Origin of the sequence: Streptomyces canarius (assembly GCF_014650735.1) — a bacterium.
Taxonomy (GTDB): Bacteria; Actinomycetota; Actinomycetes; order Streptomycetales; family Streptomycetaceae; genus Streptomyces; species Streptomyces olivaceoviridis.
In genome coordinates this window covers 1-57671 of sequence record NZ_BMVN01000040.1, presented here as the reverse complement: position 1 = coordinate 57671, position 57671 = coordinate 1, and the positions used below count along the sequence as shown (strand labels likewise).

Below are 57671 nucleotides of genomic sequence, written 5' to 3'. Positions count from 1 at the left end.
GAGGAGACCGGGCTGCCCGTCGTCTCCGACCTGCGCAGCAGGGACGTCGCCGCCGGCGGCCAGGGCGCCCCGCTGGTCGGCCTGACCGACACCCTGCTGCTGCGCGCCCTGCCCGGCACCCCGGCGGCGCTGAACCTCGGCGGCATCGCCAACGTCACCGTCGTCGCGCCCGGCGCCGAGCCGCTGGCCTTCGACACCGGCCCCGCCAACGCCCTGCTCGACGCGGCCGTACGGCACTTCACCGGCGACGGCGCCGCCTACGACGCGGACGGACGCCGGGCCGCCGCCGGAAACGTCAGCCCCGAACTGCTCCGCTTCCTGCTGGCCGACCCCTACTACCGCAGGCCCGCCCCGAAGACCACCGGCAAGGAGCACTTCCACCTGCCGTATCTGCTGCGGGCGCTGGACGCCGTACCCACGCCCGCCGCCGACGACGTCCTGGCCACGCTGGCCCGGCTGACCGCGGTGACCGTGGCCGACGCCTGCCGGGCCCACGGGGTCACCCAGCTCGTCGCCTCCGGCGGCGGCACCCGCAACCCGGTGCTCATGCGCATGATCGGCGAAGAGCTGCCCGGGGTGCCGGTGCGCCGCAGCGACGACCTCGGGCTGCCCTCCGACGCCAAGGAGGCCCTGGCCTTCGCCGTCCTGGGCTTCCTCACGGTCCACGGCCTGCCCGGCACCCACCCCTCCGCCACCGGCGCCGCCAGGGCCACGCTGCTCGGCAGCATCACCCCCGGCCGGGCGCCGCTGCGCCTGCCCGCACCCGTCGCAGAGCCGCCGCACCTGCTGCGGATCGTCTGACCCCACCCGAGGACCCATGAGCCCCTCCGCCGCCCCCTCCTCCGCCGCGCACGCGTCGGAGCGGCCCGACCGCCTGGCCGAGCTGCTGTCCGCGTGCGTCGACGACCCGGCCAGGGTCACGACCGACGTCCCCCGCAGGGTCGCCGCCGCCCACGACGCCTCGCCGTACCTGTTCACCCCGCGCGCGGTGGTGCGTGCCGTGTCGGCGGCCGAGGTGGGTGCCCTGATGGCCGGTGCCCGCGCGGCCGGGCTGCCGCTCACGCTGCGCTCGGGGGGCACCAGCCTCGCGGGGCAGGCGGGCGGCGACGGCATCCTCGTGGACGTCCGCAGCGCGTGGCGCGGCGCCGAGGTCCTCGACGAGGGGCTGCGCATCCGGGTGCAGCCGGGGCTGACCGTGCGGCAGGTGAACGCGCGGCTCGCCCGGTACGGACGCCGGCTCGGCCCCGACCCGGCCAGCGAGTCCGCCTGCACCATCGGCGGCCTGGTCGCCAACAACTCCAGCGGCATGAACTGCGGCACCCGGGACAACGCCTACCGGACCATGGAGTCCCTCCAGTTCGTGCTGCCCTCCGGCACGGTGGTCGACACCGCGCTCCCCGACGCGGACCAGGCGCTGCGCGCCCGCGAACCCGAACTGCACGCGGGCCTGCTGCGGCTGCGCGACCGCGTGCGCGGCTCGGCCCGGTCCCGCGCCACCGTCGAGCGGCTGTTCTCGATGAAGAACACCATGGGCTACGGCCTCAATTCGTTCCTGGACCACGACGAACCGGCCGGCATCCTCGCCCACCTGATGATCGGCAGCGAGGGCACCCTCGGCTTCGTCGGGGAGGCCGTCTTCCGCACCGTCCCCCTGCTGCCGCACACCGCGACCGGTCTGCTGGTGCTGCCCGGTCTCGCCGAGGCCACCGACGCCCTGCCCGCGCTGCTCGCCGCCGGCGCCCGCACCGCCGAACTCCTCGACGCGGCATCGCTCCGGGTGGCCCAGCAGTCCCCCGACCCCGTCGACGAGGTGCGCGGCCTGCGCGTGGAGCGGCACGCGGCCCTGCTGGTGGAATTCGCCGAGGAGGACCCGGGGCTGCTGGCGCAGCGGGTGGCGGACGCGCGGGCGGCCCTGGACCGGCTGCCCACGGTGAGCGACACCGTGCTGGTGGGCGACCCGCGCCCGCGGGCCCGGCTCTGGCACCTGCGCAAGGGCCTGTACACCGCCGTCGCGGGCGCGCGCCGTCCCGGCACCACCGCGCTGCTGGAGGACATCGCGGTGCCGATGGACCGGCTGACCCGTACCTGCGAGGGCCTGACCGGGCTCTTCGACCGGTACGGCTACCAGGACGCGGTGATCTTCGGCCACGCCCGCGACGGCAACCTCCACTTCATGCTGACCCAGGACTTCGACTCCGCCGCCGAGGTCGAGCGCTACGCCCGGCTCACCGACGCGATGGTCGACCTCGTCCTGGACGCCGGGGGCACGCTGAAGGCCGAGCACGGCACCGGGCGGGCCATGGCGCCGTTCGTGCGCCGGCAGTACGGCGACGAGTTGTACGACGTCATGCGTGAGCTGAAGCGGCTGTGCGACCCGCACGGGGTGCTCAACCCGGGTGTGCTCCTGGACGACGACGCGAGCGCGCACCTGCGCAACCTCAAGAGCATCCCGGAGGTCGACCCCGCCGTCGACGCGTGCGTCGAGTGCGGCTACTGCGAGCCGGTGTGCCCCACCGCCGACGCCACCACGACACCGCGGCAGCGCATCGCCCTGCGGCGCGAGATCGCGCTGGCCACGGCGGCGGGTGACGAGGAACGGCGGCGCGCGCTGTCCGAGGACTACGGCTACGCGGCCGTCGACAGTTGCGCGGCCGACAGCCTCTGCGTCACCGCGTGCCCGGTCACCATCGACACCGGGGCGGTGATGAAACGCCTGCGCGCCGACCGGCACGGTGCGGTCGCGCAGCGCGCGGGAGACACGGTGGCCCGGCACTGGGGGACCACGGTCAAGGCCGTACGCGCCGCCCTGGACACCGCCCACGCCGTCCCCTCCCCCGTCCTGCGCTCCGCCACCGGGGCGCTCCGACGGCTCGGGGCGGGCGAGCTGGTACCGGCCTGGACCGACGACATCCCCCGGGGCGGCCCCGCCCGCCCCGCGCCCCACCACCCGGCCAGGGCCCGCGCGGTGTTCTTCGCCGCGTGCATCGGCAGTCTCTTCGCACCGGAGGAAGGCGCAGGGGGAAGCCCCGGCGGAGCGACCGGCGCGGCCGGGGCCTTCCTGCGGCTGTGCGCGCGGGCCGGGGTTCCCGTGGCCGTCCCCGCCGGGCTGGACGGGCTGTGCTGCGGCACCCCCTGGCAGTCCAAGGGCTACACGGCCGGGTACCGCACCATGGCCGCCCGCACCCTGGAAGCGCTGTGGGAGGCGAGCGGGCACGGCCGGCTGCCTGTGGTGTGCGACGCCTCGTCCTGCACGCACGGCCTGGACCAACTGCGCGAAGCGCTGCCGGAGTCCGACCGCGCCCGCTTCGCATCCCTGCGCTTCGTCGACAGCGTCGTCTTCGCCGCCGAGCACCTGCTCCCCGCCCTGCCCGAACCCCGGCGCCTGGGCAGCCTCGCCCTGCATCCCACCTGCTCCACGGTGCACCTCGGCATCGAGACCGCCCTGCGCGCCGTGGCCGCGGCGGTGAGCGACGAGGTGACCGTGCCCGACAGCTGGGGCTGCTGCGCATTCGCCGGGGACCGGGGTCTGCTGCACCCGGAGATCACCGCGTCCGCCGTCGCCGCCCAGGCCGCCGAGCTGAACGCGGGCACGTACGACGCGTACGCCTCCTGCAACCGCACCTGCGAGCTGGGAATGACCCGGGCCACGGGCCGCCCCTACCGACACGTCCTGGAACTCCTGGACGAGGCGACGGCCTGAGGGAGCGCGGGGCGGCACCGGCCGGGTGGCACCGCGGCTTACAGCCGGTCCCCCACGCCGGCCGGTTCCGGAGGATGCGGTCCGCCACCGTCCTTGACGTCCTGCTCGCAGGTTCGTCTGTCGTAGGACTGGTCGTTGGGGACCAACAGGACTCCGGCAACCTGCTCAGGGTGCTCGACGGCGAGCCAGTCGTCGCCCGTGTGGTCACCGTCCGGGCCGAACGCCTCGGCCGAGTGGACCGTCCGGCACCCCAACGCCACGCGCTCCTCATCGACCGCGCAGGCGTCCACCGCGGGGCCGGATCCCTCGTCGGCGCCGTCGAAGCGGTAGTGGAAGTGGACCTGGTCTCCTTCGTCGGGCACCTGCGGGTGGGGCTCAAGGCGCCAGTCGACGACCTCGGCGATGACGCCGAGAGGCCGCCCGGACGTGTCCTCGACCCGCACCCTGACACCGGCCTCACCGCGCTCCGCGGTCGTGTCGGTGCAGCCCCAGTGGGAAGAGCAGCCGGACAGGGCGAGAACCACCAGAGCCGACAGAGCACCGGCACGTGCGTGGAACAACGTCTTGGGCGACCGGCCGCCGGCAGCGAGGCGCCCCTCCCGGGCGAGCGCCGTCGGCGGCGCGGTGCCGTACACGCGGGGTGTCCCCGCGCCGGCCGCTCTCCGCAAGACGCCGTGCTCCCGGGGCCGCGGGGCTCGCCCGCGCGGCACCCCGCCCGCGGTGCGGCGGCGCTCGTTCAGCGGGCGCTTCCTCCGGTGACCGCGCGCGTGCCTCATCCCCCACGCGCCCCGCTGCGCAAGCCGTCCATGACCAGGTCGAGGAGGCGGGCGGCGCGGGGTTGCCAGTCGTCGTGGGGGTCGAGTTGCCACAGGCCCGCTATGGCGAGGAAGAAGTCGTCCGCGGTGACTCCGGACCGGATGGTGCCCGCTTCCTCGTTGGCGCGGAGCAGGATTTCGGCCGCGTGGGCCACCGGGGTGGGGGACGGCTTGGCGGGGCCGCCCGGCGCGCCGGTGACCTGGCGTATCGCGTCGGCCAGCCCGGCCTTGGCCATGGCGAACTCGGCGAGCCGGTCCATCCAGGCGCGCAGGGCCTCGTCGGGTGCCCGGTCGGCGAGCAGGTGTTCCGCGCTCTCCGCGACCTGCCTCATCTCATGGCGGTAGATCTCCAGGACGAGTGATTCGCGGTTGGGGAAGTTGCGGTAGAAGGTGCCCTGCCCGACACCGGCCTTCTTGGCGATCACGCTCAGCGGGGCGTCGGCGCAGCGCGACAGCTCGGTGAGCGCCACCTCCAGGATGCGCTCGCGGTTGCGCTGTGCGTCCGAGCGCCGGGGTGAGTCCTTCTGCTGCGGCACTCGTCCTCCTCAAGGCGTGGCCGAACCTCGCCCTTGCTAAGCGGACAAGTGTCCGTTACGTTTCCTGTGAGCGGACAGTTATCCGTTTACGTTCACCATAGCGGCTGAGGCGGCCCTGCGGCAGTCGTCAGTCGCCCTCACCGGGGTCCCAGCCCCCGGCACTCCGCACCTTCGCACCGCAGCTTCGCACCCGCCCCTCGCGGCACACACCGCACGACGCACCCCCCGCGCCGCCCACCCCCGGCCGCCGGTCCCCCGTCTGTCCTGGAAATGCGAAAGAAGCAGCCCATGGCCTCATCGACGTCCAGTGTCATCACCTTGAAGATCAACGGCGAGAAGTACACACTGCCCGTCGACCACCGCACCACCCTGCTCGACGCCCTGCGCGAGCGGCTCGATCTCACCGGCACCAAGAAGGGCTGCGACCAGGGGCAGTGCGGGGCCTGCACGGTCCTGCTGGACGGGCGCCGGTCCGTCGCCTGCCTGCAACTGGCCGTGGCGGCCGAGGGCCGGGAGATCACCACCATCGAAGGCGTGGCCGACGGCGACCGTCTCCACCCCGTGCAGCAGGCGTTCCTCGACCTGGACGGCTTCCAGTGCGGCTACTGCACACCGGGCCAGATCTGCTCGGCGATCGGGATGATCGAGGAACACGCGGCGGGCTGGCCGAGCGCCGTCACCGAGGACGTCCGCCCCGAAGCCGGGCCACCACCCCTGACCGCCGAGGAGATCCGCGAGCGGATGAGCGGAAACCTGTGCCGTTGCGCCGCGTACGTCTCGATCGTCGACGCGGTGGCCCGCGCGGCCGGGGCCCGGCCCGACGAGGGCCACGCGCACTCCGCGACGGGCGCCGAGGAGGCCGTGGCATGAGGGAGTTCGACTACCAGCGTGCGCACGACGTCGCCGGGGCCGTCGCCCTGCTCGGCGCCGATCCGGACACCCGCTACCTCGGTGGCGGCACCAATCTCGTCGACCTGATGAAGACGGGTGTCGAACGGCCCGCACGGCTCGTCGACATCCGCGAACTCCCGCTGGACGAGATCGAGACCACGCCGGAGGGCGGCCTGCGCATCGGCGCCACCGTCACCAACGGCGACCTGGCCGCCCACCCCGAGGTCCGCCGCCGCTACCCGGCGCTCGCCCAGGCGGTGCTGGCCGGTGCCTCCGGCCAGCTGCGCAACATGGCCACGGTCGGCGGGAACCTGCTCCAGCGCACCCGCTGCGGCTACTTCACCGACGTCACCCAGCCCTGCAACAAGCGGGTGCCCGGCAGCGGTTGCCCCGCCGTCCAGGGCGAGCACCACAACCACGCGATCCTCGGCGCCTCCGACCACTGCGTGGCCGTACACCCCTCGGACATGGCCGTGGCCCTGACCGCCTTCGACGCCGTGGTCCGGTTCGAGACGGCGGACGGGCCCGGACAGGTGCCGCTCGCCGACTTCTACCTGCCCGTCGGGGACACCCCGCACCGGGAGACCGCCCTGCCGCCGGGCGCGCTGATCACCGGCGTCACGCTGCCGCCCGCCCCGGTCGCCGCCCGCTCCCGCTACCGCAAGGTCCGCGAGCGCGCCTCGTACGCCTTCGCCATCGGCTCCCTCGCCGCCGCGCTCGACGTCCGTGACGGCGTCGTCCAGGACGCGCGCCTGGCCCTCGGCGCCGTGGCCTCCCGCCCGTGGCGGGCCGTCGCGGCCGAGCGGGTCCTGACCGGCGCACCCGCCACCGCCGAGACCTACGCCGCCGCGGCGGACGCCGAGCTGGCGGCGGCCCGGCCGCTGCCGCACAACGGATACAAGGTGGACCTCGTCCGCAACCTCGTGGTGGCCGTCCTGACCGAACTCGCCGAGGAGACCGCACGATGACCGCCGTCACCACCGGAACCCCCACGCAGGCGCCCTCGGTGGGCACCGGCCACACCCGTGTCGAGGGCAGGGACAAGGTCACCGGAGCGGCCCGCTACGCGGGCGAGGTGCCCTTCGCCGGCCTCGCCCACGGCTGGCTGGTGCTGTCCACGATCGCCCGGGGCCGCGTCAGCGCCCTCGACACCGAGCCCGTCCTCGCCATGCCGGGCGTCCTGGGCGTGCTGGACCACCGCAACGCCCTGCGCCTGGAGACCGACTACACCGGTCTGATGGGCATGCGCCCCGACCCGACCTGCGCGGTCTTCCAGCACGACCGGGTGCCGCACCGGGGCTGGCCGGTGGCGCTGGTCGTCGCGGAGACCTCCGAGCAGGCGCGGGAGGCCGCCGAGGCCCTCGTCGTGGACTACGAGCAGGAACCGCACGACGTCGAGTTCACCGGCGAGCACCCGGACGCGTACCCGCTGGACGGCCACATGCCGGCGGTGACGGAGAAGGGCGACCTCGACGCGGCCCTCGCCGCCTCGCCCGTCGTCGTGGACGCCGAGTACACCACCCCCGAAGAGCACCACAACCCGATGGAGCCGCACGCGGCGACCGCCCGCTGGGACGGCGGGCAGCTTGAGGTGATCGACTCCAACCAGGGCGTCACCTGGGTCGCCGGCGAACTCGCGAACCTCTTCTCGCTCGACCCGGCCTCCGTGCGGGTGCGTTCCGAGCACGTGGGCGGCGGCTTCGGCAGCAAGGGCGTCCGCGCCCACCAGGTCGCCGCCGTGATGGCCGCGACCGTCCTGCAACGGCCCGTGCGGGTGGTCCTCACCCGGCGCCAGATGTTCTCGCTGGCCGGCTACCGCAGCCCCACCACCCAGCGCGTCCGGCTCGGCGCCGACACCGACGGACGGCTGCGCGCGCTGGAGCACAGCGCCGTCAGCGCCACCTCCACGGTGTACGAGTTCGTCGAACCGAGCGCCGGGGTGGCGCGGGTGATGTACGACGCCGAGGCCCACCACACCGCCAACCGCCTCGTACGGCTCGACGTGCCGACCCCGACGTTCATGCGCGCTCCGGGCGAGGCACCCGGGTCGTTCGCGCTGGAGGCGGCGCTCGACGAACTCGCCGAGAAGTGCGGGGTCGACCCGGTCGAGCTGCGCCTGCGCAACGAACCGGACAAGGGCCCGGTGTCGGGCCTGCCGTTCGCCGGCCGCAATCTGGCCGCCTGCTTCCGGGAGGGCGCCCGGCGGTTCGGCTGGGCGGACCGGGACCCGCGCCCCGGGGTGCGCCGCGACGGGCGCTGGCTGCTCGGCACCGGTACGGCCGCGGCCTCGTTCCCGGCGGGCGCCGCGCCGTCCACCGCCGCCGCGACCGCGCTCCCGGACGGCACCTTCACCGTGCGGATCTCCGCGGCCGACATCGGCACCGGCGCCCGTACCGCGCTCACCCTGGTCGCCGCGGACGCCCTCCAGGTGCCGCCGGAGCGGATCCGGATGCGCATCGGGGACAGCGCCTTCGGCCCCGCGATGATCGCCGGCGGCTCCATGGGCACCCGTTCCTGGTCCTGGGCGGTCCGGGCCGCGGCCGGTGAGCTGCGCGAACGGCTGGCCCTCGGCGCCGACATCCCGCCGGAGGGCATCACCGTCCGCACGAACACCGCCGAGGCCATCGCGGCCCTGCCGCCCGCCGAACGGCACTCCTTCGGCGCGCAGTTCGCCGAGGTCGCCGTGGACGCCGGCACCGGTGAGGTGCGGGTGCGGCGCATGCTCGGCGTCTTCGCGGCGGGCCGGATCGTCAACCCCCTCACCGCCCGCAACCAGCTACGGGGCGGCATGATCTGGGGCATCTCCATGGCCCTGCACGAGGAGGCCGTCCGGGACCGCGCCTCGGGCGGCCACGTCGGCGCCGACCTCGCCGGCTACCACGTGGCCACCCACGCCGACGTGCCCCGCGTCGAGGCGGACTGGATCGACGACACGGACCCGGACGACCCGGTCGGCATCAAGGGCATCGGAGAGGTCGGCATCGTCGGCGCCGCGGCGGCGATCGCCAACGCGGTCTGGCACGCGACCGGCGTGCGCCACCGTGCCCTGCCCATCCGGCCCGACCGGATCCTGTCGGCCGCCGCGGGAGCGCCGGATGCTTGATCTGGCCGAGGAGCTGCGCCGCTGGACCGAGGAGGGCCGGGAGTTCGCCGTCGCCACCGTGGTGGCGGTCGGCGGCAGCGCGCCGCGCGGTCCCGGCGCGGCCCTCGCCGTCGACAGCGCGGGCACGGTCATCGGCTCGGTCTCCGGCGGCTGCGTGGAGGGCGCGGTCTATGACCTGTGCCGCGAGGCGCTGCGGACCGGCCGGAGCGTGGTCGAACGGTTCGGGTACAGCGACGAGGACGCCTTCGCCGTGGGACTGACCTGCGGCGGGACGCTCGACGTCCTGGTCACGCCGGTGACCGGCGAGACCCCCGTGAGGACCGTCCTGGGGCCGGCGCTGTCGGCCGCCGCGCGGGGCGAACCGGCGGCCCTCGCCCGGGTCGCCCGGGGCCCCGCCGAACTCCTCGGCCGGGCCCTGGTGGTCGGGTCCGACGGCACGGTGGAGGGCGGTCTCGGCGGCCACCCGGAGCTGGACCGGGTGGCGGCGGCCGAGGCCCGCGCGCTGCTGGAGGCGGGCCGCACCGGCACGGTGGAGCTGTCGGCGGACGGCTCGCACTGCCCTGGCGGCGTGACGCTGCTGGTCGAGTCGAACGTGCCGCCCCCGCGCATGATCGTCTTCGGCGCGGTGGACTTCGCGTCGGCGCTGGCCCGGGCCGGCAAGTTCCTCGGCTACCACGTCACCGTCTGTGACGCCCGCCCCGTCTTCGCCACGCCGGACCGGTTCCCGGACGCCGACGAGGTCGTCGTCGACTGGCCGCACCGCTACCTGCGGCGCACCGCGACCGACGCCCGTACGGTCCTGTGCGTGCTCACCCACGACGCGAAGTTCGACATACCGCTGCTGAAGGTGGCCCTGCGGATGCCGGTCGCGTTCGTCGGGGCGATGGGTTCGCGCCGCACCCACGAGGACCGCGACCGGCGTCTGCGGGCGGAGGGCCTCACCGAACGGGAGCTGTCCCGGCTCCGCTCACCGATCGGACTCGACCTCGGCGCCCGCACACCGGAGGAGACCGCCCTGTCCATCACGGCGGAGATCGTCGCCGCGCGGCGGGGCGGCACGGGGGTGCCGCTGACCGGCGGGAACACGCCGATCCACCACGAGAACGGGCACGGGGACGGGGACGGCGGACGGGCGGCGGTCGCCTGACGGACCTCGGGTACGGCGAGGTTCGGTTCGGTGACCGGGACGTCGCCGCTCACCCGGCCGGTCGCGGTCAGCAGGCCGCCGGGCAGGTCCACGCCGCAGGCGCCGGCGTGGACCTGCCCGGGGCGGTGGGCGCCGGTGCCCGCGGAGGCGATGCGGTCGGTTCGCGGGTGGCATGCGATCGGTTCGCGGCGTGGCGTGCGGACGGCCCGGTCCCGGATCACGTCGGCCGGTGGCCGCCGCGACCGCGGGTTCCGGCTCCGCATCGAGAGCACCCGCGTCACATGGCCACCCGGCGCCGAAGCGTGGAGGGCGCGGCCGAGGAGATCCGCGAGCGGGGTGCCGCCGGGGCGACGCTCGACGGCATCCGGGCCCGCACAGCGACCAGCAGGAGCCGGCTGGTCCACTGCTTCTCCCGGTTGCCGCCGGCGGTGGCCGCCCGCGAGGCCCTGTCGTCGAACTCCCGTCTGTCGCGCGACGCCCTGCACGCTCCCCCACTGCCTCGACGGCGTGGGAGGTGCCCCCACTCGCCGCACCGGGCCCCGGCCCAAGTCCGTTACGAGGGCCGGGGCCCGGCACTCCCCCAGCCTTCGGCCGGGGGGACCCCCAGAGCACGCACCTGACGCCGCGCGGGCCGCCGCCCGGGCGGACGACGGGAGTTCGACGACAGGACGTAGGCCGAACGCGTCCCGGAGGACCCGGAACCGCACCTCGGCGACCTGACCGCCCCCAGGCCCGGGGCGGAGATCGGCGCGATTACGCCCGCCGGGCCGGGAGCCGACCGCGCCTCGGCCCGCAACGGCGACGTGGCGGGCGTCCCGGCCAGGGTCCGCCGGCTCCGGTGACCCGTCCGCACCCCGTCGTCAGGACGGCCGCGGGAGCCGGAGTCCCTGGAGGAGCAGGGCGACCAGGCGGCGGGGGTCGTAGCGGGGGTCGTCGCCGGCGCCGAAGCAGAGGTTGCCGATGCCGCGCATCAGTTCGTACGGCTGTGTGCCGGGCCGGATCTCGCCCGCTTCGACCGCCGCGTCGAGCAGTCGCTCGGCGACGGGCAGCAGGCGGTCGAGGAAGTAGGCGTGGAGCGCGGAGAAGCCGCTGCTGTCCGGTTGCGGTGTGGCGGCGAGTCCGTGCTTGGTGACCAGGAAGTCGATGAAGAGGTCGATCCACTCACGCAGCGCCGCGAGCGGCGAGTCGGCGTCGGCCAGCAGGCGCGGGCCCGCGTCGGCGCACTCCTCGACCTGGTGGCGGAAGACGGCGACGACGAGATCGGCCCGGGTCGGGAAGTGCCGGTAGATCGTCCCCATCCCCACGCCCGCCTTGGCCGCGATCTCGCGGATCGGCGCGTCGACGCCGGAGGTCACGAACACCTCGGCGGCGGCGGCCAGCAGCTTCTGCTGGTTGCGCACCGCGTCGGCCCGCCTCCCCGGGGCCGGCGCCGGTCCGGTCTGCCCTGAAATGGACACCGCACTGTCTCCTTGCCTCTCGCCGCCAGTAAGCGGAGCAATGTTCCGCATGCGCTTGTGAAGCGGAACGGCGTTCCGTATCGTAACCGTGCCCGCAAGCGGAACAACGTTCCGTTTCACGTCCGGCCGATGCCGGACCCCGAGGAAGGCCGCGCTCATGAGCACACCCGACTCCGCCCCCACCGCCACCCCGCCGACCCCCGTGCTCTCGTACGGCCCGGTGGTGCTGCCCCTGCCCGGACGCCCCGTCGACCTCCAGGTACGCGTCACCGCGCCGGCCACCGGGACCGACCTGCCCGTCGTCCTGCTCTCCCACGGACACGGCAATTCGCACCACCTGTCCTCCCTCAACGGTTACGCGCCGCTCGCCCACCCCTGGGCCGCTTCCGGCTTCGCCGTCGTCCAGCCCACCCACCTCAGCTCCAGGACGCTCGCCCACCTGCTCGCCGACGCGCCCGGAGCGCCCCTCTTCTGGCGTTCCCGCGCCGAGGACATGACCCACGTCCTCGACCGCCTCGACGTGATCGAGAACGCCGTACCGGGGCTCGCCGGGCGCCTGGACCACGACAGCGTCGCCGTGGCCGGACACTCGCTCGGCGGCTTCACCGCGAGCCTCCTGCTGGGCGCCCGGCTCACCGACCCCGACGACGGTGGCGAGGTGCGCCTCCTCGAGCCCCGGATCAAGCAGGGCGTACTGCTGGCGGCCCCCGGCCGGGGCGGTGACGTCCTGAACGGGGCGATGGCCGAACGGGCGCCGGTCTTCAGGACCCTCGACTTCTCCACCATGACCACGCCCGCGCTGGTCGTCGCCGGCGACAGGGACGACTCGCGGCACTTCACGGACATGGGACCGGCCTGGCACGCCGACCCGTACCACCTCGCCCCGGCCCCCAAGACCCTGCTCACCCTGTTCGACGCGGAGCACGGCCTCGGCGGGATCGCCGGGTACGACGCCGCCGAGACGACGGACGAGCACCCCGGACGGGTCGCCGCGCTCGCCCGGCTCACCTCCGCCTACCTGCGCAGCGCGTTCAGGCCGGGCGACAGCGCGTGGCGGGACGCCCAGGAGGCGCTGACCACCGGCCCGGACGCGTTCGGACGGGTGGAATCCAGGTAGACACGCCACCCCCGGGGCCGCTTGCGCTTGCATGTATACCGCGTCCGCAACTATTGTCGACGACCGTAAGGCGTGTGCGCATGAATGCCCACGCCTGGAAATGACAACGGTCGCTCTCGAGGACGCGACGAGGGGTACCCAGACGGGACGCCCCCCGCACCCGGCGAGCGGCGCACTTCCGGAAGGACGGCACTGCCATGACCTCGATCCCGAACGTCACGCTGAACAACGGCATCGAGATGCCGCAGCTCGGCTTCGGTGTCTTCCAGGTCCCCGACGACGAGACCACCGCCGCGGTCGCGACCGCGCTGGAGGCCGGGTACCGCAGCATCGACACGGCCGCGATCTACGGCAATGAGCGTGGCGTCGGCCGGGCCATCGCGGAGTCCGGCGTCGCGCGCGACGAGCTGTTCGTCACCACCAAGCTGTGGAACGAGGACCAGGGCCACGACGCGACCCTCGCGGCCTTCGACGCCTCCCTCGACAAGCTCGGTCTCGACTACGTCGACCTGTACCTCATCCACTGGCCCGCCCCGGCCCGCGACCTGTACCTCGACACCTGGCGGGCCTTCGAGAAGATCCTCGGCGAGGGCCGCGCCCGTGCGATCGGCGTCTCCAACTTCCAGGTGGCCCACCTGGAGCGGCTGATGGAGGACACCGGCGTCACGCCCGCGGTCAACCAGGTCGAGCTGCACCCCGGCCTCCAGCAGGAGGAACTGCGCGCCTTCCACGAGCGGCACGGCATCGCCACGGAGGCGTGGAGCCCGCTCGCGCAGGGTGCGGTCCTCGGCGACCAGGCGGTGGCGGACCTCGCCGCGCAGTACGGCGTGAGCCCCGCGCAGGTCGTGCTGCGCTGGCACCTCCAGATCGGCAACATCGTGATCCCCAAGTCGGTGACGCCCGAGCGCGTCCGGCAGAACCTGGACGTCTTCGGCTTCGAGCTGACCGACGAGGACCTGCGGAGCCTGGCCGCCCTGGACCGGGGCCTGCGGACCGGTCCGGACCCCGACACCTTCAACTGAGCGCCGTACCGTCCCGCCCCGCATCCGAGGAGGTTTCCCATGCACATCGACCTGACGGGCCGGACCGCGCTGGTCACCGGCTCCACCCAGGGCATCGGCCAGGCCATCGCCGTCGGCCTCGCCCGCGCCGGCGCGCGGGTGGTCGTCAACGGCCGTCGCGGCGAGACCGTCGAGAAGGCCGTGCAGGAGGTCCGTGCCGAGGCCGGCGCGGCCGACGTCGTGGGCGCGGCCGGCGATCTGGCGACCGCGGACGGCGCCCGGGCCGTGCTCGACGCCGTGCCCGAGATCGACATCCTCGTCAACAACCTCGGGATCTTCGGCGCCACCCCGCCGCTGGAGATCGAGGACGCCGAGTGGGTCCGCTACTTCGAGGTCAACGTGCTGTCCGCGGTCCGGCTGATCCGCGCCTGCCTGCCCGGCATGCGGGACCGGGGCTGGGGCCGCATCGTGAACGTCGCGAGCGACTCCGCCGTGGTGATCCCGGCGGAGATGATCCACTACGGCATGACGAAGACATCGCTCCTCGCGGTCAGCCGCGGTTTCGCCAAGGAGGCCGCCGGAAGCGGTGTCACCGTCAACTCCGTGATCGCCGGGCCCACGCACACCGGCGGCGTCGAGGACTTCGTCCGGCAACTCGTCGGGGACGAGCTGAGCTGGGACGAGGCGCAGCGCGAGTTCATGCTCACGTACCGGCCGCAGTCCCTGATCCAGCGGCTCATCGAGCCCGAGGAGATCGCGAACATGGTCGTCTACCTCAGCTCGCCCCACGCCTCCGCCACCACGGGAGGCGCGCTGCGGGTCGACGGCGGCTACGTGGACTCCATCCTGCCCTGACGCCATTATGTGATCCGCCTCACAAACTGTCAGAACCCGCGCTTCTCAGGTGTCTTGATGTCAAGGCCAGCGAGAAGAGGGGCGAGACATGGGCGATCACGCCGGCGAACCGGCGACCGAGGCGTTCGTCGAGTACCGGAACCTGCTGTTCACCGTCGCGTACGAGATGCTCGGCTCGGCCGCCGACGCCGAGGACGTCCTCCAGGAGACCTGGCTGCGCTGGGTCGAGGTCGATCTGGCGCAGGTGCGCGACCGGCGCGCCTACCTGGTGAGGATCACGACCCGGCAGGCGCTCGACCGGCTGCGCGCGCTGAAGCGCCGCAGGGAGGCGTACGTCGGCCAGTGGCTGCCCGAGCCGATGCTCACCGCGCCGGACGTGGCCGAGGACGTCGAACTGGCCGAGAGCCTGTCGATGGCGATGATGGTCGTCCTCGACCGGCTCTCGCCCACCGAGCGGGCGGTGTTCGTGCTGCGCGAGGTGTTCGACGTCGACTACGCCGAGATCGCCGAGGCCCTCGGCAAGAGCACTGCCGCCGTCCACCAGATCGCCCACCGCGCCCGTCGGCACGTCGAGGCCGGCCGCCCCAGCACGGTGGTGCCGCCGGGCGCCACCCGGGCGGCCCTGGAGTCGTTCCGGCGGGCGCTGGAAACCGGGAACCCGCAGGACCTCCTCGACGTGCTCGCCCCGCAGATCGTCCTCGTGAGCGACGGCGGTGGTCTCAAGCGGGCCGCGCTGCGGCCGATCGTCGGCGCCGAGAACGTGCAGCGCTTCTACTTCGGCGGCTCCCACCGGAACCGGGGCACGATCACCTGCGACCCCGCCGTGGTCAACGGCGGCCCGGCGCTGGTCGTACGCCTAGACGGCGAGCTCGACGGCGTCATGGCCGTCCGCGTCGAGGACGCCCGCATCACCGGCCTCTACTACGTCCGCAACCCGGAGAAGCTGACCCGCATCGCGTCCGGGACGATGCTCACCCTGCGCTGAGCACGCCGGGCCGCCACCGGGACACCACCTGTTCCGCACATCACGCGGCACACCACGCATACGAGGGGGACCCACCATGACCGCACGGACGACGGCGGAACACTACGGCCACGCACTCCTGAAGCTCGCGACCGCCCTCCAGACCCTGGCCCTCTTCTTCCAGGCGGCCACCGCCGGACTGCTGCTGTCCTCCTCCTACGGCGAGACGCTGCACGGCGCCGGTGCCCGCGTGATGTACGGCGCGTCGATGCTGTACGTGCTCGCGGCGGTCCTGGCCTGGCGGCCGGGCGGCGGATCGCCCCGTCCCGTCCTGCACGCCTCCGGCTTCCTCGTCCTCGCCTCCGCGCAGGTCGTCCTGGGCATCGCGCACGTCCCGTCGCTCCACGTCCCCCTGGGCGTCCTCATGTTCGGCCTCAGCACGCTCGCGCTGGGCCGGGCACTCACCACCCGCCCGCCGGTACGCCCCGGCACGCCGTCGTAGCCGCCCTGCTCACGGAATTTCCTGCTCCGCCCAGATGATCTTTCCGTCGGGTGTGTACCGGGCTCCCCAGCGATGGACCAGTTGGGCCACCAGGAACAGCCCCCGGCCGCCCTCGTCCGTGCTGCGGGCGTGCCGCAGCCGGGGGGCGGTGCTGCTGCCGTCGGCGACCTCGCAGGTCAGACGGGCGTCACGGAGGAGGCGCAGCCGGATCGGCGGGACCGCGTAGCGGATCGCGTTGGTGACCAGCTCGCTGACGATCAGTTCCGTCGTCATGGCCAGGTCCCCGAAGCCCCATGCCTCCACCTGGCGGGCGGCGCGGGTCCGGACGTCGGCTACCGCGGCCGGGTCCGCCGGGACGTCCCACGAGGCCACCTGGTCGGGCCGTACCGCGTGTGTACGGGCCAGGAGCAGGGCGATGTCGTCGGACTGGGGACCGGGAGCGAAGCGCTGGACGGTGGTCCGGCACAGGGTGTCCAGGTCGGTGCCGGGCCGGGCCAGGGCCTCGCCGAGCCGGGCCATGCCCACCTCGATGTCGCGGTCGGCCGCCTCGACCAGTCCGTCGGTGTAGAGGCCGAAGACGCTGTCCGGGGGCAGTTCGATCTCGCCGGTCTCGAATCCGAACCCGCCCAGCCCGAGCGGCGGACCGGCGGGCGGGGTGGGGAAGTCGACGCGTCCGTCCGGTGTGACGAGCACGGGCGGCGGATGGCCGGCCCGGGCCATCGCGCACCGCCGGGTGACGGGGTCGTAGACGGCGTACAGGCAGGTCGCCCCGAGGAACGCGCTCGCGCCCTCGTCGGCCTCCCCGTCGCCGGTCTCCTCCTCGCTGAGCCGGAGCACGAGGTCGTCGAGATGGGCCAGCAGGTCGTCGGGCGGCAGCTCCATGTCCGCGAGGGTCTGTACGGCGGTGCGCAGCCGGCCCATGCCCGCCGCGGCGGTGATGCCGTGGCCGACGACGTCGCCGACCACGAGTCCCACCCGGGCGCCGGACAGCGGGATCACGTCGAACCAGTCGCCACCGACTCCGCCGGCCGGGTCCGCGGGCAGGTAGTGCGAGGCCACCTCCAGCGCGGTGCCGCCGCTCAGGGTGTGGGGCAGCAGACTGCGCTGGAGCGTGACGGCCGCCGCGTGCTCCCGGCTGTAGCGGCGGGCGTTGTCGACGCACAACGCCGCCCGCGCCACCAGTTCCTGGGCCACCAGGACGTCGTCGGGCTGGAACGAGACGGGGTTGACCGAGCGTACGAACGTGGTGAGGCCGAGGACGGTGTTCCGGGCCCGCATCGGCACGGAGATCAGGGAGTGCAGTCCGAACTCCCTGTTGCTGCCGGCCCGGCCCGGCTGCTCCGTGATCCAGAGGTCGTCGGCCGGGTCGAGCACCGGGACGAACGTGGGCTCACCCCTGACGAGCATGCCGGGGTCGCGCGGCGGAGGGAGGAAGTCCACCCGGTCGCCGATCCGCGCCACGGCCTCCGGGCAGCCCTCGCGCACCGAGCTCATCCCGGCGCGGCGCAACACCGGCCGCGCCGACGCCGGTCCCGCGTCGGTCAGCCACGCCCCGTGTCCCGCCGTGCTGAGGACGGGTTCCAGGAGGTCGACGACGACGAAGTCCGCGAGGCGGGGCACCGCGAAGTCGGCCAGCTCCTGGGCCGTGCGCAGCACGTCCAGCGTCCTGCCGATGCTGGTGCCGGCCTCGTTGACCAGCGACAGCAACTGGCGGGCGTTCCACCGCTCGGTGACGTCCATGACCATGGAGCAGACGCCCGTGACCGACTCGTCCGCGTCCACGAGGGGGAAGAAGGAGGTGGAGTAGGCGTGCTGGCGGTGGGGGTCGGACCAGCTCCATCCCACGTACTCGTAGTCGGTGACCGGGACCCCGGTCTCCACGACCTTCCGCATCAGCCCTTCGAGGGTCTCGGTCTGGAGCCCGGGCAGCAGCTCGCTGAGCCGGCGCCCCAGCCGCTGTTCGCGGGGCACGCCGCCCAGGCGTTCGAGGGTGTCGTTCAGCCACACGTAGCGCAGCTGCCGGTCCACCACCGCCATGCCGACCGGCGAGCGGGTCAGGAACCCGTCGAGGACCGACTCGCCCACGGACCACCGCTGCCGCCGCTCGCGCGCCGAGAGCAGGAAGCACTCTTCGCCGTGGATGCGGAAGACGGCGGACACCCGGAGGTCGACCTCCATCCGGTGGCCGTCGCGGTGCTGTACGGGGACGAGGCCGCTCCATCCCCTGCCGGCCCGGCAGCGTTCGGCGATGCCGACGATGCGCACGAGGTCCACCGGCATGGCCGCCAGGCGCGCGGCGGACCGGCCGACGGCCTCCGCCGCCGGATAGCCGAACAGCTCCTCGGCGCCCCGGGTCCAGCCGAGCACGATGCCGCGGCCGGAGAGCACGGCGACCGCGTCGGAGGACGCGTCGAAGAGGTCGCACGCGTCGGCGTGCTTGGGGGGATCGGAGCCGTTTCGCACAGGATTCATGGGTTCCGTCCTTTACATGACTATGGTCCTGCTTGTCTGGTCGATGCGCACGGTCCGGAGGGCGGGGCGGGGCCCCGGCCGGGGTTCGCCGGCGGTGGCCGGGGCATCACGGGGCTGTGTCGCTCCCGCGCAGGACCGGAGGGAGCATGGAAGGAACCGGGTCCGGCCGGAACCGGGGCCCGGTCCGGGCGTCGCCTGCCGGTACAGGAGGCTCAGGGATGACAGCCGAATCCTTCCCGACCGACGATGATCCGAACGACGCCGAGCCGCCCCGGCGGACCAGCCTGCTGGACGTGCTCAGCGTGGCCGCGCTGGTCCTCGACACCGACGGGCGCATCGTGTTCTGGACCCCGCAGGCCGAGGAGTTGTTCGGCTACTCCGCGGACGAGGCACTCGGCAGACAGGCGGCCCGCCTGATCATCCACCCCGAGCACCTGCAAGCGGTCGTCAAGCTGTTCGCGGACGTCATGGCGACGGGCCGGAGCTGGGCCGGAGCGTTCCCCATCCGGTACAAGGACGGCAGCACGCGCCTGATGGAGTTCCGCAACATGCGGCTGCTCGACGACCTCGGGGACGTCTACGCCCTCGGGCTCGCCGCCGACCACAGCCTGCTCCAGCGCGTCGAGACCGATCTCGCCCTGTGCGAGCGGCTGATCAACCAGTCCCCGATCGGTCTCGCCCTCCTGGATCCCGATCTGCGGTATCTGCTGGTCAACCCGGCGCTGGAGCGGATCGACGGCATCCCCGCCGAGGACCACCTCGGCCGCCGGCTGCGGGAGACCCTGCCCTTCCCCGACGTCGACACCGTCGAGTCCGCGCTGCGTCAGGTGCTCACCACCGGCACCCCGCTGCTCGACCAGTACCACGTGGGCCGGCCCCGCTCCGACCCCGAGCACGAGCACGCCTGGTCCCTGTCCTTCTACCGCCTGGAGGACCCGAGCGGGCGGGTGCTCGGCGCCGCCATATCGGTCGTCGACGTCACCGAACGGCACCGCGCGGCGGCCGAGGCGGACCGGGCCCGGCGCCGGCTGGCCCTGATCGCCCACGCCTCCACCCGCGTCGGCACCAGCCTGGAGGTGGAGCAGACCGCCGCCGAGCTGGCCGAGATCGCCAGCCGCGAACTCGCCGACGTGGTCGCCGTGGACGTACTCGACTCCGCCCTGGCCTGCCGCCGCGTGCGCGAGCCGGCGGGCGGCCCGGAGCTGTTCCGCGCCCTCGCCCTGAGGGCGACCCACCCCACCGTGGCGCTGCGCGCGGCCGACGCCCCCGGTGACCTCGCCTCCTACGACGGGGACCGGCTGGTCACGCTGTGCGTGCACACCGGCCGGCCGGTCCTGGTGCGGCACGTCGGCGAACGCGATCTGCGGCGGATCGCCCGGGACGCGGAGGCCGCCGCGCTGCTCGCGCGCTCCGGTGTCCACTCGTACCTCGCCGTGCCGCTGATCGCCCACGGCGAGGTGCTGGGCGCCCTCGACCTCAAACGCACCCGCACCCCGGCCCCGTTCGACGACGACGACGTCGTCCTGGCCGGCGAGCTGGCGAGCCGTGCCGCCGTGGCCATCGACAACGCCCGCTGGTACCAGAGCGTGCGCAACACCGCCCTGACCCTCCAGCGCAGTCTGCTCCCCGACCATCCGCCGCACCACACCGGCCTGCTCGTGGCCTCCCGCTACCAGCCGGCGCAGGCCACCAGCGAGGTGGGCGGCGACTGGTACGACGTCATCCCCCTCACCGGCGACAAGACCGCCCTGGTCGTCGGGGACGTCATGGGCAACGGCATCGACGCCGCCGCCACGATGGGCCGGCTGCGCACCGCCACCTGCGCCTACGCGGACCTGGACCTGGAGCCGGACGAGGTGCTCCAGCATCTGGACAAGATCACCTGCGATCTGGAGCACTACATCGTGACGTGTCTCTACGCCGTGTTCGACCCGCACACGCGACAGTGCCGCATGGCCAACGCGGGGCACATGCCGCCCGCGCTGGCCCGCACCGGCGAGGACCCGAGGCTGCTCGACCTGCCCTCCGGCGCCCCGCTCGGCGTCGGCGGCATCCGGTTCGAGACCACCACGGCCGTGCTGGGGCCCGGCGACCTGCTGGTGCTCTACACCGACGGCCTCGTCGAGACCCGGCAGCACTCGATCGACGACCGGTTGAACACCCTGCTCGGCTTCCTCGACGCGCCCGAGCGGCCCCTGGAGGAGACCTGCGACCTGCTGCTGCACGGCCTGCGGCACCCCGACGACCACGACGACGTGGCCCTGCTCGTGGCCCGGGCGCTGTAGGTGCGGCACCCGGGAGCCGACATGCTGCCCGGTGCGCGGCCGGGGCCCGAACACCCCTCCCGGAACGGGACCGGGACGCCTGCCGTCAGAGGACGCCTCCCGCCTCGTCGTGGAAGACCTCCGGCCAGTACCGGTAGTCGTCCGGGGCCGCGGCGGGGGCACAGGCGACGGGGTCGACCGAGGCCAGCACCTCGATCATGGTGTCGGCGAGCCGGTGGTGGAAGTCCTGGGTGAACCCGTGCTCCTTGTCCAGGGCCTGTTCCCGCTGGTGCAGCCAGAGCGTGAAGGCGAGGGTGGAGACGTCGGCGTTGACCGGGACGACGTGGTCGGCGCCGAGCTCGGTGTGGAAGAGGGCACCGGTGCGGCCGTCGACCAACAGGTCGAAGTCGTGGACCAGCCCGCCGAGCACCACCAGGTGCTCCGCGTCCGGCGGCAGTTGTTCACCGCCGTCCCACAGGTGGGCGTGCCGGGGGTTGCTCTGCGACTCGGCCCGGTCCTCCGGGAGCGTGACCAGCGGTTCGGCCGGGGGCCGTAGAACATGAAGCCGTCGCGGGGCAGACCCGCTTCGCTCAGGAAGCGGCGGGTCGGAGCGTGGCCGAGGGCCGGCGGCACCTGGTCGTCGGTGAGCCGCACCATCCCCTCGGCGCCGAACACCTCGTCCAGCAGGCCTTCCGGCAGTTCCAGGGCCAGCCCCCGCCCGGGACCGGCGATCAGACCGAGCGGGCGTATCACCGCGGCGATCCTCCAGAACGCCGGTATCGGCCGGTCCCAGCCGGACCGCGGACCGGCCGGACCCCAGCCGTCCTCACCCCACTCCTCCTCGGCGAACACCGAGGTCAGCACGTGCTCCGCGTCCCTCACCGCGTCAGGACCCGTCCTCCCGGCGAGGCCGGCGAACCTGCCGCGCAGCCCCCGGAACTCGTCCACCGCCGCCAGGAAGCGGGCCAGCGCGCCGACCGACGGAGCCAGCGGGAACAGCTCCGCGCCGCCCGGCGACCTGGCGTGGAGCCACATGCTGAAGACGCGCCCGGTGACAGCGTCGAGGACGACCTCCTCGCCGTCCTCGTCGCCCTCCACGATCAGACGGCCGATCAGCAGCAGTCCGGCGAGGTCCGGATCGAGCTCCGCCGGGTCGCCGCCCAGCACGGTCACATGGTCACGGACCGTCAGCAGCGACGGCTCGGTGAGCGGACGGAAGCCGACCAGACCATGGCCGTCCAGCCGCTCCCCCGGAGCCAGGACGCGGCGGGTCGGTTCATGGACGATCGCCGGATGCGGCGCGTGCCCCGGCATGACAACGCTGGTCTCGGACATGTCTCCCCCGTGTGCTGAGTTCAAGCAGCGACCCCTCCACGATAGGAGCCGCCACTGACAACGGTGGTCCCCAGTGGCTGTGCATATACCTCTGGCATAATCCGGCCATGTCGAGCCGAGACGTGATCCAGTACGCCCCCGACGCCGGTCTGCTCATGATCCCGGGCGACCCGGCCAAGGACCACACCCCGGGGTTCGCGGTCTTCGGCGACTCCGTCCCCGCCCTGCGCGCGTTCGTCCTGCGCCTGCTGCGGAAGGAGAACGTCAGGCCGGCACCCGGCACAGCGGGGTCCGCCGCTGCCATACCGGTGCGCGTCAGTCTCGTCCCCCGGCCCGACAACGACTACGACACGCGTGCCGTCTCGGTCGCCGCCCCGCCCGAGCACGGCGGGTCCGTTCTCGACCGGCACCTGGGCTACCTCTACAGCAGCGCGCTGGACGTCACCAGTGAGAGCATCCGCAGGCTCACCGAGGAGACCGGCACGCCCGTCGGCTGTCACGGATGGATCGAGCTCCACGACCTGGAGAGCGACGGCCGTTTCGACGAGGACGAGTTCGAGTCCGACGAGTCCGACGAGCACTGGGAGCCCAGCCGCCACGAGCCGGTGTCGTGGGCGGAGCAGAAGGCCTTCGGGTACGCGGTCGGTTCGGTACGGCTCGTGCTGCCCGAGCGTCAGACCGTACGCGCTCTCGTGGACGCGTACCTGGCGGAACACAACGCGGAACACAAAGCGGACCGGGACGCGGACCGGGAGGACGCGGAGCAGGAGACTCCGGCCGGTGTCGAGCGGGGCCTGCGCCGGGCGCTGGCCGAGCGGCTCGCCATCCGGCTGCGGGCCGGTCTGAGCCACCGGGCCGCCGGCGGGGCCTGGGGGCGGGAGACCGAGCGGGACCGCGCGCGGCGGCGCCGGGACGCCGAGGCACGGCCGCTCCTGGAGGTCTGGGAGACGTACCGGAACACGGCGCACGGCTTCCGCGGCCTGCGTGCCGTCACCCGTTCCGTCTTCCACCGCACCCGCGTCCTCGTGCTGGACGAGTCCGGGGTGGAGGTCGGGCAGTACCACGAGCCGGACGGCCCCCTCACCCTCGTCGACGAGCGACTGCGCGCCGAGGCGCTCGACGCGCTGCGCGCGCACGGGGTGGACGTGGACGCGCCCGAGGACCCGGCCGCTCTCGGCGGTTTCCCGGACGCGGTGGTCGTCGTGGGCCGGGGCACGTGGTCGATCCGGCTCGCGAAGCCGGGGGTGTCGCGGGACGCGCTCCCCGAAGCCGGCTGGTTCGACCCGGACTCGGGGACGCTCACCGTGTACGCGGCGCCGCTCGCCGAGGCGCTGACGGTGCTGCTGCGCCGGCACGGCGTGCGGCCACTGCTGGTGACCTGGGGCGCGCCGCCCGAGGAGGTGGAGCGGCACAACCTCCGGGCCGCGTTCGCACCGGGCGCGATCAGCCCGGTCAGCCGCTCCGCCCGGGTGACGGCCGCAGTGCAGCGGCTGGTCCCGGAGCCCCACCGCCGCTGGCTCGACACGAGGCCCGGCGGCGGGACGGCCACGGCGACGGCCGGGAGCCCGCTGCCGCCGCTCGCCGACGACGCGGCGCAGAACCCGTACTACCGGCGCGCCCTGGAGTCGCTGTTCGGGGCCCCCGTGGACCTGGCGGGGCGCGGGCCGTGCCGGCTCTGCGGGCGCTCCGCCCAGTCGGCGCGCCCGGGGCTCTTCTACTGCCACGGCTGCTGTGCCCTGGCGAGGAACGGGGTGCTGCGGGACACCGGCGAGGACGGCGCGTGGACGGAGGCGGTCGTGTACGCGCTGCGCCGGCTCGCTCGGATCGAGATCTCCGGGCCGCCGTCCCTCGCCCAGCTCGACCGCATCGGCGTCCCCTTCGACAACCCCGGCCTGGTCGACGAGGCGATGCTCTGCCGTTTCCTGGTGCCGCGCCCCGCCTCCACGCTGCTGAGCGCGCGGCCTGCGCGCCCGGCCCGCACCTGGACGGAGTGGCTGGGGCACGCGGGGCTCCTCACGGACGGGGTCCGTACGTCGATGGGTACGGCGACCAGGGCGACGGACGGGCACCTGTGCCGTTCCCTGTTCGAACGGCACGTGGACGACTTCCTTCACCACTGGGGCGTGGCCCACGAGCCGGAGCCCGCCTATCCGCGCCACCCGGAACTCAACACGACCGGTCTGCGGGCGGACTGGCGCCTGGCGGACGGCACGTACGTCGAGGCGCTGGGTCTGCTGACGAGGGAGGCGTACGCGGCGAAGGTCGCGCGCAAGCGGGAGCTGGCCCGCCACCACGGCCTGCGTCTCGTCACGGTCACGGCCGAGGACCTCGACCGCCTTCCGGAGGTCTTCGCGGCCTGGCTCCCGAAGAGTCCGGCCGCCGGTTGACGGCCCGCGCCGGGTGCGAGATGCGCTGTCCTGTCGCCGGGGCACGGTGAGAGACACCCGGAGTGGAGAACACCTTCGAGTTCCCCGGGCTGCTGCGGCTGATCGACGAACGGTCGCGCGTTCCGCGCCGCGGTCGCCGCCGCGCCCGGCCCCGACGTGCGGGTGCCGACCTGCCCCGACTGGACGCTGTTCGATCTGGCGCAGCACCTCGGCGTGGGGCGTCGCGCCCGGGCCGGCACCGTCGCCGCGGGGCCCACCGCCACGGCCGAGTCCGGACCGCGGCTGCTGGACGTGGTGGGCCGGGTCGCAGTCGCCGTGGACCCGCGGTGCTCTACGCGATCGCCCTGCACAGCTACGACGCCCGGATCACCCTGGGCGCCCCGGGGCCGCTGCCGGACGGGGTGGCACTCGACGGTGTCGGCGAGTTCCTGTCCACCTGCTGGGCGACGACGGCCCCCGGCCGCACGAGCCCGCCACCGTCGAGTACCACGCCACCGAGGGCCGCTCCTCCTGGCCCCGGCACGGGCAGCGCGCAGGGTGACAGGGGCTACGCGGCACCCGTCCCGGCGAGCAACGACTCCGTCTCCGTCCACAGTCGCCGTTGGACGTCCTCATCACGGCCGGGCTCGGGGCACCGCAACGGCTTGGCGTCGCGTACGGAGAAGTAACCGCCGGTGGTGTGCGCGAACGCCGGGTCGGTCGCCAGGCGGACGATGATCCCCGCGCCCCTGCGCGGGTCGCCGACCTTGAGGACGTCCAGGACGCGCCGGAGCGCGGCGGAGCCGGGAAGGTCGCGGCCGAGACCGGTGGCGTTGAAGCCCGGGTCGCAGCAGTTCACCGTGACCTTCGTGGCGTCCAGGCGCCGGGCCGGTTCCCCGGTCCACATGATGGTCATGAGCTTGGTCCGGCCGTACAGGGCCATCGACTCGCGCCGCGTGTAGGGGGCGGTGTCCCGCAGGTCCGTGGCCGGTGCGATGCTTCCGGCCCGCCGGGCGGCCTCGGAGGCGACGTTCACGATCCGCGCCGGAGCGGACGCCAGGAGCGTGTCCGTCAGCGCCTGGGTCAGGGCGAACGGGCCGAGGTAGTTGACGGCGGTCATCTCCGCCAGCCCCTCGGCCGTGACGCGCTGGGAGAACGCGTGCAGGCCCGCGTTGTTGACCAGTACGTCCAGCCGCGCGTACCGCGCGGCGATCTCCCGGCCCGCCCGGCGGGCCTGTGCGACGACCCCGAGGTCCGCGAGGAAGACGTCGGCCCGCGCGGCACCGCCGGTCGCTTCCCCCAGTTCGGCGAGCAGGGCTTCGGCCCTGCCCGGGGACCGCGCCACGATGCCGAGGTCGTAGCCGCGGCGGGCGAGCTCCAGGGCGGCGATCCGGCCGAGCCCGGAGGTCGCGCCGGTGATCACAGCGACGGGACGAGTCACCGTTCCTCCATTCGTGAGGTACCTCATCAATTATGTGTGGGACGATACCCGACGTCATGAGCAAGCACGAAACGACACCGCCCACCAGCCCCGACCCCGCGGACGTGGGCCTGCGGTTCCTGACCGTCGCCCACCAGGTCCGGACGGCGGTCGATCAGCACATGGCCGCGGCCGGCCTGTCCCTGGCCCGCACCAAGCTGCTACGGCTCCTCGCCCAGCGCGGCGCTCTCCACCAAGCCGAACTCGCCGAGGCGCTCGGCCAGGCGCCCCGCTCCGTCACCCAGGCCGTCGAAGCCCTCGAACGCCTGCGGCTGGTCACCCGGACCCCCGATCCCGTGGACCGCCGGCGCAAGACCGTCACGCTGACCGAGCAGGGCCACGCGGCCCTCGCCGCCGGCGAGCAGGCGGGCACCGGGATACTCCAGCGCATCTTCGGCGCCCTCGACACCCGTCAGCTCACACGCCTGGAACAACTCCTCACGGACACCGACGAAGCCACCCGGCACAGCGCCACACCCTGACCGAGGTGCCGGCGCGCGGCCCAGGTCGGGACGTCGCAGGCCACGGCCGTTCGGAAGGCAGCGTTGGTCGCGCGTATCGTGGTCGGTACGAACCGATGCTTCCGCTGCCACTGGTAGCCGGCGGTTCGAGCGGGAGCCCGGTACCGGAAGAAGGCGGTCCCCGTGGGCTTCGCATACGGAAAGAACCTGTACGCAGCGGCACCAGTGGAAGAACTCTTCCCGTGGTTCGCCGTCATGTTCGCGATCCTGGCCGTGGCCCTCGTGGTCATGCTGCTGAAGACCCGGCACCACTGACGTCGGACTCACGTCGACCAGCCGGGTGGTGGCAGGTGTGCGCCGCCGGAGGCAGGGGGCTCTCCGCCCGCCTCGTTGAAGGCGTCGAGGGCCTCGACGAGTGCCAGACGCTGGGTCGGCCGCAGTCGTTGGACGATCGCCCGGATCTCGGCCCGGCGTCGGGCGGTGACCGACTCGACGGTCCGCCGGCCCTCCTCGGTGAGCGTCAGCAGCGTCTCCCGGCGGTCGTCCGGGTTGGGCTGCCGTTCGGCGAGCCCGGCCGCGATGACGCGGTCCGCCATCCGCATCGCGGTGGAGGGCGTGACCCGTAGCGACTCGGCCAATGCGACGAGCTTGATGGCACCACGACCGGACATCACGACGAGCATGCGGAACTGCGGCAGCGTGACCCGTTCCTCGACCTCGGCGAGCGAGCGGGCGGAGACCGCCATCAGCACGCGGGACGCCGTGAGCACCGCCCGGGCGACCGCATCGACGTCATCGGCTTCCCCGGCCGATGTCTCAGGCTGCGCCATACGTCCTTCGTACCGTGTGTACCGTGCGTCTGTGCCCCGCCGCCGAGGCACCGTGGGGCAGGCAGAGCAGTGCGCCGCCCCGCCTCATCGCCGTACCCCCGCGCCTCGCCCTCGACGGCCTTGTGCAGCGCCCGTTCCAGGGCTGGTCAGGTCGTCCGTGGTCCGTAGACGCGGTAGTCCTCGGCGTCGGGCCACTTGACCTCCAGGCCGAGGCCGGGCCGCGAGGTGTCCGGGCGCAGGGCGCCTCCGTCGGGTGACAGCGTGCCGTCGAACAGCAGGCGTTCGAGCCGCACGTGGTCGTGGAAGTACTCCAGGTGCCGCAGCCGGCGCACGGCGCAGAACGCGTGGGCGGAGACGGCCGGCGCGCAGTGGGCGGACAGGTCCAGGTGATGGGTCGCCGCGAGGCCGGCCACTTCCAGGACACCGGTGATGCCTCCGCAGCGGGTGACATCGGCCTGGAGGCAGTCCACGGCGGGGCCTTCGACGAGATTGACGAAGTCCTGTGTGGTGTAGGCGTATTCGCCGGCCGCGATCTCCAGCCGGGCGGGGCCCCGCTCGCGCAGCGTGCGCAGGCCGACCAGGTCGGCGGAACTGACGGGCTCCTCGAACCAGCGCACGTCCCACTCCTCGTGGAACCGACGGGCCCAGTACAGCGCCTGCTTGCGGCCCAGCGCCCCGTTGGCGTCGGTGAAGACCTCCGGCTCGTCACCGACGGCCTTGCGGACGGCCGCCAGGCGTCGCGGGTCGCCTTCGGGGTCCCGGGAGGTCTTCAGCTTCACGCGCGGGACGCCCTGCTCCACCCACCCGGTGAGCTGGTCGGTGAGGCGGTCCAGGGAGTAGTTCGTGAAGCCGCCGCTGCCGTACACCGGCACCCGGTCGTGGTACGCCGGGAGCAGCTGGACCAGCGGCAGGCCGAGGAGCCGGGCCTTGAGGTCCCACAGCGCCACGTCCACCGCGGAGACCGCCATGGCGCCGACGCCGGGGCGGCCGGCGTTGCGGATCCGGCGTCCCATCAACTCCCACAGGGCCGCAGGTGCTGTGACGGCCTGTCCCTTGATCAGCGGCGCGAGCTTGGAGTCGGCGAACGAGGCGACCGACACGTCCCCGTAGGTGTAACCGAGTCCCGTACGACCGCCGGCGTGCACCCGGACCAGGACCATGGTGGTGGAGTCCCATTCCAGGGTGCCGTCCTGTTCCTTGCCGTCCGGGCCGTCGGTCGGCACCTCGAAGGCGTGCACGTCCACCGCGTCGATCCGGCAGTCCGCCGGGCCCGCCCCGGCACCGGTCCGGGCGCCGCTCATGCGTGCCGTCCCGGCAGGTGCTCGGCGTACTCGGTGAGCTTCTGCCGTACGCCCTTGGCGGCGATGCCGGCCCGCTCCGGGTCGCGGACGGCGGCCTTGGCGGCCTTCTTGCCCTGAGCGAGCATGATGTGCGGCGGGATCGGCGCGATCTCGTTGTCGACCTTGAACTCCAGCACCACCGGTACGTCCGAGGCCAGTGCCTCGTCCCACGCCTTGCCGACCTTCTTCGGCTTGTCGCAGTAGACGCCCTTCAGGCCCAGCATCTCGGCGTACTTGGCGTAGGGCACGTCGGGGATCTCCTGCGACGCGGGGTACTTCGGGTCGCCGGCCATGGCGCGCTGCTCCCACGTGACCTGGTTGAGGTCCTGGTTGTTGAAGACGCAGAAGACGAACGGCGCCGGACCGGACAGCCGGTCCAGGTACCGCTTGACGGTGATCATCTCGTTCATGCCGTTCATCTGGAACGCCCCGTCACCGACGAACGCGATCACCGGCCGGTCCGGATAGGCGAAACGCGCCGCGATGGCGTACGGCGTCCCCGGACCCATCGTCGCCAACGTCCCCGACAACGACGCCCGCATGCCCTGGCGCAACTTCAGGTGCCGCGCCCACCAGTTCGTACCCGAACCCGCGTCCGCCGTGAGGATGCAGTCGTCCGGAAGACGCGACGACAGCTCGGCGGCCACCGCCTGCGGATTGATGCTCCCGCCGAAGTGCTGGCCGGCCCTCTTCTCGCAGATCGCGTCCCACTCCCGGACGTCCTTCTCGATCCGCTCGCGCCAACCGCGGTCCTCCTTGCGTTCGAGCAAGGGCAGAAGCGCCGTGAGGGTCTCCTTGGCGTCCCCGACGAGATGGGCGTCCATGGGGTAGCGGATGCCGATCATCCGGCCGTCGATGTCGATCTCGACGCCCCGCGCCTGCCCCTCGTCCGGCAGCCACTCGGAGTAGGGGAAGCTGCTGCCGGCCATGAGGAGGGTGTCGCAGCCCTGGATCATGTTGTCGCTGGCCTTGCTGCCGAGCAGACCGATCGGACCGGTCACGAACGGCAGGTCGTCCGGCAGCACCTCACGGCCCAGCAAGGCCTTGGCCACACCGGCACCCAGCAGCTCCGCGACCTCGACGAGCTCGCTCTCCGCGTGCGCCGCGCCCTGGCCGACGATCATGGCGACCTTCGTTCCGGCGTTGAGGACGTCCGCCGCCTTGCGCAGTTCGTCCGGGTCGGGCAGCAGGCGCGGGCGGCTCCAGCCGACGCTGGAGAACACCGACCCGTGCGCCTTCGGCGGCGACGGCTGGGCGTCCTCCTCCTGCACATCGCTCGGGATGACGACCGTCGCCACGGACCGCAGGGTCAGGGCGGTCTTGAACGCCCGGTCGACGACGTGCCGGGCCTGCCCGGGATGCACGATCATCTGGCAGAAGTCGGAGACGTCCGCGAAGAGCTGCGCGAGCGGGATCTCCTGCTGGTAGTGCGTGCCCAGGGAGAGCCGCTTCTGCTGGCCGACCACGGCGACCACCGGCTGGTGGTCCAGCTTCGCGTCGTACAGCCCGTTGAGCAGGTGAATGGCGCCAGGCCCCGAGGTCGCCGTGCAGCAGCCCACCTCGCCGGTGAACTTCGCGTGCGCGCACGCCATGAACGCGGCCATCTCCTCGTGCCGCGTCTGGATGAACTCCGGTTCCCCCTTGGCCCGGTCGAAGGCACCGAGCAGCCCGTTGATCCCGTCGCCGGGATAGCCGTAGACCCGCTCGATCCCCCAGTCCCGCAAGCGTCGCAGTACGTAGTCGGCCACCAGCGTCATGACGTGCTCCCTCGGATCCGCACCTGTGCCATCCGCATGAGGTGACCGGAGGCGGCACCGCGTAAACGACGGGCCGTCCGGCTCCCCTGCCCGGTCGACGCAGTGCTTGTCCGAGTGGCTCTGCCGGGCCCGGACCACGAGAGGCACCCCGGCCGCGGCGGACGGGCTCCTGCCTCCCGGGGCCCCTTCCACGTGACCGAGAGGCCGCGCTCCGCTGCCCCCGACCGCATACGTCCTCGCGGGCGGGGTGCGTGCCCCGGACACGGCCGTGGCCGCCACCCCGCGCGGGCAGGTGCCCGGCACCCTCCGCCGTGGCCTCCGGGCCGGCGCGGCCTCCGGCGGGGCGTGAAGGATCGAGATGCCCGAGCAGCTCCCGCAGCTCACCCAGGCACCGGGCGATCAGCCGGGACACATGCATCTGCGAGATGCCCACCACGGCCGCGATCTGCTGCTGTGTCAGGTCGTGGAAGAAGCGCAGCACCAGGATGCGGCGCTCCCGCTCCGGGAAGCGCCTCAGCGCGTCCACCAGCTCCACGCGCTCGGCGACGGCCTCGATCCGGGCGTCCCGGCCGCCGAGCACCTCACCGAACGCCGGCAGCGCCCCCTCCCGTCCCTCCAACGGCGCGTCGAGCGAGCGGGGCCGTGCCGCGCCCTGGGCGCGGATGGCCTCGGCCACCGCGTCCTCGGACAGACCACAGGCGCGGGCGATCTCCCCGAGCGTGGGCGGGCGACCGCCCCCCGTCTGTTCGAGCTCCCGCCGCACGCGCCGCACCTGCTGCCTGGTCTCCTGCACGGCCCGGGGCAGTCGCACGAGTCCGGCCCGGTCCCTGAAGTGGCGTTTCAGCTCCCCGGTGATCGTCGGCACCGCGTAGGCCAGAAACGGGTGTCCGTGGCCGGGGTCGTAGCCGTCGACGGCCTTCACCAGCCCCACGCAGGCCACCTGGAAGAGGTCGTCCTGCTCCTCGGCGCCGATGCCGCGGTACTTGGCGGCGATCCGGCGAGCCACGGGGATCAGGGTGCGGACGGCTCGCTCCCGGGCCGCGTCCCGCTCGCGCCCCGGCGGGAGCCTGCTGACCCGTCCGACGACCTCGTCGATCCGCAGGGACGTCAGCGCGCCGCCGGTCTCGTGCTTCCCCGGCGGGCGGAGGGTGGTCGGGGCGTTCATGTGAGCCTCTGAGCTGGAGGGGCCTGCTGGGCTGCACCATGGGTTTCCCGATTCCTTTGGCCTATGCAAAGATCACCCGCTCGACGAGGATCTCGGGTGGACCCGCGGATCGAACGGATGATTCCGGTTTGAGGTGCCGAACGGGGCCACGGACTCGGGGTCGCGGTGTCGGCGACCTCACTCGCCGCTGCGTCGGTCATGCTCCCGGGCGCGCGTCCTCACCGACCGAGTCACACGAACCCGCCCGCCCGGCCCCAGCACGGTCCTGTGGTCCGTCGCGACGGGCCCCCGCGGCGGCGGCCACTTCCCACCCGTATGCCCGAGCGGCGCGCGTGGTGCCGGGCGCGGTCACGACGGCCGCGGGACCGACCGTCGCCTCGCCGGCCGGCGACTTCATCCCTCCCGGGAACGTGCGCGCCCGTACGGCCGTGTCCGCGCCGGCGCACCGCTCGGGAGCGGCTTCGGACACGTCGTACCGGCGCACATCGCCACGCCGCTGTTCTGGCGGGTCTCCCTCGCCCGGCCGGCCGTTGCCGTTCTCGTCATCGCCTGACGGCCGGCTCGGCCGCCCGGGCCGGGGCGCGGCGGCCGTGGTCAGCCGGTCGATCAGGAACCGCCCCGCGATTGACGCCACCGGCGTGCGGATACCCAGCCGCGTTCCACCCCCCTTGGAGGCCACCATGACGAACGGAGACACGCGGTCGCGTGTGCTCGGCGGCGTACGCCTCATGCTGCTGTCCGGCCTGCTGCTCGCCGGCGTCGGCGCGATCGGCCGGCTCATCGGATGGGTGGCCCTGGCCTTGCTGCCGAGCAGACCGATCGGACCGGTCACGAACGGCAGGTCGTCCGGCAGCACCTCACGGCCCAGCAAGGCCTTGGCCACACCGGCACCCAGCAGCTCCGCGACCTCGACGAGCTCGCTCTCCGCGTGCGCCGCGCCCTGGCCGACGATCATGGCGACCTTCGTTCCGGCGTTGAGGACGTCCGCCGCCTTGCGCAGTTCGTCCGGGTCGGGCAGCAGGCGCGGGCGGCTCCAGCCGACGCTGGAGAACACCGACCCGTGCGCCTTCGGCGGCGACGGCTGGGCGTCCTCCTCCTGCACATCGCTCGGGATGACGACCGTCGCCACGGACCGCAGGGTCAGGGCGGTCTTGAACGCCCGGTCGACGACGTGCCGGGCCTGCCCGGGATGCACGATCATCTGGCAGAAGTCGGAGACGTCCGCGAAGAGCTGCGCGAGCGGGATCTCCTGCTGGTAGTGCGTGCCCAGGGAGAGCCGCTTCTGCTGGCCGACCACGGCGACCACCGGCTGGTGGTCCAGCTTCGCGTCGTACAGCCCGTTGAGCAGGTGAATGGCGCCAGGCCCCGAGGTCGCCGTGCAGCAGCCCACCTCGCCGGTGAACTTCGCGTGCGCGCACGCCATGAACGCGGCCATCTCCTCGTGCCGCGTCTGGATGAACTCCGGTTCCCCCTTGGCCCGGTCGAAGGCACCGAGCAGCCCGTTGATCCCGTCGCCGGGATAGCCGTACACCCGTCGGACGCCCCATTCGGTGAGGCGTTGCAGGACGAAGTCGGCGACTTGGGTCATGGGGGCTCCTGAACCGGGGGTGCGGTGGGTCGGCCCCGGGAGTTGCCCCGGCCCCTCGGACGTAAACCACGACGGCGTGGTCGGTGAGGCGGACATGTTTACCGACGGAGCAGGGTGGCTAACCCGCTCGGGTTCGTCACGGATGCCGGCTCGTCGGCACACCGCCTGGAGGGCGCACATGTCGAAGACGCACCCGGGGCTGGGGCGGGAAGAGGACACCTCCCGCAGCCCCCGCGTGCACACGGGTGACAGGATCAGGGACTACCTGACGACCACCGACCACAAGAAGATCGGCAATCTCTACCTCGTCACGTCGTTCGGCTTCTTCCTCGCCGCCGGTCTGATGGCGATGCTGATGCGCGCCGAACTGGCCCGGCCGGGACTTCAGGTCGTCTCCGCGCAGCAGTACAACCAGCTGTTCACGATCCACGGCACGATCATGATGCTGCTCTTCGCGACGCCCACCTTCACCGGCTTCGCGAACGCCGTCATGCCCCTCCAGATCGGGGCACCCGACGTGGCCTTCCCCCGGCTCAACGCCCTGACCTACTGGCTGTTCCTCTTCGGGGGCCTCACGGTTCTGTCCGGATTCCTGATCGGCAACGGTCCCGCCGATTTCGGCTGGTTCGCCTACTCCCCGCTGAACGACGGGGTGCACAGTCCCGGCCACGGCGGTGACGTGTGGGCGATGGGGCTCGTGCTCTCCGGTGTGAGCACCACGCTCGGGGGCGTCAATTTCATCGCGACGATCGTGTGTCTGCGCTGTCCGGGCATGACCTTGTTCCGGATGCCGATCTTCACCTGGAACGTGCTGTTCACCTCGATCCTCGTCCTGCTCGCCTTTCCTCCGTTCGCGGCCCTCCTGCTGGCCCTGATGGCCGACCGGCAGTACGGCGCGCACATCTTCGACTCGGCCACCGGCGGCGCCCTGCTGTGGCAGCACCTCTTCTGGTGGTTCGGCCATCCGGAGGTGTACATCGTGGCGCTGCCGTTCTTCGGCGTCGTCACGGAGATCCTCCCGGTGTTCAGCCGCAAGCCGGTGTTCGGCTACGTCGGCATGGTCGGAGCGACCATCGCGATCACCATGTTGTCGGCCTCCGTATGGGCCCACCACATGTTCGCCACGGGTGCGGTGTTCCTGCCGTTCTTCTCCTTCATGTCCTTCCTCATCGCCGTGCCCACCGGGGTGAAGTTCTTCAACTGGATCGGAACCATGTGGAGCGGCAGTCTCTCCTTCGAGACACCCATGCTCTGGGCACTCGGTTTCCTCGTCACCTTCCTTCTCGGGGGACTCAGCGGTGTCCTCATCGCCTCACCCGCTCTGGACTTCCATCTGACCGACACCTATTTCATCGTCGCCCACCTGCACTACGTCCTGTTCGGAACGATCGTCTTCGCCATGTTCGGCGGCTTCTACTTCTGGTGGCCCAAGCTGACGGGCCGCATGCTGGACGAGCGCATCGGCAAAATCCACTTCTGGACACTGTTCGTGGGCTTCCAGACCACGTTCCTCGTCCAGCACTGGCTGGGAGAGGGCGGGATGCCGCGGCGCTACGCCGACTACCTGGCCGCCGACGGTTTCACCGCCCTGAACACCGTGTCGTCGATCGGTGCCTTCCTGCTCGGGTTCTCCACCCTTCCCTTCCTCTACAACGTCTGGAAGACCGCCCGGTACGCGCCGATGGTGGGCATGGACGATCCCTGGGGATACGGCCGGTCACTCGAATGGGCCACCTCGTGTCCCCCGCCCCGGCACAACTTCACGGCGCTGCCCCGGGTCCGGTCCGACTCACCGGCCTTCGACCTGCACCACCCGGAGTTCAAGGAGCAACTGCCCCGGCAGGCGCACGGAGCCGTGGAGGCGACCCCCGACCCGGAAGGGAATCAGAGCGAATGAAGTCCGAGGCATACCTCTTCGCCGGCGTGGCCCTCTTCTTCCTGGTCACCGACGTCGCCTACATCTGGTTCGCCCGGGAGCCCGTCGGTATCGCGGCGCTGGGCGTCTCCTTCCTCATGGCGTCGGTGATCGCGTTCTTCTCGATGGTCAACCACCGGCGCAAGGGCTCTCGACCCGAGGACCGTACCGACGCGGAGATCCAGGAGCGCGGTGGCCGCATCGACTTCTTCCCCCCGCACAGCCGGCACCCGGTGGTGACCGCCGCCGGCGCCACGCTGGTCGCCAACGGGATCGTCTACGGAGACTGGCTGATCCTGATGGGCCTCGGCGTCCTCGGGCTCGGGGTCTTCGGCCTGGTCTTCCAGTACGGCGGACGCGAGAGCGAGTGAGGCGGGCGGCAACGGAGGCTCAGCCCCTCTCCTGCTCGTCCCCGACGCCGCCCGCCACTGGATCGGCGATGCGAGAGCTGACCTGGAGGCGTTCCTCCGCGGTGGCCGGCATGTCGACCCGGTCGCCGTAGTACCAGGAGCTGAAGGACGCCCGGATCCGGCTCCGCCACGGCGCCCGCCGCCCCGGGTGTTCCAGCGGCTGCGGGATGTCTCGCACCAGCAGCTTGTAGCGCTGCTCCGGACCCACGGGCTCATGCTGCTCGCTGATCCCGCCCGCCAGGTCCTGATACACCTCGCCGGTCTCCTCGCCCTCTTCCAGCAGTTGCCGGTCATGCCGTTGCAGGGCCAGGCAGACACGCTTGGTGACCAGGAAGGCAAGGACCGGCAGAACGAACAGCGCGACCCGGAAGATCCACGTCAGTACGTTGACGGAGACGCCGAACCAGACGGTCAGCACGTCGTTGCCCCCGGCCATGAGCAGCACCGCGTACCAGGCGATGCCCGCCACCCCGAGCCCGGTCCGGGTCGGCCGGTCCCGCGGCCGGTCGCACAGATGGTGCTCCACCATGTCACCGGTCACCCAGCGCTCGAAGAACGGATACATGTAGAGCAGCACGAACAGCAGGGCCGGCAGCACGACAGCGGGCAGCAGGACGTTCCACATGACCGTGTGCCCGGCGACGTTCCACTCGACGCCGGGCATCAGCCGAAGGGCTCCCTCGAGGAACCCGACGTACCAGTCGGGCTGGGCGTTGGTGGAGACCTGGTCGGGCACGTAGGGGCCGAAGAGCCAGACGGGGTTGATCTGTGCGAGTCCGCCCAGAAGCGCTGTGACGCCGGCGACCATCAGCGACAGCCCGGCCGACTTGGCGGTGAACGAGGGGAACATCGGCTGGCCGACGACGTTCCGGTTGGTCCTTCCGCGGCCGGCCCACTGCGTGTGCTTCAGATAGACCACCAGGATCAGATGCACGGTGATCAGCGCGAGCAGCGCACCGGGGACGAAGAGGACGTGGACGATGTACAGGCGCCGGTTCATCGCGGTACCGGGGAAGGAACCGCCCCACAGGAGGAAGCTCAGGTAGGTTCCGACGACCGGGATCGACAGGACGATGGAGTCGGCGGTGCGCAGGCCCGTACCGGACAGCAGGTCGTCCGGCAGCGAGTAGCCGCAGAAACCCTCCAGCAAGGACAGCAGGAACAGCGTCACGCCGATGCTCCAGTTCATCTCCCGGGGCCTGCGGAAGGCACCGGTGAAGAAGACCCTCAGCATGTGGACCCCGATGGCCGCCACGAAGACGAGCGCCGACCAGTGGTGCATCTGACGGATCAGCAGACCCCCGCGCACGTCGAAGCTGATGTGGAGGGTCGACTCGTACGCCTTCGAGACGAGCAGCCCCCGCAAGGGCTCATAGGAGCCGCTGTACGGCACCTTGGCGAGACTGGGCTCGAAGTAGAGCGTCAGGTAGCTCCCCGTCAGCACCAGGACGACGAAGCTGTAGAGCGCGATCTCCCCCAGCAGGAACGACCAGTGGTCGGGGAAGGCCTTGCGCAGCAGACGGGCGGACAGTTCCGACACGGGCGAGCGCCGGTCGGTCGCGACGTAGGCCCGGAACCCCGCCTGCCGTACCCATCCCCTCATCCGCTCCCTGCGCCGCCGTAGTAGCACGCCCGACCACTCCTCTTCCGCCCGGCCCTCGTGTGCGCCGCACGGCCCGACGGCTCGCACGACGGGCGCCCGGATACCCGAAGGCCGCGTTCCTCAACCAGCCCCGCCCTCGTGCCGGAATGAAACGGCGGCGTGGCGGGCATCCAGGACCGACACCTGCCGGTGACCACCGGTGCCTCACCTTCAGGGAGCTCGTGTGGGGAGTGACAGCGGCATCATCGAACAGCTCACGGCGGACCACCGCGCGATCCAGGACCTTCTCGACCGGGTGCGGTCCGCTCCGCCCGGCAGTGACCAGCGCGCGTCACTCGTGGCACAGGTCGGCGGCCGTCTGGTGAGCCATCTGGTGGCGGAGAAGGAGTGCCTGTACCCGCTGGTGCGCCGTTACGTCGTGGGCGGGGACCAGGGGGCGGACGAGCTGCTCGCCGTCGACGAGGACATCCAGCGGACACTGAAGTCCCTCGGGGCCGTCCCGGTGCACAGCGAGGAGTACGTGCGTCACTTGCTGGACCTCGTCTCGTGCGTCACCGAGCACGTGGTGGGACTGGAACAGCGGTTGTTCCCCCGGCTCCAGGCCGTGGGCCCCGCTGACGCCCTGCGCGACGCGGGCGCCGGGACACGTCGCACGGAAGCCGTCGGACCCACCCGGCCGCGCCCTGGCGCGCCCGGCTCGCCGGCCCTCACCAGGCTCACCTCCGCCGTCCTGGGCCCCTGGGACCGTCTGCGCGACCGGCTGGGACGCCGTGGCCTTTCGTGACCCCGCGGTCGCGAAGACACCCCCTCCCCCTCCGGCCCGCGCCCGCCACTCGTCGTGGGATGAACGCTGACCGAAACCCCGGCACAGAGCTTGAGGGCGCCTCCTGCTCAGGGCGGCGGCGGAGTCGGCGCGTCCGCGTCGAGGGCCGCCGCACGGAGGGCGGCTGCCACGCGGGTGACCGGGTCCGTCGGCGGATGGGGCAGTCGGGCCAGGAGCACGCGCCGCTGTTCCTGGGGCCCGCCGCGGACCGGGAGGACGCGGACACCCGGTGGTGCGGCGGCGGCGAGGGCGGGCGGTACGGTGGTCAGCCCGCAGCCCGCGGCCACGAGGTGGAGCTTGGCGAGCCAGTCGCGCGCGGTGTGGGCGATCTCCGGCCGCTCGTCCAGTCCCGGCCACACGCCCATCAGCTGGTCCTCGCCCGCGGAGGACCCCGCGATCCAGCGTTGCCCGCGCAGGTCGGCAACGTCGACGAAGTCGCCGCGGGCCAGCGGATGGCCGGCGGGCACCGCCAGACACAGCGCGCGTTCGGTGAGGGTCCGCACGACGAGCGGGGGCGACTCGGCGTCCGGCGGCCGGAACGGCGGCGCGGACGCGAGCAGGGCCAGGTCGAGGCTGCCGGCCCGCAGGGCGCGGACCAGCGCCGGGGTGCTGCCCTCCCGGCCGACGACCCGCAGGCCGGGGTCGGTGCGGCGCAGTGCCGTGAGGGCGCGCGGCAGCAGGACGGCGCCGGCGCTCGGGAACCAGCCCAGGCGGACCGTCCCGGCCTGCCCGGGCAGGCCCGACAACTCCCTGGCGGTCGCGTCGATCTCGTCCAGTACGACCGTCGCCCGGCGCATGACGACACGGCCGGCCGCGGTGAGCCGTACGCCGTCGCGCCGCCGTTCCAGCAGCTCGGCGCCCGCCGCCCGTTCGAGCGCGGCGATCTGCCGTGACACCGCGGACTGGGTGTAGCCCAGCGACGCCGCGGCGGCGGTGAAGGTCCCCCGCTCGGCGACGGCCCGCAGGACGCGCAGCGCGGTGAGTGACACATCCGTGAAGTCCATGATGGTTCCGCATGCTAGCCCTGTATGACTTTCGCCGGGCTCATGGACACATCGGTCTGACGTATGACTACGGCGTTCTCGGTGTGGCGGTGTCAGGTCCCGGGGCGGGCCGCCGGAACGCCGCCGGTGCGCAGCAGGGTCAACGTCGTGTCGAGCGCCGCTTCCAGGTGTCCGATGGCGCCGGTGGACATCAGGATGGTCACGCCGCCCTGCACCGCGGCGACGAGGGCGGCCGCCGTCCGGTCGGCGTCCAGCCGCCGGTCGACCTCGCCGCTGTCCTGCATGTGCCGGATGCCGGTGCGCAGGGCTGACTGCCACTGGCTGATCAACTGGCCCGTGAGTGCCTGCGCGGCCGGGGTGGTGCGGCCCAGTTCGGTGATCAGCACGCCGAGCGGGCAGTTGACGCCCTGCTGCTCGTACCGCCGTACGACCGCGTCGCGCCATGCCTGCCAGGCCGCCCACGTGGTCAGGTCGCCGAGGTGTGGTTCCTGGTCCTCCAGGACGCGTTCGGCCTCGCGGGCGGCCACCGCCAGCAGCAACTCCTCCTTTCCGCCGGGGAAGTAGTGGAAGATCTGGCTCTTGCTGGTCCCGGTGCGGGCCCGGATGTCGTCGAGTGTCGTCCCGGCGGCGCCCCGCTCGCGGATCTCCTCGGCCGCGCCCTCCACGATGCGGCGCCGGGTGGCCATGCCCTTGGGGGTCAGCCGCGGTGCGGTCCCGCCATGCATGCTCACGTACTCTCCTCCACTCCCCGCTCTGGACTTACGGGTCCATTTTAGGCGAGGGAGCGTCGCGCCGCCTTCTTCGGGCACCGCCCTGTCAACACTCCCGTAAAGTCCTCGGGTTGGCGTGACGGAGAGGCGGGCGGGGACGTGGCACCCAGGGCAGTGACGCGGGAGCGGTTGGCGGGTGCGGCACGGGCCGCGCTGGGTGGCGGGCGACGGCTGGAGGCGGTCGAGCGGGTCGCGGGCGGCAGCAAGAAGGGCGTGTACCGGCTGGTGATGGACGACGCGTCGACGGCGGTCGCCTATGTGTGGGACGACGACGAGAACTACTGGCCGGCGGCCCCGGGCGACGACGACCTCACCGACCCGTTCTCACCCGGTCTCGGACTGGACCTGTTCGAGGCCGCCCACGCGCGGCTGGACGCGCTCGGCGTCCGTGTCCCGGCGATCCGCCTGGTCGAGCGGGCCGGCGTCCGCGGTCCGTCCGATCTCGCGGTCGTGGAGGACGTCCGGGGGGAGAACCTGCGGGACCTCGTCGCGCGCGACCCACGCGCCGCCGCCCCGGTCCTGGACCGGCTCGGGGAGGCACTGGGGGCGATGCGGCGCCACCGTGCCTGCGATTACGGCAAAGTGGCCGTGGTCGACGGCTCAGGGGCGTCACGCGGGACGTCGTGCGAGGGGGTCGTCCTCGCCCGCGCGCTGCGGGACCTCGCGGAGGCCGCCTCGCGGGATCCGCGGATCGGCGCGGCCCGCGTCCGGCTGGAGGAGCGGCTGCGGGACCTGGCGGGCGCGGTGCGGCCCCGTGAGCGGTACTCGGTCGTGCACGGCGAGCTGGGACCCGACCACGTGCTGGTCGACGCGGACGGCCGTCCCGTGCTGATCGACATCGAGGGCACGATGTACTTCGACGTCGAATGGGAGCACGTCTTCCTGCGGATCCGCCTGGGCGACGCGTACGGTCCGCTGGCGGTGGCCGGCCTGGACGAGGACCGGCTCGCGCTCTACCTGCTGGCGCAGCGGCTCTCGCTGACGGCGGGGCCGCTGCGGCTGCTCGACGGGGAGTTTCCCGACCGGGCGGCGATGGCGGGCATCGCCGAGCACAACCTGCGAGCGGCGCTCGACCTGTGCTGACCCCCCGACGCCGCTCCAGGGCAACCGGCGCGACGGTGGTCGGTGCCCCCGGTTACCCTGGTCACCAGCGGCGGCCCGGACCAGGCGGTCGCGCGGCGGTGGGGCTCGCCGCACCCCGAACCGCGGCATCGACGCCGCCGACAGTCCCTGCTTGTGAGCGCCCTCGCCCGCATGCCGGGCGGCCGCACGAGTAGGAGACGCGCGTCCATGACAGCTCCCCGCGATCAGATCACGGAGCCCACGGTTTCCGGCGTCGGTCCGTCCGCGCCCACGTGGCGCCGCGGACTCGCCGACGGGCAGGCGCCCGTGATCACGGTGGTGGCGGCGGGCGGCGCGGTGGGGGCCGTGGCCCGTTACGGCGCCTCCCTGCTGTGGCCGACCGCCGCAGGCGCCTTCCCGTGGACCACCCTCGTGGTGAACGCGACCGGCTGCGCGGTGATCGGGGTCTTCATGGTCGTCATCACGGACGTGTGGGCCGCGCACCGGCTGGTACGCCCCTTCTTCGGCACCGGCGTCCTGGGCGGCTTCACCACCTTCTCCACCTACAGCGTCGACATCCAGCAGCTCGTGCAGGGCGGTCACGCCCGCACCGGCCTGGCCTACCTGGCCGCCACCCTGCTCGCCGCGCTCGCGGCCGTGTGGCTCGCGGCAGCGGCGACCCGGCGCCTGATCTCGCGCAGGAGGACGAAGTGACCCGGTTGCACGGCTCCGCGCTGCGCCTGACCATCTTCGTCGGCGAGGGCGACACCTTCCGTCACAAGCCGCTCTACGGCGAGATCATCCACCGCGCCCACAAGGCCGGGCTGGCCGGCGCGAGCGCGTTCAAGGGCATCGAGGGCTACGGCGCCTCCTCCCTGATCCACACCAGCCGCCTGCTGTCGCTCAGCGAGGACCTGCCCGTGGCGATCGTCATCGTGGACGACGCGGCCCGTGTCCGCGCCTTCCTGCCCCAACTGGACGACCTGGTCACGGAGGGGCTGGTGATCCTCGACGAGTGCGAGGTCATCCGCTACGTCGGACGCCACGGGGAGAAGCGGGCGAAGTGAACTGGCTCCTCGTCATCGCCGGTGCCGTGGTCGGAGCGCCGCTGCGGTACCTGACCGACCGCGCCGTGCAGGCCCGGCACGACACCGTCCTGCCCTGGGGCACCTTCGTCGTCAACGTGACCGGCTGCCTGGTCCTGGGGCTGCTGTCCGGCGCCGTCACCTACGGCGCCGCCTCCCACTCGGTGCAACTGCTGGTCGGCACCGGGTTCTGCGGAGCGCTGTCCACCTACTCGACCTTCTCCTACGAGACGCTGCGGCTGGCCGAGGCCGGCGCCAGGTTCTTCGCCGCCGCCAACGTGGTCGCCAGCGTGGTCACCGGCCTCGGCGCCGCGTTCATCGGCACCGCCGTCGCCCAGGCGATGTGGGCCTGAACGCGACGGGCGGACGGGGCGGTCAGGTCGCCCGGGGCCAGGTGCGCAGCGAGGCGGCGATCGCCGGCGCGGTGCACAGGGGGTCCCGCAGGGCCACGGCGTCGTCGTGGGCGGGCTCGGGCGCGCTGCGCCTGGAGGTGGCGGGAGCCAACGGCACGCCCACCACAGCCGCCGTGAAGTCGCTCGTCGGCGCCTACGCCCAGGGGGCGGGCCCGCGCGTCGGCACCGAGGACGTCCGGCCGCCGGCCCACCACGACGCCCGCGGGCCGGCCGGCTTCCACCTGGCCTTCGGCGTCACCCTGGCCGGGTTCGTGCTCGGCTCGAACGCCGTCGCCCTGGCCGGTCTCCTCCGTCTGCGCCACCGGCCGTGGCCGCTGACCGGCGCCTGCGCGGCCATCGGCACCGGCACCGCGATCATCGCGGGGCCGGTTCCGGGAGCGGTGCCGGCACCGGTCGTCCCGCTGGTCACCACCCTCGCCCTGCCGGCGGCGGCTGCCGCCTCCACCACCGCACTGCTCGGCCCCTACCTCGGCCCCGTCGGGCTCCCGGCAACGCCACCAGTGGCGCCACCATCGGGGAGGACCTGCTGACCGCCGCGTCCCGGGCCGTCTGCGCACCGCTGCCACCCGGCGCCGCCGTCCGCGCCATCGCCGATCTCAGCCACTTCCATGGCGCGCACGCGGCGGGACCCGTCATGACGCCGGCCCTGTGGGCCGGCGTCATGACGGGTCTCCTCATCCCGCGTGGCCGCCTGCACCGGCGGCGCGCCCCCGCGACCGCCTGACCCCGCCGCCCCTCCCCGAGCAGCTCTTCGCCGCCGGGTGGGGGGTGTGCCTCCCCGGTGGCGTCGACGCGGACACGGCTGCCGAACTCGCCCGTGCCGCGCGCCGACTCTGCCCCTGCTCCAAGGCCACCCTCGGCAACATCCCCGTCACCATCAACGCCGTCGCGGTCTGACCCAGGAGGCCGGTCGCCTCCCGCCGGACCGCGCATCCCGCATGAACGGAGAGAGAACAGAGATGCCGGACATCACCGCACTACGCACGACGCGCTACCCGCTGGCAGCCGGAGCCACCGCTGTCGTCGCGAAGCCGGCCGCGAACGTCTTCGTCCGGGGAGGCCGACCTGGGTGAGCCGGGCATCAGCGTGGGCGATCAGCGGAGCGTGCACGAGGACCTCTGCCGCGACGGCGAGCAGGTGGGCGACCACAGTGCGGTCCGCACCCACACCCGGGGCAGCCCGGCCCCCCAGCGCACCGGCACCTTCGCGCTTCCCGAGGGCAGTTCGCCGTGCAAGCGCTGCTGCGGCTGAGGCGCACGGGGCCGGCTCGGGTGAGAGAGGGCGGTGCACATGAGCCGATACACATGACACCGGTACACATGGCAAAGGCAAGGAGGTCATCCACTCCTTGCCACTCTCAACATATAGCACACAGGGGGCCTTGCGGCAAGGCCCCGGTGGTGTTGCAGAATCTCCGGCCTCGACCAGAAATTGCGGAAATGGGGGACCTTGATGATCGACGTGCTCGTGGTCGGCGGTGGACCGACCGGCTTGATGCTGGCCTGCGAACTGCGGCTGCACGGCGTACACGTGGTGGTGCTGGAGAAGTTGGCCGAGCCGACCCAGGAGTCCCGCGGGCGCGGCCTGCACGCGCGCAGCGTGGAGATCATGGACCAGCGCGGCCTGCTCGACCGGTTCCTGGCGGCCGGTGAGAAGTTCCGCGTCGGCGGGCTCTTCGGCGGTGTCATGAAGCCGTGGCCGGAACTGCTGGACACGGCTCATCCGTACGGCCTCGCCATCTCGCAGCAGGCCACCGAGCGGCTGCTGAACGAGCGTGCCCTGGAAGCCGGTGCCGAGATCCGGCGCGGCCACGAGGTGGTCGGGCTGAGCCAGGACGCGGAGGGGGTGACGGCCGAACTGGCGGACGGCACGCGGCTGCGCTCGCGGTACCTCGTCGGGTGTGACGGCGGTCGCAGTACGGTGCGCAGGCTGCTCGGCGTCGGCTTCCCCGGTGAGCCCTCCAGGATCGAGACGCTGCTGGGTGACATGGAGGTGACCGAGGATCCGGCGACGATCGCCGCCGTCGTCGAGGAGGTCCGCAAGACCCAGCTCCGGTTCGGCGCCATTCCCGACGTGGACGGGAAGAAGGGGGTGTACCGCATCGGCGTCCCCGCCGACGGGGTGGCCGAGGACCGTACGACCGCGCCGACCCTGGAGGAGTTCACGGCACGGCTGCGGGCGGTCGCGGGCACCGACTTCGGGGCGCACTCCCCGCGTTGGCTGTCCCGGTTCGGTGACGCCACCCGGCAGGCCGAGCGCTACCGGGTCGGCCGGGTGCTGCTGGCCGGCGACGCGGCGCACATCCACCCGCCGACCGGGGGGCAGGGGCTCAACCTGGGCGTCCAGGACGCGTTCAACCTCGGCTGGAAGCTGGCCGCCGAGGTGGCCGGCTGGGCGCCGGAGGGCCTGCTGGACAGCTACCACGCCGAACGGCATCCGGTGGGCGCCGCCGTACTGGACAACACCCGTGCGCAGATGACGCTGCTGGGGACCGATCCGGGTGCGACCGCGCTGCGGGAACTGTTCGGCAGGCTCATGGACTTCGAGGAGGTGAACCGGTACGTCACCGGGATCATCACCGCGGTCGACGTCCGCTACGACCTCGGGGAGGGGCATGACCTGCTCGGCCGGCGTCTGCGGGACGTCCAGCTGAAGCGGGGCCGCCTCTATGGGCTGTTGCACGGCGGCCGTGGACTGCTGCTGGACCAGACCGGCCGGCTCTCGGCGGCGGGCTGGACGGACCGGGTCGACCACGTCGCCGACGTCAGCGAGGAACTTCAGGCGCCCGCGGTGCTGCTGCGGCCGGACGGCCATGTGGCCTGGGTCGGCGAGGACCAGCGGGAGTTGCACGACCACCTGTCCCGGTGGTTCGGCGCCGCCGTGGGGCAGTGAACGGGCGGGTGCGGTCACCGGCGCGTACGGCGCCGTACGGCAACACCCGCCCCTCGGGGTCAGCGGTCGACGAAGGTGAGGCTGGTCGCGTCGTAACGGCTGCCCGCGATGTGCTCGGGCGGGGCCGCGGCCTCGATCGCGGCGATGTCCTCGGCGGACAGCCCGACGTCCAGCGCCGCGAGGTTCTCGTCCAGGTAACGCTGCCGCCGGGTGCCGGGGATCGGCACCACGTCGTCGCCCCGGTGCTGCAACCAGGCCAGGGCGAGCTGGCCGGCCGTGACGGACTTGGCGGCGGCCAGCTCGTCCAGCTTCGCGACGATCGCCAGGTTCCGTTCGAGGTTGCCGTCGGCGAACCGCGGCTGGCTGCGCCGTACGTCGGTCTCCGCCAGCCCGTCGACCGAGCTGTAGCGGCCGGTCAGGAAGCCGCGCCCGAGCGGCGAGAAGGGGACCAGGCCGATGCCGAGTTCACGGCAGACCGGGACGGTCTCCGCCTCCAGGTCCCGGGTCCACAGCGACCACTCGCTCTGCAACGCGGAGATCGGATGGACCGCGTGCGCCCGCCGGATGGTCCCCGCGCCGGCCTCGGACAGCCCCAGGTACCGCACCTTGCCGGCCCGCACCAGCTCGGCCATGGCCCCGACGGTCTCCTCGATCGGTACCCGCGGATCGACCCGGTGCTGGTAGTAGAGGTCGATGTGGTCGACCCCGAGCCGGCGCAGGGAGGCGTCGCACGCCTGGCGCACATAGGCGGCGTCGCCGCGGATCAGCGTGGGCTCGCCCAGGCGGTTGGCGAAGCCGAACTTGGTCGCCAGCACCACTTCGTCGCGCCGCCCGGCGACGGCTCGCCCGATCAGCTCCTCGTTGTGCCCGGCGCCGTAGAAGTCGGCGGTGTCGAGGAGGGTGACGCCGAGGTCCAGGGCGTGGTGCAGCGTCGCGATCGACTGCGCGTCGTCCGAGGCGCCGTACCCGTGGCTCATGCCCATGCAGCCGAGCCCCTGCGCGGAGACCGCCAGTTCGCCCAGGTACCGGGTGGGGACGTCGGTCATGCTGCTGCCTCCTGCGCTCGTCGGACCGTTCACCCGGGACGCTAGGCATTGGAGTGCGCTCCATGTCAAACGACGGCCGGCCGTGGTGGCCGAGGCCCTCATCCGGCGGGACACCGCCAGGCGCGCCCCGGCCCCGGGTCACACGGCATGACAGGACGCCTGCGGTTGCGGCAGCCAGTCGCGGGCCGGGTCGTACTCCAGCCACCGGCTGCGCCCCGCCCGCGCGGCGCAGGCGGCGATGAGGTCGTGCAGCCCCGGGTGGCCGGTGCCGGTGCGCCACACCAGTGACCAGGCGTACAGCGGCGTGGGGTGGACGAGCGTACGGAGCGCGGCCCGGGGACGTCCGGCAGGGGCACGTCGGCGGGGAGCAGCGAGAAGCGACGCGGCCCGGCCGCCACCTCGGCGAGGAAGGGGGCGAGGCCGAGGTTGACGCTCGTGGCCCTGTTCCGGATCGCGAACCGGTCGGCGAACTGGTGGAGGAAGTCCAGGCGGTCCAGCGGACCGGGCGCCCACAGCACGGCGTCGCGCAACTGGTCCGGCCGCAGGTCCGGTTCGGCCGCGAGGGGATGGTCCGCGCCGAGGACGGCGTCCACCGGTTCGAGGCGGACCAGGCGGTGTGCCAGTCCGGTGTGCAGCGGGGGGTGGACCCGGCCGAAGCCCGCGTCGATGTCGCCGTGCAGCAGCGCCGCCGTCACCGACGGAAGATCACGCCCGTGGCCCAGCACCAACCCGCCGACGTGCCCGGCCGGTTCGGCGTCTCCGGCCCGCTCGACGGGCGCGACCCGTTCGGCGTGCCCGGTGGGAATGACCCGGCCCGGGGAGCGCGGTCAGCGCAGGCCCAGGCAGGTGGCCTCCGGGTGCTCTCCCAGGACGTCCCGCCAGGGCTTCGGCAGCATGCCGAGCCGGGCGCCGGGGCCCTGGGTCCCAGTAGGCGCGGATACCGGTGGCGGCCCGGCGCCGGTCCGGCGTGCCGAGCCCGCCCGGCAGCCGGCGCCCGGCCTCCTCCGGTACGACCTGCCAGACCCCACGGTGCTCCCAGCCGACGATGCCCAGACCGTCGAAGACGACGTGCGGCAGCGCCAGGGACACCCGTCGGCCGGGCGGTGCCGGCTCACCGGCCGCGGCGGTGTGCACGTCCGGCCAGGCCGGGAGCCGGCGGTGCACAGCGCGTGCGCCCACGGCGTGGAGCGAGGGCCGCCGAAGAGGCAGCTCTCCGGTTCGTACACCCCGGGCACGGGCCGCGCCCAGGAGTGGCCCTGCCGACCCGGGTCCGGTCGGCGCAGCAGAGCGGCGCGCAGGTCCTCCGCCCCGGACGGCTCCGCCGCGCGGAACCGCACGCACACGTCGAGCTGCACCCGCCCGGCCTCGGGTGCGTGCGCGCGCAGGGCCGGGAGTCCGGCCGTCAGGAAGGTCCGGCGGGCGTCCGCGCAACCGGCGTCGTGCGCCGCGAGGGGAACGGTGCCCGGCGACTCGGCACGCGCGCCCTCCAGGCAGTCGGCCGGCAGACGCTCGACCCGCACCATGGGGCCTCCTCACCGGGAAGGGAAGACCACCCCTGTGATGACCGCCCCTGTGATGACCGCCCGGCAAGCCGCCCCACAGCGCAACATCAATGGGTCATATGACCCACAGACGTACGCGTGAGGTATGCCGCGTTCCCCGACCGACCGGTCAACGCGCCACTCCCCCACCGGCGCCGCGCCGGCGGCGCTCAGAGGGTGTCGTAGATGACGGCCAGCTCCCTGAGGACCGCCGCGCCCGCCTGAAGCGCCTCTACGTCGAGGGTCGCCAGCCGTGTGTCCAGGGCCGCGGCGAGCAACCGCTCGCGCTCGCGATGCCTGCGCACCCCGGAGTCCGTGAGCGACACGAGGACCGAACGCCGGTCTCCGTGGGGGCGTTCACGGGTGACGTAGCCCGCCTGCTCCAGGCCGTTCACCAGCTGGGTCGCGGCGGCGCTGGTGGTCTCCGCGGCCTGAGCGAGCTCCTTGACCGGCAGCGGCCCGCGCTCGGCCAGCACCCGCAGCGCCCGGGCGTGGGTGAGCGACAGCGCCCCCGGCACCCGGGTCGCCCTCCCCCGGAGGCGGGCGTCGGCGGCGCTGAGGCTGTAGGCGGCACGGGCGACGGCCTCCAGGGCGGCGAGCCGCTCCTGCGCCGCATCGGGTGTCTCGCTCACCGGACTCCTCGGTCATCGACGTCGTCTGCTTGACAGCAGATTAGCATAAGTACTTAATGAGTAAGTACTTATCGAAAGCTGGCCGCCAGTAGTCGCCAGAGGCGCTCGTCAGCCGGCAGACACGGAGAGGAACCCACCATGACCGTCCGTTCCGCGGGGCAGAGCTGGGCCCTGGACATCGCCCTCGCACAGGGCGGCTTCGATGCCCTGCACCCCGCCGCCAAGGGCACCATGGAGCAGCTGGGACACGACCACACCGGCTTCGACAAGGTGTTCGCCCAGGTCAAGAGCGGCGCCATGCTGCCGAAGGCGTGGGCCGTCGTCGCCCGGCAGGCGCAGGAGCGCGCGCAGCACCACGAGGCCAACGGCTTCCCGCAGACCGCCGCGGACCTGTATGTCCGCGCCGCGGTGATGTGGGGCCGGGCCCAGTACTCGGTCTTCGACGCGGACGACCCCCGCAAGGCCCGCTACCGCGAGCGCTGCAACCACTGCGTGGCCCGGCTGGGCGAGCTGCGGGGGAACCGGGTACGCCGCGTGGTGCTGGACTTCGAGGGCAAGCACATCCACGGCCTGCTGCACCTGCCGGCGGGCCCGGTGCGCGACGCCCCGGCCGTCATCCTCGGCCCAGGCATGGACATGATCAAGGAGGACTACCTCCACGCCGCGGAGCGCTACTACACCTCACGCGGCATGGTCGCACTGTCCATCGAGGGCCCCGGCCAGGGCGAGTCCCGCGCCGCCGGACTGACCGTCGGCCTGACGAACTACGAGAGGGCCGTCAGCCGCTTCATCGACCACCTGGCGGACCTGGAGGAGGTCGACGCCTCCCGCATCGGCATGTTCGGCATCAGCATGAGCGGCTACTGGGGGCTGCGGGCCGCCGCCACCGACCCCCGGCTGGCGGCCCTGGCCGCCTTCGAAGGCGTCACCGGCGACTTCGAGACGATCTTCAACAGGGCCCAGCCCACGTTCAAGAACAACTACATGTACATGGCCGGGTACACGGACGAGGACCGCTTCGACACGGAACTCGCGCAGCGGATGCCCCTGGGCGACCTCGTCGCCGGCATCACCTGCCCCGTCCTGATGGGGATCGGCGAGTTCGACGAACTGACCCCGCTCGACCAGGCGCTGGCCTCCTACGAGCGGGTGCGCGCCCCGAAGGAGATGCGGGTCTACGAGAACGAGTTCCATCCCCTGGGCGGCGTGGCGGCGGAGGTCTTCCGTTTTGGCGCCGAGTGGGTGGAGCGGGCCCTGTCCGGCGAGTTGTCGGCAGCCGGCCGGGACGTACGCCACTACGTGCACGCCGACGGACGCACCACGGACGGTACGGCGGAGCCGGGTTGGTGGCGGTGACCCCTGGGACCCGCCGTACGACGGGGTGACCGCCCGCGCCTACCCCTGCGCCCCGGCCTCCCCCCGGCGCCGTTCGAGTTCGGCGTACCGGGCGCGCATGGTGGCACCGGCCGCCGGCCCCGCCGCGAAGACGAACGCCTCGCTGTCGTCGAGGTTCCGCCCGGTGTGCCGGTCCACCACGACCGGCTCGGCCTCCTCCCCGGTCTGCGCGTCGACCAGGATCATGGTCCGTTCCTCCGGCGGCAGGTGCTGGTTCCCCCAGGCCGCCAGCGCGACGATCACCCCTCGACGGCGACCTCGTCAGCCGCCTCACCATCTCCCCCTGACATCCCGCAGCCGGGGCACGCGCGCGTGCCCGCCGACGCCGAAGGGGCCGGCGCACCTGGGCTCCCCCGCCGCGTCACATCGCCGGCGTGTCCGCGCGAACCCGCACCGCACGACGCGACGGCCCCCGCCCCCGGACGTGTCCCGGGACGAGGGCCGTACGCATGCCCGCCGCCGTGCGGCCCGCTACGAGGCCGTTCGGGCCGGTACGCGCAGCCGGACCGGGATGTCCGGCACCCAGTACGGACCGTCGGTGGTCAGGGTCAGGGACGCCGTCCAGTCGCCGGGCCGGGTCAGCCGGCGCGGGTCGAGGGTCACCGTGAACGTCGCGCTCCGCCCGGGCCGGAGCGTCAGGCGGTGCGGGTTCGCGGTCAGCCAGGGGACGTCCGTCTCGGTGCGGTCGTATCCGGGCAGCACGTCCACGGTGGACACGGGGACGGGGAACCGTGGCTCGCCGCTGCCGCCCACCCGGTACAGGCCGGGTGCACCGCCGCCCCGGTAGACGGCGGCCGGGGCGTCCGGCAGCCGCTTCCAGGCGTCCGTCCCGGGGTCGTAGGCGTACCCCTGCGCGGTGAGCACCCGGTTGGGGCCGACCCGCTTGAATCCGCCGGAGACGAGGAGCTGTCCGTTGGCGGTGGCGTACGCGCCGGTCGCCAGGCCGACCGGCATGGCGGCGATGGGCTGCCAGCTGTCGGAGGCCGGGTCGTAGACGTAGCCGGCGCCGGTCTCCACGTAGTCGTGGACGCCGCCCGCGCAGTACAGCCTGCCGTCGACGGCGCCGCAGTTGGCCCAGCTGATGGTCTGCGGGTAGGCGGCGGCCCGGGACCAGGACCGCGCGCCCGGGTCGTAGGCGTACACGGTGTCCGAACAGTCGGTGTTCGTGCAGCCGCCGACGACGTAGAGCCGCCCGTCGAGCACGGCGCTCGCCGCGCCGTAGCGCCCCTCGGGGATGTCCGGGCCCTTCGACCAGCGGCCGGTGGCCGCGTCGAAGACCTGGGTGGTCCGGCTGACGGTCTCCTGGGGGCCCCAGCCGCCCACGGTGTACAGGCGGCTGCCGATGAATCCGTGCGCGGTGGCCTGCCGGGGCTCGGGCGCGGCCGGGCCCCGCTGCCAGGCGCCGGTGGCGGGGTCGTACACGTACAGGTCGGCGATGGGTTCCTGGCCGTCGGAGCCGAGGGCGGAGTAGAGCCTGCCCCGGTAGGTGCCGACCGCGTTGTCCATCACGGGGACGGGCAGGTCGGGCAGCGCGCGCCAGGCGGTGCCCGGGGCCGGGGACCCCGGCGCGGTGCCGGTGCGCTCGCCGACGCGGAGCCGGATCGGCGCGGTGCCGGTGTTCCGCACCGTCACCTTCCGCACCACGGTGGCCCGTCGGGAGGTGGCGTCGATCCGCCCCGGACGGACCGTCAGCCGGCCCGCCTTCAGGACGAACGAGGCCTCGGTGACCCGGTCGGCGGGCACCTGGACGGTGCGGGTGGCCGTGACGTACGACGGTTTGGCCGCCGTCGCCGTGGTGGACCGGCCGGAGCCGGGCACGAACAGCCGGTAGGCGCCGTCGCCGAGGCGCGGGTCACCGGTCGTGGCGACCGTCGGCGCGGCCGGCCCGTCCGCCGCGCCGGTGTGTACGACGGATCCGATCAGCCCCTTCCCGGTGTTCGCGTCGGTGACGGTGCCGGTGAGGACGCCGCCGGGCACGGGCGTCGCGACCCGTTCGGTGACCGTGACGTCGTCCACCGCCCAGAACAGGCTGGGTCCGCTGAAGTGGAACCGCACCCGCACCGCGCGCTCGCCGGCGTAGGCGGTCAGCGGGATCTCCACCCGGCCGCTCGTCCACAGCTGGTCCTGGTGCCACACCGTGGTCCAGGTCCGGCCGTCGTCGGCGCTGACCTGCACCTCGCCCTGCTGCTCCGCGGAGCCCTCGTAGTCCGTGTCGAAGCTGAGCGCCGGGTCTCCGGCGCGGCCGAAGTCGTAGGCGGGGCTGAGCAGGGAGGTGTCCAGGGAGCTCCCGGCGTGGTCGGCGTCGGCGACGGCGAAGCCGCCGGAACCGCCGGTGGTGTTGCCCCGGCCGCCGGGGTCGTCGAACGTCCAGCCCGGGGTGCCGCTCACGCTCCAGCCGGCGGGCGGCCCGGAGGTGCCGTCGAACGTCTCGCTGCCGACGGTGTCCGCCTTCACGGTGTACGCCGGGTCGTCCTCGGCCCAGGTGTCCACGGGCAGGGCCAGGCCCACGGTGAGGTCCGTGGTGCCGACGGCCACCTCGCGCTCCAGGGACTGGTAGGCGCTGTCGTCGCTGACCACGCGCAGGGTGTACGTGTGGTCCTCGGGGAGGTCGAGGCGGTAGGCGCCGGTGACCGGGTCGGACCACACCGGGGCGCCCGGCACCCCGGCCACCGTGATCCGCGCGTGCAGCGGCCAGCCGTGCCCGGAACCGTCGGTGACGGTGCCGGAGATCCGGTGGGTGGCGAGCTTGCGCAGGCCGAGATCCCCGCTCGCGGTGCCGCCGTCGGTGAGGTGGACGCCCGGCAGGGTGCCCGGCGCGTATCCGTAGGCCGTCACCCGGACGTCGTGGTCACCGGCGGGCAGCGGCAGGGTGTAGCGGCCGTGGGCGTCGGTGGTCGTGCTGTACGGGCCGGCCGTCACCTCGGCCGCCGCGACGCCCGCGCCCGAGCCCGCGTCGGTGACCGTGCCGGTCAGCGTGCCGTGCGGGCCCATCGTGAAGGCCGACAGGCCGTCGGGGGTGCCGAGGCCGGTGGGGCCGTCGTAGCCCGGACCCGCGGTGCACAGGTAGGCCGGCGCGCAGGTCCCGTTGGCTCCCGTGGTCACGTCGTGCAGTCCCCGGCCGCCGGTGGCGTACGGGTAGACGGCGGGCCGGGAGCCCGCCGCCGGGGTGCCCGCGTTCGCGTACACGCCGGCGATGATCGGCGCCGAGGCGCTGGTGCCGCCCGCCACGCCCCAGCCGCCGGTGTCGCCGTAGCTGTCGTACACGGCGACACCCGTGTCCGGGTCGGCCACCGCGGAGACGTCGGCGACGGTACGTCCAGGGCAGCCGGTGTCCCGCTGGAACGCCGGCTTGGGCTCGTACCGGGAGCAGCCGGAGCCCGTTCCACCGCCGTCGTGGTCCCACACCGACTCCGACCAGCCGCGCGCGGTGGCCGGGTCCTTGGTGAGCGTGGTGCCGCCGACCGCGGTCACGTGCGGGGAGGCGGCCGGGTACGCCACGCCGTACCCGTAGTCGCCGGAGGAGGCGACGACGGCCACGCCCGGGTGGTCGTAGTGGACGTCGGCCGCCGACTCCGCCGGGTCCTCCGGGAAGAAGGTGTAGTTGGAGCCGTAGGAGTTGGAGACGTACTTCGCGCCGAGCGCGACCGCCTGGTCCACGGCCGCGCCCAGGTCGTCGATCGTGGCGGTGTCCGCCTCGACCAGCAGGATGCGGGCCCTCGGCGCCACCGCGGAGACCATGTCCAGGTCGAGGGAGATCTCGGTCGCCCAGCCGGGGTCGGGGTCCGGGTAGTGGGCGCCGCCGCGCTGGTCGGTCTTGGTGAAGCAGCCGTTGGCGGTGGTGCAGGGCGGCAGCCCGTACTGGGCGCGGTAGACGGCGAGATCGGCCTCGGCGTTCGGGTTGTCGAAGGCGTCGACCACGGCGATGGTGGCGCCCGCGCCGCCGTCCGCGGGGAGGTCGTAGGCACCGCGCAGGTCGGCGGGCCCGTAGCCCTGGGGGTCGTCATCGGCGCCGCGCAGCTTCTGACGGTCCGTCACATCCGTGCGGAGCAGCCCGAAGCAGGTGAACTCGTGCGGCCTGGGCGGGCCGCAGAGCGGTCGTACGTGGTCCCGTGAGGTCTGCGTGGCGTGTGCCGCGGGCCGGTCCCCGGTCTCCGCGCGGGCGGGGGCCGGGGCGGCGAGGGCCGTCAGTAAGGCGGTGGCCAGGGCGGCCGCGCAGGCGGCCAGGCGTCTGCGCCGGCGGGGCGCGGCGCTCGGGGACACGAGCAGGGATATGGGCAACTCAACTCCTGTGGCATAGGCGGCGATCGGACGCGCCGCCCGGCACACGTTAGTTGAGCTGTGAAGGAGTCTCTGTTCCGGACGGGATCGGGATCTGTACCAGGAGGGAAGTACCGGCGCCGGGGGGCGAGTCGATGGTGAGGGTGCCGTCGAAGGCGGACACCCGGTCCGCCAGGCCGGTCAGGCCGCTGCCGGCGGTGGCGTCGCCGACGCCGCCGACACCGTCGTCCACGATGTGGATCCGCAGGACGTCCGTGAGGTCGAGGGAGATGTCGATCCGGGATGCCTGGGCGTGTTTGACCGCGTTCGTCACCGCCTCGGCCACCACGAAGTACACGTTCGACTCCACGGTGGTGGAGAGCCGCCGCGGGTACTCGCTCCGCACGACGGTCGGGATCGGACACCGGGACGCCAGGTCCTCCACGGCCGCCGCCAGGCCCTTCACCGTCAGCACCAGCGGGTAGATGCCCCTGGCCAGTTCCCGCAGCTCGTCGATCGCCGTCTGCGCGTTGTCGATCGACTGGTCCATCAGCTCGGTCACCGACGTGTCCGTGTCGGGGATCAGCTCCCGCGCGAGCCGGAGCCCGATCATCAGGCTGACGAGGCGTTGCTGTGCCCCGTCGTGCAGGTCGCGGGCCGTACGCCGGTGCACCGCCTCGACGCTCTCCATGGTCCGTCTGCGGCTGTCCTGCAACGAGGTCGCCATCGTGTTGAAGGACGCGCCCAGCGCGTCGATCTCGGCCACCCTGCTGGGCGGGATCCGGACGCCGAGGTCGCCGCCCGCCAGCCGCCCGGCCGCTGCCGCCGCCCCGCGCACGGGCCGTACGACGGCACGGTGCTGGAGCACCGTGAAGGCGGCCACCAGTGCGGTCGAGGCCGCGATGCCCACGCCGGCCGCGATGACCGCCCGGTGCGCGTTGGCACCGGCGGCGTCCTCGCGCGCGGCGAGCTGGGCCCGCTCGCCCGCCGTGTACGCGTCGAACTGGCCCCGCAGGGTGTCGACGCGCCGCTTCCCCTCGGCCGTCACCGCCAGACCGGACGCGGCGGGATCGCCCCGCCGGACCGAGTCCACCAGCGGGATCGAGTAGTCGTCCAGGAAGGACCGGACACCCCGCGTGATCTGCTCGGCGGTGCGTCGCTGCGCGGGGGTGGTGGCGGAGTCGCTGAACCGCCGGATCTCGGCGGGCAGCGCCTTGCGCGCCGCCTGCCACGGCTGGAGGAAGTCGTCCCGTTTCGTGATCACGAAGCCGCGCTGCCCGGTCTCCAGGTCCACCAGGAGCTGCTCCATGGTCCCGGCCTCGACGAGAGCCGTGCGGGAGGCGCGGCGCGCCGATGTGGAGTCGTTCGCGTCGTCGATCGCCCACAGCAGGACCACGAACGCGACACCTATCAGCAGGGCCAGCAGGGCGCTCGCCGCGACTGTGAGACGCGTCAGCCCCAGCCGCCGGCTCCCGTACCACCGTCGTACCGTCATGCTCCGCAATGTAGCCGCATATGGCTGGGAAAGTTGAGCGAGGGAGCAGCGCAGGCGGCACACGTTATGTCAATGTCATCGCCGTGAGCCCGGCACATTGACTTGAGTGGACCGAAGCCCTCCCGGGGCCGTACGTCACCAGGTGTCGTCGCCCCGGTCCGGCGCCACGCTGGAGGCGGTCGCCGAGAGCAGCCCGGTGATCGTCGCGCCGACGGCCAGGAACACGGCCGCGGTGGCGAGGCGGGCGTCGGGCGCCAGGTCCGTCGTGAACGGCAGCAGGGCCAGCGCCGCGGTCGCCAGGCCGGCGATCCAGACGAAGAAGGCGCGCGGCCGGGCGACGGTCAGCAGCAGCAGGTGCAGCAGCCCGGTGCCCACGACGGCGCCGGCCGCCGCCCAGGCCGCCAGGTACCCCGTCGTCACGTCGCCCCACACGCCCGCCCCGCGCGGCGCGAACAGCGGAACGTCGAGGACACCGCGGACGAACATCGTGGCCACGACCGCGACCAGCGCGGCGACCACCGCCGTCGCGGCGCCGGTGGCCCACAGCCGGCCGGCCGCGACGGACCGCGGGCCGGGCGGCGCCTGGTACCCGGAGCCGCCTCCCGGGCGGTAGGCGGGGACGTCATCGTACGGAGCGGAACCGGCCATGGGGAGCCACCTTTCGCACGCGGTCGTCACGACGTGACGTCGCGGTCGGCCTGCGGACTTTCGCGCTGACTCCAGCATGCCTCCGCTACCGCCGAGGGCGCGACCTATGCCGGCCAACGCCTGGCGTATCAGGTCCTGCTGACGGCGCGGCAGCTTCGGTGCGTCCGCGCGAACCCACCCCGCGTGCTCGCTGCTCCCCGGCCGCCGAGTACCTTCTTGACCCTCACACCGTGTCAGGCGGTCAGCTCGGAGACATCATGTTCACCATCGGAGACTTCGCCCGGCACGGCCGCGTCTCGGTCCGGATGCTGCGTCACTACGACGCGACCGGCCTGCTGCGCCCGGCCCACGTCGACCCCGTCAGCGGCTACCGCCACTACACCGCGGCCCAGCTCGCCCGCCTCAACCGGATCATCGCGCTCAAGGACCTCGGATTCTCCCTCCGGCAGGTCCGCGACATCGTGGACGAGAAGGTGGGCGCCGAGGAACTGCGCGGCATGCTGCGGCTGCGGCGGGCCGAACTGGAGACCGCCATGGCCGCCGCGGGAGCACGGCTGGTCCAGGTCGAGGCGAGGCTCCGAGCGATCGAGAGCGAGGGGCACATGCCCACGAACGACGTCGTCATCAAGACCGTCCCCGGCGTCCGGGTGGCCGAACTGACCGCGACCGCCGCCAGTTTCGACCCCGAGGACATCGGCCCGGTCATCGGACCGCTCTACGACGAGCTGTTCCGACGCCTGGACTCGGCGGGCATCGCGCCCACGGGCCCCGGTGTCGCCCACTACGAGGACGCCCCGGAGGGCGGCGGCAGGATCACCGTCCACGCCGCCGTCCAGGTCTCCGCTCCCCTCCAGGACGACGGCATCTTCCGCGTGCTCGACCTGCCGGCCCTCGACCGGGCGGCGTCCATCGTGCACCGCGGCTCGATGGACACCGTGCTGCCCACCGCGCAGACCCTGGCCCACTGGATCGACGCGGGCGGCTACCGGTCGACCGGCTACCCCCGCGAGGTCAACCTGGAGTGCCCCGAGAACCGCGACGACTGGGTGACGGAACTCCAGGCGCCGGTGAGCCGGGCCTGACCACCGGCGGGAGGCACCGGCCACACGGGAGACCACCGGGACCACCGGGACCACGGGGGACCGGCCGCCGGGGTCCCGGCACCCGGTCCCCCGTCGGCCCGCTCGGCAGCGCCGGCCCCGTCCCGTTCCGCCGGACAGCCCTACGGCACCTCGTACCCGGCCGTCGACACCGCCGCCCTCAAGTCCGTTGGCGGCGGCGCACCTTGACGGAGGGCCCCGCCGAGGCGAGCCGGTCCCACGCCGTCGTCTATTACGGCGTAATCGCCCGCGGACGCCTTTCCCCACCCGGGTCGCTCCCGGGAGGATCGGTGGCAGGGTCCACGTCGGGGACGCCCGAGGAGAAGGAGACGCTGTTGTCCGGACGTACCGTGCTGATCACAGGAGCGTCCAAGGGGATCGGCCTCGCCACCGCGCGGCGGCTCGCCGACCGCGGACACCGGGTGCTGGGGATC

Annotated in this window: 46 protein-coding genes and 6 pseudogenes (1 of these 52 running past the window's edge); 29 read left to right on the top strand and 23 right to left on the bottom strand. The window is 73.2% G+C overall.

All coding sequences use genetic code 11. From position 1 onward, the window contains the following. Together IE294_RS36325 and IE294_RS36320 are read left to right on the top strand one after the other, a co-directional pair. A protein-coding gene (locus IE294_RS36325) for an anhydro-N-acetylmuramic acid kinase (RefSeq protein WP_189893325.1) crosses the window boundary here: on the top strand, window positions 1-801 show its 3' portion. 366 nt of this gene lie to the left of the window's left edge; 801 of the gene's 1167 nt are visible here — the last part of the coding sequence; its start codon lies beyond the left edge, outside the window; its stop codon occupies window positions 799-801. 16 nt (window positions 802-817) lie between these two features. Continuing rightward, window positions 818-3700: an FAD-binding and (Fe-S)-binding domain-containing protein gene (locus IE294_RS36320; protein ID WP_189893324.1), complete on the top strand. Its 2883-nt coding sequence runs from the start codon at window positions 818-820 to the stop codon at window positions 3698-3700. 38 nt (window positions 3701-3738) lie between these two features. Here IE294_RS36320 and IE294_RS36315 read toward each other — a convergent pair whose 3' ends face one another. Together IE294_RS36315 and IE294_RS36310 are read right to left on the bottom strand one after the other, a co-directional pair. Then, window positions 3739-4224, bottom strand: a complete 486-nt coding sequence (locus IE294_RS36315; protein WP_373315910.1) for a hypothetical protein — start codon at window positions 4222-4224, stop codon at window positions 3739-3741. A gap of 248 nt (window positions 4225-4472) precedes the next feature. Then, window positions 4473-5051: a TetR/AcrR family transcriptional regulator gene (locus IE294_RS36310; protein ID WP_189893323.1), complete on the bottom strand. Its 579-nt coding sequence runs from the start codon at window positions 5049-5051 to the stop codon at window positions 4473-4475. A 288-nt stretch (window positions 5052-5339) separates the two neighbouring features. On the opposite strand from IE294_RS36310, the gene IE294_RS36305 reads away from it, so the two are divergent. Genes IE294_RS36305 through IE294_RS36290 form a run of 4 tightly spaced genes read left to right on the top strand, consistent with a single transcriptional unit; the run spans window position 5340 to window position 10192 of the window. Then, entirely contained in the window at window positions 5340-5921 is a 582-nt protein-coding gene (locus tag IE294_RS36305; RefSeq protein WP_189893322.1) for a (2Fe-2S)-binding protein, read from the top strand. Beyond that, window positions 5918-6910: an FAD binding domain-containing protein gene (locus tag IE294_RS36300; protein ID WP_189893321.1), complete on the top strand. Its 993-nt coding sequence runs from the start codon at window positions 5918-5920 to the stop codon at window positions 6908-6910. The genes IE294_RS36305 and IE294_RS36300 overlap by 4 nt, the downstream gene beginning before the upstream one ends. Next, complete coding sequence (locus IE294_RS36295) at window positions 6907-9045, top strand: xanthine dehydrogenase family protein molybdopterin-binding subunit (RefSeq protein ID WP_189893320.1); 2139 nt, start codon at window positions 6907-6909, stop codon at window positions 9043-9045. The genes IE294_RS36300 and IE294_RS36295 overlap by 4 nt, the downstream gene beginning before the upstream one ends. Further along, window positions 9038-10192, top strand: a complete 1155-nt coding sequence (locus tag IE294_RS36290; protein ID WP_189893318.1) for an XdhC family protein — start codon at window positions 9038-9040, stop codon at window positions 10190-10192. Before IE294_RS36295 ends, IE294_RS36290 begins: the two co-directional genes overlap by 8 nt. An 860-nt stretch (window positions 10193-11052) precedes the next feature. Here IE294_RS36290 and IE294_RS36285 read toward each other — a convergent pair. Further along, window positions 11053-11649, bottom strand: coding sequence for a TetR/AcrR family transcriptional regulator (locus IE294_RS36285; protein ID WP_189893316.1), 597 nt, complete (start codon window positions 11647-11649; stop codon window positions 11053-11055). A gap of 157 nt (window positions 11650-11806) precedes the next feature. Here IE294_RS36285 and IE294_RS36280 point away from each other — a divergent pair, with 157 nt between their 5' ends. The 5 genes from IE294_RS36280 to IE294_RS36260 all read left to right on the top strand — a co-directional run bounded on the left by IE294_RS36280 (window position 11807) and on the right by IE294_RS36260 (window position 16088). Next, window positions 11807-12766 carry an alpha/beta hydrolase family protein gene (locus tag IE294_RS36280; RefSeq protein WP_189893314.1) on the top strand — a complete coding sequence of 320 codons (960 nt, stop codon included), beginning with the start codon at window positions 11807-11809 and terminating at the stop codon, window positions 12764-12766. 197 nt (window positions 12767-12963) lie between these two features. Then, on the top strand, window positions 12964-13788 hold the full coding sequence (locus IE294_RS36275) for an aldo/keto reductase (RefSeq protein ID WP_189893312.1): 825 nt from the start codon (window positions 12964-12966) through the stop codon (window positions 13786-13788). A 39-nt stretch (window positions 13789-13827) separates the two neighbouring features. Continuing rightward, on the top strand, window positions 13828-14622 hold the full coding sequence (locus tag IE294_RS36270) for an SDR family NAD(P)-dependent oxidoreductase (protein WP_189893310.1): 795 nt from the start codon (window positions 13828-13830) through the stop codon (window positions 14620-14622). Window positions 14623-14710: 88 nt separating this feature from the next. Then, on the top strand, window positions 14711-15607 hold the full coding sequence (locus IE294_RS36265; protein WP_189893308.1) for an RNA polymerase sigma-70 factor: 897 nt from the start codon (window positions 14711-14713) through the stop codon (window positions 15605-15607). 76 nt (window positions 15608-15683) lie between these two features. Beyond that, the gene (locus IE294_RS36260) at window positions 15684-16088 is read left to right on the top strand and encodes a hypothetical protein (protein WP_189893307.1); all 405 of its coding nucleotides are present in this window, start codon (window positions 15684-15686) and stop codon (window positions 16086-16088) included. Window positions 16089-16097: 9 nt separating this feature from the next. Here the strand turns inward: IE294_RS36260 and IE294_RS36255 are convergent, their stop codons facing one another. After that, complete coding sequence (locus IE294_RS36255) at window positions 16098-18560, bottom strand: SpoIIE family protein phosphatase (RefSeq protein WP_189893305.1); 2463 nt, start codon at window positions 18558-18560, stop codon at window positions 16098-16100. Window positions 18561-18778: 218 nt separating this feature from the next. Here IE294_RS36255 and IE294_RS36250 point away from each other — a divergent pair, with 218 nt between their 5' ends. Further along, the gene (locus IE294_RS36250; RefSeq protein WP_189893303.1) at window positions 18779-20845 is read left to right on the top strand and encodes a SpoIIE family protein phosphatase; all 2067 of its coding nucleotides are present in this window, start codon (window positions 18779-18781) and stop codon (window positions 20843-20845) included. A gap of 85 nt (window positions 20846-20930) precedes the next feature. Here IE294_RS36250 and IE294_RS48115 read toward each other — a convergent pair whose 3' ends face one another. Together IE294_RS48115 and IE294_RS50310 are read right to left on the bottom strand one after the other, a co-directional pair. Further along, on the bottom strand, window positions 20931-21359 hold the full coding sequence (locus tag IE294_RS48115; protein ID WP_373315909.1) for an SUKH-4 family immunity protein: 429 nt from the start codon (window positions 21357-21359) through the stop codon (window positions 20931-20933). A 101-nt stretch (window positions 21360-21460) separates the two neighbouring features. After that, window positions 21461-22138, bottom strand: a pseudogene (locus tag IE294_RS50310) (SUKH-4 family immunity protein); the annotation flags it as partial. A gap of 128 nt (window positions 22139-22266) precedes the next feature. On the opposite strand from IE294_RS50310, the gene IE294_RS36240 reads away from it, so the two are divergent. Both IE294_RS36240 and IE294_RS48105 read left to right on the top strand, forming a co-directional pair. After that, window positions 22267-24546, top strand: a complete 2280-nt coding sequence (locus tag IE294_RS36240; protein WP_189893301.1) for a hypothetical protein — start codon at window positions 22267-22269, stop codon at window positions 24544-24546. Window positions 24547-24608: 62 nt separating this feature from the next. Then, window positions 24609-25051 (top strand): annotated as a pseudogene (locus IE294_RS48105) (maleylpyruvate isomerase N-terminal domain-containing protein); the annotation flags it as partial. Window positions 25052-25093: 42 nt separating this feature from the next. Here IE294_RS48105 and IE294_RS36235 read toward each other — a convergent pair. After that, window positions 25094-25966, bottom strand: coding sequence for an SDR family NAD(P)-dependent oxidoreductase (locus tag IE294_RS36235; RefSeq protein ID WP_229917662.1), 873 nt, complete (start codon window positions 25964-25966; stop codon window positions 25094-25096). Window positions 25967-26022: 56 nt separating this feature from the next. Between IE294_RS36235 and IE294_RS36230 the strand changes: the two genes are divergently transcribed. After that, a complete protein-coding gene (locus IE294_RS36230) occupies window positions 26023-26487 on the top strand; it encodes a MarR family winged helix-turn-helix transcriptional regulator (RefSeq protein WP_229917661.1) in 465 nt (154 codons plus the stop codon). A 162-nt stretch (window positions 26488-26649) separates the two neighbouring features. Continuing rightward, the gene (locus IE294_RS49145; RefSeq protein ID WP_268252833.1) at window positions 26650-26781 is read left to right on the top strand and encodes a hypothetical protein; all 132 of its coding nucleotides are present in this window, start codon (window positions 26650-26652) and stop codon (window positions 26779-26781) included. A gap of 8 nt (window positions 26782-26789) precedes the next feature. Here the strand turns inward: IE294_RS49145 and IE294_RS36225 are convergent, their stop codons facing one another. The 5 genes and pseudogenes from IE294_RS36225 to IE294_RS36205 form a co-directional block, all read right to left on the bottom strand. Continuing rightward, window positions 26790-27296 carry a MarR family winged helix-turn-helix transcriptional regulator gene (locus IE294_RS36225; RefSeq protein ID WP_189893299.1) on the bottom strand — a complete coding sequence of 169 codons (507 nt, stop codon included), beginning with the start codon at window positions 27294-27296 and terminating at the stop codon, window positions 26790-26792. Window positions 27297-27442: 146 nt separating this feature from the next. Continuing rightward, window positions 27443-28597 carry an enolase C-terminal domain-like protein gene (locus tag IE294_RS36220; protein WP_189893297.1) on the bottom strand — a complete coding sequence of 385 codons (1155 nt, stop codon included), beginning with the start codon at window positions 28595-28597 and terminating at the stop codon, window positions 27443-27445. Beyond that, window positions 28594-30393, bottom strand: a complete 1800-nt coding sequence (locus tag IE294_RS36215) for a thiamine pyrophosphate-requiring protein (RefSeq protein ID WP_189893295.1) — start codon at window positions 30391-30393, stop codon at window positions 28594-28596. The genes IE294_RS36220 and IE294_RS36215 overlap by 4 nt, the downstream gene beginning before the upstream one ends. 427 nt (window positions 30394-30820) lie before the next feature. Continuing rightward, window positions 30821-31558, bottom strand: a pseudogene (locus IE294_RS49870) (sigma-70 family RNA polymerase sigma factor); the annotation flags it as partial. A 796-nt stretch (window positions 31559-32354) separates the two neighbouring features. Then, window positions 32355-33146 (bottom strand): annotated as a pseudogene (locus tag IE294_RS36205) (thiamine pyrophosphate-binding protein); the annotation flags it as partial. Window positions 33147-33324: 178 nt separating this feature from the next. Between IE294_RS36205 and ctaD the strand changes: the two are divergent. Both ctaD and ctaF read left to right on the top strand, forming a co-directional pair. Beyond that, the gene (gene ctaD, locus IE294_RS36200; RefSeq protein ID WP_189893293.1) at window positions 33325-35043 is read left to right on the top strand and encodes an aa3-type cytochrome oxidase subunit I; all 1719 of its coding nucleotides are present in this window, start codon (window positions 33325-33327) and stop codon (window positions 35041-35043) included. Further along, window positions 35040-35432 (top strand): aa3-type cytochrome oxidase subunit IV, encoded by a 393-nt coding sequence (gene ctaF, locus IE294_RS36195; protein WP_189893291.1) that lies wholly within the window; start codon window positions 35040-35042, stop codon window positions 35430-35432. The genes ctaD and ctaF overlap by 4 nt, the downstream gene beginning before the upstream one ends. Before the next feature lie 19 nt (window positions 35433-35451). Here ctaF and qcrB read toward each other — a convergent pair whose 3' ends face one another. After that, window positions 35452-37074 (bottom strand): cytochrome bc1 complex cytochrome b subunit, encoded by a 1623-nt coding sequence (gene qcrB / locus IE294_RS36190; protein ID WP_189893289.1) that lies wholly within the window; start codon window positions 37072-37074, stop codon window positions 35452-35454. 223 nt (window positions 37075-37297) lie between these two features. Here qcrB and IE294_RS36185 point away from each other — a divergent pair, with 223 nt between their 5' ends. Then, window positions 37298-37858: a hemerythrin domain-containing protein gene (locus IE294_RS36185; RefSeq protein WP_189893287.1), complete on the top strand. Its 561-nt coding sequence runs from the start codon at window positions 37298-37300 to the stop codon at window positions 37856-37858. Between the two features lie 107 nt (window positions 37859-37965). Here the strand turns inward: IE294_RS36185 and IE294_RS36180 are convergent, their stop codons facing one another. Both IE294_RS36180 and IE294_RS36175 read right to left on the bottom strand, forming a co-directional pair. Then, window positions 37966-38901: a LysR family transcriptional regulator gene (locus IE294_RS36180; RefSeq protein ID WP_189893286.1), complete on the bottom strand. Its 936-nt coding sequence runs from the start codon at window positions 38899-38901 to the stop codon at window positions 37966-37968. Window positions 38902-38993: 92 nt separating this feature from the next. Beyond that, a complete protein-coding gene (locus tag IE294_RS36175; protein WP_373315906.1) occupies window positions 38994-39632 on the bottom strand; it encodes a TetR/AcrR family transcriptional regulator in 639 nt (212 codons plus the stop codon). A gap of 153 nt (window positions 39633-39785) precedes the next feature. On the opposite strand from IE294_RS36175, the gene IE294_RS36170 reads away from it, so the two are divergent. The 8 genes from IE294_RS36170 to rox all read left to right on the top strand — a co-directional run bounded on the left by IE294_RS36170 (window position 39786) and on the right by rox (window position 45123). Beyond that, window positions 39786-40754 carry a phosphotransferase family protein gene (locus IE294_RS36170; protein ID WP_189893355.1) on the top strand — a complete coding sequence of 323 codons (969 nt, stop codon included), beginning with the start codon at window positions 39786-39788 and terminating at the stop codon, window positions 40752-40754. A gap of 207 nt (window positions 40755-40961) precedes the next feature. Next, a complete protein-coding gene (gene crcB, locus IE294_RS36165) occupies window positions 40962-41447 on the top strand; it encodes a fluoride efflux transporter CrcB (RefSeq protein WP_189893284.1) in 486 nt (161 codons plus the stop codon). After that, window positions 41444-41800, top strand: coding sequence for a DUF190 domain-containing protein (locus tag IE294_RS36160; RefSeq protein ID WP_189817592.1), 357 nt, complete (start codon window positions 41444-41446; stop codon window positions 41798-41800). Before crcB (IE294_RS36165) ends, IE294_RS36160 begins: the two co-directional genes overlap by 4 nt. Beyond that, entirely contained in the window at window positions 41797-42171 is a 375-nt protein-coding gene (gene crcB, locus IE294_RS36155) for a fluoride efflux transporter CrcB (RefSeq protein ID WP_189893282.1), read from the top strand. The genes IE294_RS36160 and crcB (IE294_RS36155) overlap by 4 nt, the downstream gene beginning before the upstream one ends. After that, window positions 42162-42761 (top strand): hypothetical protein, encoded by a 600-nt coding sequence (locus IE294_RS36150; RefSeq protein WP_189893280.1) that lies wholly within the window; start codon window positions 42162-42164, stop codon window positions 42759-42761. Before crcB (IE294_RS36155) ends, IE294_RS36150 begins: the two co-directional genes overlap by 10 nt. Before the next feature lie 238 nt (window positions 42762-42999). Continuing rightward, window positions 43000-43128: a hypothetical protein gene (locus IE294_RS48090; protein ID WP_306433502.1), complete on the top strand. Its 129-nt coding sequence runs from the start codon at window positions 43000-43002 to the stop codon at window positions 43126-43128. A gap of 207 nt (window positions 43129-43335) precedes the next feature. Then, complete coding sequence (locus tag IE294_RS36145) at window positions 43336-43482, top strand: hypothetical protein (RefSeq protein WP_189893279.1); 147 nt, start codon at window positions 43336-43338, stop codon at window positions 43480-43482. A gap of 201 nt (window positions 43483-43683) precedes the next feature. Then, window positions 43684-45123 carry a rifampin monooxygenase gene (rox, locus tag IE294_RS36140; RefSeq protein ID WP_189893277.1) on the top strand — a complete coding sequence of 480 codons (1440 nt, stop codon included), beginning with the start codon at window positions 43684-43686 and terminating at the stop codon, window positions 45121-45123. Window positions 45124-45182: 59 nt separating this feature from the next. On the opposite strand, the gene IE294_RS36135 is transcribed toward rox, so the two are convergent. The 4 genes and pseudogenes from IE294_RS36135 to IE294_RS36120 form a co-directional block, all read right to left on the bottom strand. After that, complete coding sequence (locus tag IE294_RS36135; RefSeq protein ID WP_189893275.1) at window positions 45183-46169, bottom strand: aldo/keto reductase; 987 nt, start codon at window positions 46167-46169, stop codon at window positions 45183-45185. 138 nt (window positions 46170-46307) lie between these two features. Further along, window positions 46308-46939, bottom strand: a pseudogene (locus IE294_RS36130) (LysR substrate-binding domain-containing protein); the annotation flags it as partial. A gap of 57 nt (window positions 46940-46996) precedes the next feature. Then, window positions 46997-47692 carry a hypothetical protein gene (locus IE294_RS48085; RefSeq protein ID WP_229917656.1) on the bottom strand — a complete coding sequence of 232 codons (696 nt, stop codon included), beginning with the start codon at window positions 47690-47692 and terminating at the stop codon, window positions 46997-46999. A gap of 188 nt (window positions 47693-47880) precedes the next feature. Further along, window positions 47881-48342, bottom strand: a complete 462-nt coding sequence (locus tag IE294_RS36120) for a MarR family winged helix-turn-helix transcriptional regulator (protein ID WP_189893273.1) — start codon at window positions 48340-48342, stop codon at window positions 47881-47883. 138 nt (window positions 48343-48480) lie between these two features. Here IE294_RS36120 and IE294_RS36115 point away from each other — a divergent pair, with 138 nt between their 5' ends. After that, window positions 48481-49698, top strand: coding sequence for an alpha/beta hydrolase (locus IE294_RS36115; protein WP_189893270.1), 1218 nt, complete (start codon window positions 48481-48483; stop codon window positions 49696-49698). Window positions 49699-49737: 39 nt separating this feature from the next. Here IE294_RS36115 and IE294_RS36110 read toward each other — a convergent pair. The 4 genes and pseudogenes from IE294_RS36110 to IE294_RS36095 form a co-directional block, all read right to left on the bottom strand. Further along, window positions 49738-49986: pseudogene (locus IE294_RS36110) on the bottom strand (winged helix-turn-helix transcriptional regulator); the annotation flags it as partial. Window positions 49987-50208: 222 nt separating this feature from the next. Continuing rightward, window positions 50209-54015 (bottom strand): Kelch repeat-containing protein, encoded by a 3807-nt coding sequence (locus IE294_RS36105; protein ID WP_189893268.1) that lies wholly within the window; start codon window positions 54013-54015, stop codon window positions 50209-50211. Between the two features lie 49 nt (window positions 54016-54064). Next, window positions 54065-55489, bottom strand: a complete 1425-nt coding sequence (locus IE294_RS36100) for a CHASE3 domain-containing protein (protein ID WP_229917654.1) — start codon at window positions 55487-55489, stop codon at window positions 54065-54067. 135 nt (window positions 55490-55624) lie between these two features. Beyond that, window positions 55625-56137 (bottom strand): DUF6069 family protein, encoded by a 513-nt coding sequence (locus IE294_RS36095; protein ID WP_189893267.1) that lies wholly within the window; start codon window positions 56135-56137, stop codon window positions 55625-55627. Window positions 56138-56394: 257 nt separating this feature from the next. Between IE294_RS36095 and IE294_RS36090 the strand changes: the two genes are divergently transcribed. Further along, window positions 56395-57219 (top strand): MerR family transcriptional regulator, encoded by an 825-nt coding sequence (locus IE294_RS36090; protein WP_189893265.1) that lies wholly within the window; start codon window positions 56395-56397, stop codon window positions 57217-57219. Window positions 57220-57671 lie beyond the last annotated feature (452 nt).

Bases quoted from the DNA above. Each gene is read 5' to 3' on its own strand.
- IE294_RS36260 (WP_189893307.1), top strand. From the start codon at position 15,684: ATGACCGCACGGACGACGGCGGAACACTACGGCCACGCACTCCTGAAG.
- IE294_RS36295 (WP_189893320.1), top strand. From the start codon at position 6,907: ATGACCGCCGTCACCACCGGAACCCCCACGCAGGCGCCCTCGGTGGGC.
- qcrB (WP_189893289.1), bottom strand. From the start codon at position 37,074: ATGAGGGGATGGGTACGGCAGGCGGGGTTCCGGGCCTACGTCGCGACC.
- IE294_RS36255 (WP_189893305.1), bottom strand. From the start codon at position 18,560: ATGAATCCTGTGCGAAACGGCTCCGATCCCCCCAAGCACGCCGACGCG.
- IE294_RS36280 (WP_189893314.1), top strand. From the start codon at position 11,807: ATGAGCACACCCGACTCCGCCCCCACCGCCACCCCGCCGACCCCCGTG.
- IE294_RS36225 (WP_189893299.1), bottom strand. From the start codon at position 27,296: ATGGCGCAGCCTGAGACATCGGCCGGGGAAGCCGATGACGTCGATGCG.
- IE294_RS36275 (WP_189893312.1), top strand. From the start codon at position 12,964: ATGACCTCGATCCCGAACGTCACGCTGAACAACGGCATCGAGATGCCG.
- ctaF (WP_189893291.1), top strand. From the start codon at position 35,040: ATGAAGTCCGAGGCATACCTCTTCGCCGGCGTGGCCCTCTTCTTCCTG.
- IE294_RS48085 (WP_229917656.1), bottom strand. From the start codon at position 47,692: ATGGTGCGGGTCGAGCGTCTGCCGGCCGACTGCCTGGAGGGCGCGCGT.
- IE294_RS36115 (WP_189893270.1), top strand. From the start codon at position 48,481: ATGACCGTCCGTTCCGCGGGGCAGAGCTGGGCCCTGGACATCGCCCTC.
- IE294_RS36095 (WP_189893267.1), bottom strand. From the start codon at position 56,137: ATGGCCGGTTCCGCTCCGTACGATGACGTCCCCGCCTACCGCCCGGGA.
- IE294_RS36100 (WP_229917654.1), bottom strand. From the start codon at position 55,489: ATGACGGTACGACGGTGGTACGGGAGCCGGCGGCTGGGGCTGACGCGT.
- ctaD (WP_189893293.1), top strand. From the start codon at position 33,325: ATGTCGAAGACGCACCCGGGGCTGGGGCGGGAAGAGGACACCTCCCGC.
- crcB (WP_189893284.1), top strand. From the start codon at position 40,962: ATGACAGCTCCCCGCGATCAGATCACGGAGCCCACGGTTTCCGGCGTC.
- IE294_RS36305 (WP_189893322.1), top strand. From the start codon at position 5,340: ATGGCCTCATCGACGTCCAGTGTCATCACCTTGAAGATCAACGGCGAG.
- IE294_RS36215 (WP_189893295.1), bottom strand. From the start codon at position 30,393: ATGACGCTGGTGGCCGACTACGTACTGCGACGCTTGCGGGACTGGGGG.
- IE294_RS36240 (WP_189893301.1), top strand. From the start codon at position 22,267: ATGTCGAGCCGAGACGTGATCCAGTACGCCCCCGACGCCGGTCTGCTC.
- IE294_RS36220 (WP_189893297.1), bottom strand. From the start codon at position 28,597: ATGAGCGGCGCCCGGACCGGTGCCGGGGCGGGCCCGGCGGACTGCCGG.
- IE294_RS36320 (WP_189893324.1), top strand. From the start codon at position 818: ATGAGCCCCTCCGCCGCCCCCTCCTCCGCCGCGCACGCGTCGGAGCGG.
- IE294_RS36290 (WP_189893318.1), top strand. From the start codon at position 9,038: ATGCTTGATCTGGCCGAGGAGCTGCGCCGCTGGACCGAGGAGGGCCGG.
- rox (WP_189893277.1), top strand. From the start codon at position 43,684: ATGATCGACGTGCTCGTGGTCGGCGGTGGACCGACCGGCTTGATGCTG.
- IE294_RS36090 (WP_189893265.1), top strand. From the start codon at position 56,395: ATGTTCACCATCGGAGACTTCGCCCGGCACGGCCGCGTCTCGGTCCGG.
- IE294_RS36250 (WP_189893303.1), top strand. From the start codon at position 18,779: ATGACAGCCGAATCCTTCCCGACCGACGATGATCCGAACGACGCCGAG.
- IE294_RS36135 (WP_189893275.1), bottom strand. From the start codon at position 46,169: ATGACCGACGTCCCCACCCGGTACCTGGGCGAACTGGCGGTCTCCGCG.
- IE294_RS36300 (WP_189893321.1), top strand. From the start codon at position 5,918: ATGAGGGAGTTCGACTACCAGCGTGCGCACGACGTCGCCGGGGCCGTC.
- IE294_RS36180 (WP_189893286.1), bottom strand. From the start codon at position 38,901: ATGGACTTCACGGATGTGTCACTCACCGCGCTGCGCGTCCTGCGGGCC.
- IE294_RS36265 (WP_189893308.1), top strand. From the start codon at position 14,711: ATGGGCGATCACGCCGGCGAACCGGCGACCGAGGCGTTCGTCGAGTAC.
- IE294_RS36270 (WP_189893310.1), top strand. From the start codon at position 13,828: ATGCACATCGACCTGACGGGCCGGACCGCGCTGGTCACCGGCTCCACC.
- IE294_RS36230 (WP_229917661.1), top strand. From the start codon at position 26,023: ATGAGCAAGCACGAAACGACACCGCCCACCAGCCCCGACCCCGCGGAC.